The sequence below is a fragment of the Hydrogenophilus thiooxidans genome (assembly GCF_019049855.1).
In the GTDB taxonomy this organism is placed as follows: Bacteria; Pseudomonadota; Gammaproteobacteria; order Burkholderiales; family Rhodocyclaceae; genus Hydrogenophilus; species Hydrogenophilus thiooxidans.
The window spans coordinates 1-47,923 of sequence record NZ_JAHLSY010000016.1 but is presented as its reverse complement, the minus strand read 5'-3'; the positions used below and the strand labels follow the sequence as shown (position 1 = coordinate 47,923).

General features: G+C 59.3%; 44 protein-coding genes, 7 tRNA genes and 1 CRISPR repeat array. Of the genes, 10 read left to right on the top strand and 41 right to left on the bottom strand.

Annotation, left to right across the window (positions count from 1 at the left end; genetic code table 11):
- Positions 1 to 62: 62 nt before the first annotated feature.
- A CRISPR array of direct repeats spans positions 63 to 2,371; the repeat unit is 36 nt; unit sequence GTCTTAATCCCTTCTCAATCAGGGCATGATTCCAAC.
- A gap of 148 nt (positions 2,372 to 2,519) precedes the next feature.
- The 10 genes from cas2 (KUL93_RS11730) to fdxA form a co-directional block, all read right to left on the bottom strand.
- Positions 2,520 to 2,804, bottom strand: coding sequence for a CRISPR-associated endonuclease Cas2 (gene cas2 / locus KUL93_RS11730; protein WP_119334767.1), 285 nt, complete (start codon positions 2,802 to 2,804; stop codon positions 2,520 to 2,522).
- 10 nt (positions 2,805 to 2,814) lie between these two features.
- Complete coding sequence (gene cas1 / locus KUL93_RS08465) at positions 2,815 to 3,831, bottom strand: CRISPR-associated endonuclease Cas1 (RefSeq protein WP_217126617.1); 1,017 nt, start codon at positions 3,829 to 3,831, stop codon at positions 2,815 to 2,817.
- An 11-nt stretch (positions 3,832 to 3,842) separates the two neighbouring features.
- Positions 3,843 to 4,169, bottom strand: coding sequence for a CRISPR-associated endonuclease Cas2 (cas2, locus tag KUL93_RS08460; protein WP_217126616.1), 327 nt, complete (start codon positions 4,167 to 4,169; stop codon positions 3,843 to 3,845).
- A 22-nt stretch (positions 4,170 to 4,191) separates the two neighbouring features.
- Complete coding sequence (locus KUL93_RS08455) at positions 4,192 to 4,920, bottom strand: ATP-binding cassette domain-containing protein (protein WP_217126620.1); 729 nt, start codon at positions 4,918 to 4,920, stop codon at positions 4,192 to 4,194.
- Positions 4,921 to 5,009: 89 nt separating this feature from the next.
- On the bottom strand, positions 5,010 to 6,107 hold the full coding sequence (locus KUL93_RS08450; protein ID WP_119334764.1) for an amino acid ABC transporter permease: 1,098 nt from the start codon (positions 6,105 to 6,107) through the stop codon (positions 5,010 to 5,012).
- 15 nt (positions 6,108 to 6,122) lie between these two features.
- Positions 6,123 to 7,304 carry an amino acid ABC transporter permease gene (locus KUL93_RS08445; protein WP_346731678.1) on the bottom strand — a complete coding sequence of 394 codons (1,182 nt, stop codon included), beginning with the start codon at positions 7,302 to 7,304 and terminating at the stop codon, positions 6,123 to 6,125.
- Between the two features lie 79 nt (positions 7,305 to 7,383).
- Entirely contained in the window at positions 7,384 to 8,409 is a 1,026-nt protein-coding gene (locus KUL93_RS08440) for an amino acid ABC transporter substrate-binding protein (protein WP_217126614.1), read from the bottom strand.
- A 145-nt stretch (positions 8,410 to 8,554) separates the two neighbouring features.
- Complete coding sequence (locus KUL93_RS08435) at positions 8,555 to 10,240, bottom strand: long-chain-fatty-acid--CoA ligase (protein ID WP_217126613.1); 1,686 nt, start codon at positions 10,238 to 10,240, stop codon at positions 8,555 to 8,557.
- An 84-nt stretch (positions 10,241 to 10,324) separates the two neighbouring features.
- Positions 10,325 to 10,774, bottom strand: coding sequence for a CBS domain-containing protein (locus tag KUL93_RS08430; RefSeq protein WP_217126612.1), 450 nt, complete (start codon positions 10,772 to 10,774; stop codon positions 10,325 to 10,327).
- Positions 10,775 to 10,834: 60 nt separating this feature from the next.
- Positions 10,835 to 11,158, bottom strand: coding sequence for a ferredoxin FdxA (gene fdxA, locus KUL93_RS08425; protein WP_119334759.1), 324 nt, complete (start codon positions 11,156 to 11,158; stop codon positions 10,835 to 10,837).
- A gap of 158 nt (positions 11,159 to 11,316) precedes the next feature.
- On the opposite strand from fdxA, the gene trxA reads away from it, so the two are divergent.
- Both trxA and rho read left to right on the top strand, forming a co-directional pair.
- Positions 11,317 to 11,643, top strand: a complete 327-nt coding sequence (gene trxA / locus KUL93_RS08420; protein WP_217126611.1) for a thioredoxin TrxA — start codon at positions 11,317 to 11,319, stop codon at positions 11,641 to 11,643.
- Between the two features lie 131 nt (positions 11,644 to 11,774).
- Positions 11,775 to 13,034, top strand: coding sequence for a transcription termination factor Rho (gene rho, locus KUL93_RS08415; RefSeq protein WP_217126610.1), 1,260 nt, complete (start codon positions 11,775 to 11,777; stop codon positions 13,032 to 13,034).
- A gap of 212 nt (positions 13,035 to 13,246) precedes the next feature.
- Here the strand turns inward: rho and KUL93_RS08410 are convergent.
- The 6 genes from KUL93_RS08410 to KUL93_RS08385 form a co-directional block, all read right to left on the bottom strand.
- A tRNA-Asp gene (locus KUL93_RS08410) sits at positions 13,247 to 13,323 on the bottom strand.
- A 14-nt stretch (positions 13,324 to 13,337) separates the two neighbouring features.
- Positions 13,338 to 13,413 (bottom strand) — tRNA-Glu (locus KUL93_RS08405).
- Between the two features lie 12 nt (positions 13,414 to 13,425).
- Positions 13,426 to 13,502: transfer RNA gene (locus KUL93_RS08400), tRNA-Asp, on the bottom strand.
- A gap of 12 nt (positions 13,503 to 13,514) precedes the next feature.
- Positions 13,515 to 13,590 (bottom strand) — tRNA-Glu (locus KUL93_RS08395).
- 23 nt (positions 13,591 to 13,613) lie between these two features.
- Positions 13,614 to 13,689: transfer RNA gene (locus tag KUL93_RS08390), tRNA-Ala, on the bottom strand.
- A gap of 63 nt (positions 13,690 to 13,752) precedes the next feature.
- Positions 13,753 to 13,843 (bottom strand) — tRNA-Ser (locus KUL93_RS08385).
- A gap of 104 nt (positions 13,844 to 13,947) precedes the next feature.
- Here KUL93_RS08385 and KUL93_RS08380 point away from each other — a divergent pair.
- The gene (locus KUL93_RS08380; protein ID WP_119334756.1) at positions 13,948 to 14,520 is read left to right on the top strand and encodes a cob(I)yrinic acid a,c-diamide adenosyltransferase; all 573 of its coding nucleotides are present in this window, start codon (positions 13,948 to 13,950) and stop codon (positions 14,518 to 14,520) included.
- A gap of 15 nt (positions 14,521 to 14,535) precedes the next feature.
- On the opposite strand, the gene aroG is transcribed toward KUL93_RS08380, so the two are convergent.
- Genes aroG through yjgA form a run of 3 tightly spaced genes read right to left on the bottom strand, consistent with a single transcriptional unit; the run spans position 14,536 to position 16,782 of the window.
- Positions 14,536 to 15,627 (bottom strand): 3-deoxy-7-phosphoheptulonate synthase AroG, encoded by a 1,092-nt coding sequence (gene aroG, locus KUL93_RS08375; protein WP_217126609.1) that lies wholly within the window; start codon positions 15,625 to 15,627, stop codon positions 14,536 to 14,538.
- Positions 15,624 to 16,232 (bottom strand): molybdopterin adenylyltransferase, encoded by a 609-nt coding sequence (mog, locus tag KUL93_RS08370; protein WP_217126608.1) that lies wholly within the window; start codon positions 16,230 to 16,232, stop codon positions 15,624 to 15,626. Before mog ends, aroG begins: the two co-directional genes overlap by 4 nt.
- Positions 16,225 to 16,782 carry a ribosome biogenesis factor YjgA gene (gene yjgA / locus KUL93_RS08365; RefSeq protein ID WP_217126607.1) on the bottom strand — a complete coding sequence of 186 codons (558 nt, stop codon included), beginning with the start codon at positions 16,780 to 16,782 and terminating at the stop codon, positions 16,225 to 16,227. Before yjgA ends, mog begins: the two co-directional genes overlap by 8 nt.
- Positions 16,783 to 16,818: 36 nt before the next feature.
- Between yjgA and KUL93_RS08360 the strand changes: the two genes are divergently transcribed.
- The 4 genes from KUL93_RS08360 to KUL93_RS08345 all read left to right on the top strand — a co-directional run bounded on the left by KUL93_RS08360 (position 16,819) and on the right by KUL93_RS08345 (position 21,705).
- Positions 16,819 to 18,168 carry a metallopeptidase TldD-related protein gene (locus tag KUL93_RS08360; protein WP_217126606.1) on the top strand — a complete coding sequence of 450 codons (1,350 nt, stop codon included), beginning with the start codon at positions 16,819 to 16,821 and terminating at the stop codon, positions 18,166 to 18,168.
- Positions 18,169 to 18,242: 74 nt separating this feature from the next.
- Complete coding sequence (locus KUL93_RS08355) at positions 18,243 to 19,325, top strand: TRAP transporter substrate-binding protein (protein ID WP_217126619.1); 1,083 nt, start codon at positions 18,243 to 18,245, stop codon at positions 19,323 to 19,325.
- 77 nt (positions 19,326 to 19,402) lie between these two features.
- The gene (locus tag KUL93_RS08350; protein WP_119334750.1) at positions 19,403 to 19,939 is read left to right on the top strand and encodes a TRAP transporter small permease subunit; all 537 of its coding nucleotides are present in this window, start codon (positions 19,403 to 19,405) and stop codon (positions 19,937 to 19,939) included.
- 32 nt (positions 19,940 to 19,971) lie between these two features.
- Positions 19,972 to 21,705 carry a TRAP transporter large permease gene (locus tag KUL93_RS08345; protein ID WP_217126605.1) on the top strand — a complete coding sequence of 578 codons (1,734 nt, stop codon included), beginning with the start codon at positions 19,972 to 19,974 and terminating at the stop codon, positions 21,703 to 21,705.
- A 38-nt stretch (positions 21,706 to 21,743) separates the two neighbouring features.
- Here KUL93_RS08345 and trpE read toward each other — a convergent pair whose 3' ends face one another.
- The 9 genes from trpE to KUL93_RS08300 form a co-directional block, all read right to left on the bottom strand.
- Complete coding sequence (trpE, locus tag KUL93_RS08340; RefSeq protein WP_119336058.1) at positions 21,744 to 23,270, bottom strand: anthranilate synthase component I; 1,527 nt, start codon at positions 23,268 to 23,270, stop codon at positions 21,744 to 21,746.
- 28 nt (positions 23,271 to 23,298) lie between these two features.
- A complete protein-coding gene (locus KUL93_RS08335; protein ID WP_217126604.1) occupies positions 23,299 to 23,970 on the bottom strand; it encodes a phosphoglycolate phosphatase in 672 nt (223 codons plus the stop codon).
- Entirely contained in the window at positions 23,970 to 24,683 is a 714-nt protein-coding gene (rpe, locus tag KUL93_RS08330; protein ID WP_217126603.1) for a ribulose-phosphate 3-epimerase, read from the bottom strand. The genes KUL93_RS08335 and rpe overlap by 1 nt, the downstream gene beginning before the upstream one ends.
- A gap of 19 nt (positions 24,684 to 24,702) precedes the next feature.
- The gene (locus tag KUL93_RS08325; protein ID WP_217126602.1) at positions 24,703 to 25,353 is read right to left on the bottom strand and encodes an FHA domain-containing protein; all 651 of its coding nucleotides are present in this window, start codon (positions 25,351 to 25,353) and stop codon (positions 24,703 to 24,705) included.
- A 14-nt stretch (positions 25,354 to 25,367) separates the two neighbouring features.
- Positions 25,368 to 26,327: an ornithine cyclodeaminase family protein gene (locus KUL93_RS08320; protein WP_217126601.1), complete on the bottom strand. Its 960-nt coding sequence runs from the start codon at positions 26,325 to 26,327 to the stop codon at positions 25,368 to 25,370.
- A gap of 118 nt (positions 26,328 to 26,445) precedes the next feature.
- On the bottom strand, positions 26,446 to 27,342 hold the full coding sequence (gene sucD, locus KUL93_RS08315; RefSeq protein WP_119334744.1) for a succinate--CoA ligase subunit alpha: 897 nt from the start codon (positions 27,340 to 27,342) through the stop codon (positions 26,446 to 26,448).
- 29 nt (positions 27,343 to 27,371) lie between these two features.
- A complete protein-coding gene (gene sucC, locus KUL93_RS08310; protein WP_217126600.1) occupies positions 27,372 to 28,544 on the bottom strand; it encodes an ADP-forming succinate--CoA ligase subunit beta in 1,173 nt (390 codons plus the stop codon).
- A 107-nt stretch (positions 28,545 to 28,651) separates the two neighbouring features.
- Positions 28,652 to 29,215 carry a DUF2889 domain-containing protein gene (locus tag KUL93_RS08305; RefSeq protein WP_217126599.1) on the bottom strand — a complete coding sequence of 188 codons (564 nt, stop codon included), beginning with the start codon at positions 29,213 to 29,215 and terminating at the stop codon, positions 28,652 to 28,654.
- Between the two features lie 60 nt (positions 29,216 to 29,275).
- Positions 29,276 to 30,040 carry a Nif3-like dinuclear metal center hexameric protein gene (locus KUL93_RS08300; protein WP_217126598.1) on the bottom strand — a complete coding sequence of 255 codons (765 nt, stop codon included), beginning with the start codon at positions 30,038 to 30,040 and terminating at the stop codon, positions 29,276 to 29,278.
- Positions 30,041 to 30,056: 16 nt separating this feature from the next.
- On the opposite strand from KUL93_RS08300, the gene KUL93_RS08295 reads away from it, so the two are divergent.
- Entirely contained in the window at positions 30,057 to 31,202 is a 1,146-nt protein-coding gene (locus tag KUL93_RS08295; RefSeq protein WP_217126597.1) for a S1C family serine protease, read from the top strand.
- Between the two features lie 2 nt (positions 31,203 to 31,204).
- Here the strand turns inward: KUL93_RS08295 and KUL93_RS08290 are convergent, their stop codons facing one another.
- The 11 genes from KUL93_RS08290 to miaB all read right to left on the bottom strand — a co-directional run bounded on the left by KUL93_RS08290 (position 31,205) and on the right by miaB (position 42,634).
- The gene (locus tag KUL93_RS08290; RefSeq protein ID WP_217126596.1) at positions 31,205 to 31,894 is read right to left on the bottom strand and encodes a TetR/AcrR family transcriptional regulator; all 690 of its coding nucleotides are present in this window, start codon (positions 31,892 to 31,894) and stop codon (positions 31,205 to 31,207) included.
- Between the two features lie 42 nt (positions 31,895 to 31,936).
- Positions 31,937 to 32,905 (bottom strand): hypothetical protein, encoded by a 969-nt coding sequence (locus KUL93_RS08285; protein ID WP_217126595.1) that lies wholly within the window; start codon positions 32,903 to 32,905, stop codon positions 31,937 to 31,939.
- Positions 32,880 to 33,731: a lysophospholipid acyltransferase family protein gene (locus tag KUL93_RS08280; protein WP_217126594.1), complete on the bottom strand. Its 852-nt coding sequence runs from the start codon at positions 33,729 to 33,731 to the stop codon at positions 32,880 to 32,882. Before KUL93_RS08280 ends, KUL93_RS08285 begins: the two co-directional genes overlap by 26 nt.
- Before the next feature lie 9 nt (positions 33,732 to 33,740).
- Positions 33,741 to 34,295: a D-glycero-beta-D-manno-heptose 1,7-bisphosphate 7-phosphatase gene (gmhB, locus tag KUL93_RS08275; RefSeq protein WP_217126593.1), complete on the bottom strand. Its 555-nt coding sequence runs from the start codon at positions 34,293 to 34,295 to the stop codon at positions 33,741 to 33,743.
- On the bottom strand, positions 34,292 to 36,385 hold the full coding sequence (gene glyS, locus KUL93_RS08270; protein ID WP_217126592.1) for a glycine--tRNA ligase subunit beta: 2,094 nt from the start codon (positions 36,383 to 36,385) through the stop codon (positions 34,292 to 34,294). Before glyS ends, gmhB begins: the two co-directional genes overlap by 4 nt.
- Entirely contained in the window at positions 36,375 to 37,286 is a 912-nt protein-coding gene (glyQ, locus tag KUL93_RS08265; protein WP_217126591.1) for a glycine--tRNA ligase subunit alpha, read from the bottom strand. The genes glyS and glyQ overlap by 11 nt, the downstream gene beginning before the upstream one ends.
- Before the next feature lie 38 nt (positions 37,287 to 37,324).
- On the bottom strand, positions 37,325 to 38,872 hold the full coding sequence (gene lnt, locus KUL93_RS08260) for an apolipoprotein N-acyltransferase (protein ID WP_217126590.1): 1,548 nt from the start codon (positions 38,870 to 38,872) through the stop codon (positions 37,325 to 37,327).
- A gap of 30 nt (positions 38,873 to 38,902) precedes the next feature.
- Positions 38,903 to 39,766, bottom strand: a complete 864-nt coding sequence (locus KUL93_RS08255; RefSeq protein WP_217126589.1) for a CorC family transporter — start codon at positions 39,764 to 39,766, stop codon at positions 38,903 to 38,905.
- Positions 39,763 to 40,170, bottom strand: coding sequence for an rRNA maturation RNase YbeY (ybeY, locus tag KUL93_RS08250; protein ID WP_430408208.1), 408 nt, complete (start codon positions 40,168 to 40,170; stop codon positions 39,763 to 39,765). The genes KUL93_RS08255 and ybeY overlap by 4 nt, the downstream gene beginning before the upstream one ends.
- A gap of 62 nt (positions 40,171 to 40,232) precedes the next feature.
- Complete coding sequence (locus KUL93_RS08245; RefSeq protein ID WP_249419379.1) at positions 40,233 to 41,291, bottom strand: PhoH family protein; 1,059 nt, start codon at positions 41,289 to 41,291, stop codon at positions 40,233 to 40,235.
- Positions 41,291 to 42,634 (bottom strand): tRNA (N6-isopentenyl adenosine(37)-C2)-methylthiotransferase MiaB, encoded by a 1,344-nt coding sequence (miaB, locus tag KUL93_RS08240; RefSeq protein WP_217126587.1) that lies wholly within the window; start codon positions 42,632 to 42,634, stop codon positions 41,291 to 41,293. Before miaB ends, KUL93_RS08245 begins: the two co-directional genes overlap by 1 nt.
- A gap of 87 nt (positions 42,635 to 42,721) precedes the next feature.
- Between miaB and KUL93_RS08235 the strand changes: the two genes are divergently transcribed.
- Positions 42,722 to 42,798, top strand: a tRNA-Met gene (locus tag KUL93_RS08235).
- Between the two features lie 64 nt (positions 42,799 to 42,862).
- On the opposite strand, the gene KUL93_RS08230 is transcribed toward KUL93_RS08235, so the two are convergent.
- Entirely contained in the window at positions 42,863 to 43,759 is an 897-nt protein-coding gene (locus tag KUL93_RS08230) for a radical SAM protein (RefSeq protein WP_217126586.1), read from the bottom strand.
- A 121-nt stretch (positions 43,760 to 43,880) separates the two neighbouring features.
- Here KUL93_RS08230 and KUL93_RS08225 point away from each other — a divergent pair, with 121 nt between their 5' ends.
- Positions 43,881 to 47,114, top strand: a complete 3,234-nt coding sequence (locus KUL93_RS08225) for a mechanosensitive ion channel domain-containing protein (RefSeq protein WP_217126585.1) — start codon at positions 43,881 to 43,883, stop codon at positions 47,112 to 47,114.
- Here KUL93_RS08225 and KUL93_RS08220 read toward each other — a convergent pair.
- Positions 47,111 to 47,803, bottom strand: a complete 693-nt coding sequence (locus tag KUL93_RS08220) for a hypothetical protein (RefSeq protein WP_217126584.1) — start codon at positions 47,801 to 47,803, stop codon at positions 47,111 to 47,113. The genes KUL93_RS08225 and KUL93_RS08220 overlap by 4 nt on opposite strands.
- Positions 47,804 to 47,923 lie beyond the last annotated feature (120 nt).

Below are 47,923 nucleotides of genomic sequence, written 5' to 3'. Positions count from 1 at the left end.
CCTTCTCAATCAGGGCATGATTCCAACCGTGCGCCTTAGTCAATTTGATCCCGTTGATCTCAGTCTTAATCCCTTCTCAATCAGGGCATGATTCCAACGCCATCAATGATCTCGATGTTGAATGGGGTGAATCTGTCTTAATCCCTTCTCAATCAGGGCATGATTCCAACCACGCTAAATAGCGTGGTTTGCGTGCCTGGCTTTGTCTTAATCCCTTCTCAATCAGGGCATGATTCCAACGATTGGCGAGCGTGTGATTATGCGTCGGAATTGGGGTCTTAATCCCTTCTCAATCAGGGCATGATTCCAACAAAGCGAGAAAATCAAGCGTCTCGCGCGCAAAGGTCTTAATCCCTTCTCAATCAGGGCATGATTCCAACGAGAGCATGGGGTGGAAAGTCCATGAGGACGGTGAAGTCTTAATCCCTTCTCAATCAGGGCATGATTCCAACCGCACCCGTGCTCCACAATGCAACGACGAAGGGGCGGTCTTAATCCCTTCTCAATCAGGGCATGATTCCAACTTGCGCATTCATGCATAATTCGAACATGAAACGCAAAGTCTTAATCCCTTCTCAATCAGGGCATGATTCCAACTCAAGTAGCTATTCAAGATGACGCAAGAAAAATACCGTCTTAATCCCTTCTCAATCAGGGCATGATTCCAACCAAGCGGTTGCGTAAAATTCAAGCGGCAGCAGAAGTCTTAATCCCTTCTCAATCAGGGCATGATTCCAACAGAAGTTTCCGGGGTACGTCGATCTGATGAGCTTCGTCTTAATCCCTTCTCAATCAGGGCATGATTCCAACTCTGACGGAACGGATGAGCTATCGGAAGATTGCGGGTCTTAATCCCTTCTCAATCAGGGCATGATTCCAACTTGGGTAGAAGATGAAACGTATCACGAGCTCGAAGAAGTCTTAATCCCTTCTCAATCAGGGCATGATTCCAACAAATATGCGTGCCAAGATGCTTCGCTTTTTCCGCTGTCTTAATCCCTTCTCAATCAGGGCATGATTCCAACGGGATCAAGGAAATTCCATTTCAGTTACTCGATGGCAGTCTTAATCCCTTCTCAATCAGGGCATGATTCCAACCATCTTCTCGGTGTGCAAGGCGTACAAGGCGCAGAAGTCTTAATCCCTTCTCAATCAGGGCATGATTCCAACCGTGAGAGGAGAAATGAAGTTCTTGCTTGATTTGCCGCGTCTTAATCCCTTCTCAATCAGGGCATGATTCCAACCTATTATCTGGTTTTTTTCTCGTCATAATGTTCATCACGTCTTAATCCCTTCTCAATCAGGGCATGATTCCAACCGAAGGAACGCCCGGACATTGCAAGCCGATACTGGGTCTTAATCCCTTCTCAATCAGGGCATGATTCCAACCCTAGTTACATTCCGTACCTGGTGCGGCAGAAAAAGTCTTAATCCCTTCTCAATCAGGGCATGATTCCAACGTCGGAACCGTTGTGTTTTTGGTTGTGGTGTTTCGTCTTAATCCCTTCTCAATCAGGGCATGATTCCAACTTTCGGTGCTGTCGAAAATTGAATATCATGGAGGGTCTTAATCCCTTCTCAATCAGGGCATGATTCCAAATAAGGTTCGTGCAGTGATTGATGAGACGCTTGGTCTTAATCCCTTCTCAATCAGGGCATGATTCCAACGGCGCTGCCGAAAAAATTCTGAAGGCAGGCCGAATGTCTTAATCCCTTCTCAATCAGGGCATGATTCCAATCTCCGGCAACGCCATAGTCTACGACGACGCTCAGTCTTAATCCCTTCTCAATCAGGGCATGATTCCAACTATGCAACCGAAATGAACATCGAGATCGACGTCATTGTCTTAATCCCTTCTCAATCAGGGCATGATTCCAACTTTCCAGAGAGGCGGAAATCACCGAGATCGTGCGTCTTAATCCCTTCTCAATCAGGGCATGATTCCAACACGTGCTCAAGCACGAGTACGGGGAAGTGTGAGCCGTCTTAATCCCTTCTCAATCAGGGCATGATTCCAACAACTACTACCAAATACTTACATTATTGCAGCGTCGGGTCTTAATCCCTTCTCAATCAGGGCATGATTCCAACCAATTGCTGCAACAAGAGCAGGCGCAGCAAGAGTCTTAATCCCTTCTCAATCAGGGCATGATTCCAACCTTTATGTATTGACAAAATCGAATGTTTTTCATATGTCTTAATCCCTTCTCAATCAGGGCATGATTCCAACGAATCGTTTTTGCAAAATTTTGTGGCTTAAATTCGTCTTAATCCCTTCTCAATCAGGGCATGATTCCAACGCTTTCTCAGACCGAACCTCTTCCAGGTAAAGAGGTCTTAATCCCTTCTCAATCAGGGCATGATTCCAACGCACCCACATTTTTCTGCTTTTTGGAACAATGGGTTACAACCACTGTTCCCAAAAAATTAACCACTTTGACTACGTGTGTTTTGTACAGTTGGTTGTGCGACATTGGATAAACCAAATTGTCAAGGAGCAAACAAAATTAATTGTACTTCAGAGATCTGGTGGCAGTACACTGAGATGGATCCCTTCCGGCAACACGGCCCGACCGATTCGCTTACGCCATCCTCCCGCGGGTAATGGGTAGCACCGCAGATCATCTTTTTTGGGGTTGATCAGGCAAACGGCGCGTTCCATGATTCTACGCAAACTCCGTTCATCGCCTTGGTAAATAAAGACGGAGTACTGGATGGGGGTAGCCACGCGTGTGAAATAGCGGTGCGTCCGTGCCAGCCGCTTGGGGTCCGTGATATCGTAGCAGATCAGAAAAGTTGCCATCGTGAACCACTCACTCGAGCGGGTCTGAAGCTGCCAAACTGTCGCTTGCTGAAGCAAATGCCTCCCAAGCTTCCTCTGCTGCAGCCAAAGGTTCTTCGGCGGCTTTGAGCCAATCGGAAAGCCATTCTACCTCTTGCTCAATAGCTGAACGCAAGTCGTTGCCAGCGTGTTCATACGCACCGTAAAAATGTTGCCGCCCCGCCTTACCCAGAAGGCACCCGCTTTCGGTCTGGCTGAAATGTTCTTTGCGAACGGTTTCGTTCCGGATCAACTCGAGACAGAAGCGGTCACAAACCACGCGCAAGGGCTCCAGTAGATCCGAAGCGAGCGATTCGCGGCCAAACGACAGCGCATGGTAAAACCCAACGAATGGGTCGAACCCCGCACCAAATAGAGACAGAGCAATTTCGGCATGCATCAGGGTATAGGTGAGGGAGAGCAGCGCATTGAACGGATCCCGCGGTGGTCTTCGGTTCCGCCCATGAAACCCCCAGCTATCCGGCACAACCGCTTTGAGCCCGGAAAAGTAGTACCGCGCAGCGTGCCCTTCGATGCCCCGTAATGCGCCAATAGATTGGGCACTTTGTGCATCCACTGCCGCTTTTTCGATTTGCCGGATGGCATGGGTGAGTTCCAGGCGCACGCCTGGGTACCGCTGACGCAGTTCCAACAAAAAGAAGCGCTGCCCCTCACACTTTCGGTGAACAAGCGCTCGGGAAAATTCGAGCGCAAAGGGTTCGTCGAACGCTTTGAGGATTTGCGCGACGCGTCTTCGCGCGTCATTGTGGGGTCGCGCCAACATCAACGCGGGTTTCCCCCTTCTTCCCGCTAGGATGATCACCCCCACGCCTGCCTCGCCCAATTTGCCCAGAAGGTTTGCGGAGACGGATACATCCCCTTTGAGAAAAACGCGGGAAAGCGGCTGTATTGGGATGGTTGCCACTCGTTCTTCGTCTTCACGGATGACGATGGCATTGCCGTCCAATGCCAAATGCACGCCGCGGCGATCGACGATGAGGCTACTCATGCTTCTGCTCCTTATGCCACCACGAAGTAGCTGGGAAAACTCTCGACTGGGATGCCGTAGGCATGCATCGACATCCGGGGGTCAAGGCGAAAAAGATGCACGCGATCGACCTCTGCGTCGATCAGTTTGCGCAAGGTGGTAATGATCGTGGCAATTTCTGCAGGCGTTGCCCACACCTCATAGACCGATTTTTGCCCGCCCACCTTGTAGCCATTGAGGTAACGGTGGACACGGGCCAACCGGCGAGGGTCGCAAATGTCGTAGGCAACCAGGTAACGATCGCGCCCTTTGTCCATAGCGGACAGTGTAGGCGCATGTTCGCAAAAAGCCAGCGCCACAAGCTTGTGGCGCCGTGTAGGATCAGTGGTTGAGGATCTGGCCCAGGAACTGCTTGGTCCGTTCGTTTTGCGGATTGGTGAAGAAGACTTCGGGCGGCGCTTCTTCGACGATTTCGCCTTTGTCCATGAAGATCACCCGGTCAGCCACCGTGCGCGCAAAGCCCATTTCGTGGGTGACGCACAGCATCGTCATTCCCTCTTCCGCGAGTTCGATCATGGTGTCGAGCACCTCTTTCACCATCTCAGGGTCGAGCGCGGAGGTGGGCTCGTCGAAGAGCATCACCTTCGGCTTCATGCACAGCGCCCGGGCAATCGCAACCCGCTGCTGTTGCCCCCCTGAGAGTTGACCGGGATATTTGTTCGCTTGATCGGGAATGCGCACCCGTTCCAAGAAGTGCATCGCGATGACTTCCGCCTCTTTTTTGGGCATCTTTTTCACCCAAATGGGGGCCAGTGTGCAGTTTTCCAACACGGTGAGGTGGGGAAAAAGGTTGAAGTGCTGGAACACCATCCCCACCTCTTTGCGGATGGCTTCGATTTGGCGCACGTCGTCCGAAAGCTCGATGCCATCGACGACGATGCGTCCGCTTTGGTGCGCTTCCAGCCGGTTGATGCAGCGAATGGTGGTCGATTTTCCCGAACCGGAAGGGCCGCAGAGCACGATCCGTTCCCCGCGGGCAACGGTGAGGTTGATGTCTTTGAGCACGTGGAAGTCACCGTACCACTTGTTCACGTGCTCCATGACGATCATCGCCTCCGCGGTTTTGTGCGAAGCGATCCGGTTGGGCGTCGTAGTGGCGGTTGCCGTTTCGTTCATCTGGAACTCTCCTCTTGCGTCCATTACCGACGATGGTCGGTATTGAGCCGTTTTTCCAGCGCAATCGAATAGCGCGACATGCCGAAGCAGAAAATCCAGTAGACCGCTGCGGCGAAGACGTACCCTTCCGTGGCGAAGCCAAGCCAGGCCGGATCGACAGTGGCGCGGTGAATGATCATGAAGAAGTCGGAAAGGCCGATGATGATCACCAGACTGGTATCTTTGAAGAGCGCGATGAAGGTGTTTACGATTCCTGGGATCACCAATTTGAGCGCCTGGGGCAGGATGATCAACCCCATCATCTGCCAGTAGTTGAGTCCCAGCGCCTGCGCCGCTTCATACTGCCCTTTCGGAATGGCCTGCAAACCGCCGCGCACCACTTCGGCGATGTAGGCAGCCTGAAAGAGCACCACCGCGATGAGCGCACGCACCAGTTTGTCGAAGTTCATCCCCTCCGGCAGGAAGAGCGGCAGCATCACCGAGGACATGAAGAGCACCGAAATGAGCGGTACCCCGCGCCAAAACTCGATGAACGCGATCGACACCGCTTTGATCACGGGCAGCTCGGAGCGCCGCCCCAACGCAAAGAGAATGCCCAACGGCATCGCGCCTGCGATCCCCACGGCGGCGATCACCAGGGTCAGCATCAAGCCGCCCCACTGATCGGTGGGAACCGTAGTCATGCCGAAAAGGTCACCGCCGTAGAGCAGCCACCAGGCAATCAGCGGGTACCCAATCAGGAATGAGAAGCCAAACAGCTTTTTCCAAGGAAAGCGCTGGAAAAGGAGCGGCCCACCCCAGAGCACGGCCAAGATCCCGGCAAGGTCGACGCGCCAACGCAACGCCTCTGGGTAGAACCCGTACATGAACTGCGACCAGCGCTGCGCGATGAAGACCCAGCACGCGCCGCCAGGTGTGCAATCGTCGCGGGATGTCCCCACCCAGGAGGCTTTGAGGAACGCCCATTCGATCACCGGCGGCACCAGCAACCATAGGATATAGAGGGTGATCAGGGTGAGGATGGAGTTCCAGACGCTGGAAAAGAGGTGTTCGCGCATCCACCCGATGGGAGAAAAGATCACTTTGGGTGGTTGCAGCGAGGATGCGGTTTCGTGTGTCATAAGCCCAGTCGCTCCTTATCGCTCCACCAGCGCCATGCGCTTGTTGTACCAGTTCATGAACAGCGAAATCATGATGCTGATCGTCAAATAGACCGCCATTGCCATCGCGATGGTTTCGATCGCCTGCCCAGTCTGGTTGAGCACCGTACCGGCAAAGAGACCGACGAGATCGGGATAGCCAATCGCCGCAGCGAGCGACGAGTTCTTCGTCAAGTTGAGGTATTGGCTGGTGAGCGGCGGGATGATCACCCGCATCGCCTGCGGCAGAATCACCAACCGGAGCCGCTGCTGCGGTGTCAAGCCCAGCGCCATCGCCGCTTCCGTTTGCCCGTGCGGAACCGCCAAGATTCCTGCGCGCACGATCTCTGCGATGAACGCAGAGGTATAGATCGACAACGCCACCCAAAGCGCCACGAGCTCAGGGATCATCACCCAGCCACCCACAAAGTTGAAGCCGCGCAGTTGCGGCAGCTCCCAGGTGAAAGGTGAGCCGAAGACAAGGCTAGCCAGGTACGGCAGGAGCACCACCAACCCCAGTCCGGTCCAAAAAACCGGGAACGGTTGTCCCGTCTCGTCCTGACGGCGTTTGGCCCAGCGTGCGATCACCCACCAGAGGGCGAACGCCAGCACCACCGCAACGACGAACGCGGTGACCGCTTCTGTAGGTATGGGGCGCGGCAGATAGAGACCGCGAATATTGAGGAAAACGGCATCGAACCATCCCAAGCTCTGCCGTGGAGACGGCATCGCTTGCAACACTGCGAAATACCAGAAGAAAATCTGCAAAAGCGGAGGGATGTTGCGAAAGGTTTCGATATAGACGGTTGCCAGCGCCGAAACCAACGCGTTTTTCGAAAGGCGCGCCACCCCCATGATGAAGCCCAGAATCGTCGCGGCGACGATCCCCAGCGCAGAAACCAGTAAGGTGTTCAACAGTCCGATGACGAAAACCCGCGCGTAGGTGTCCGATTCCGTGTACGGGATCAGGGTTTGCAGAATGCCGAATCCGGCCGGGTCGTTCAGGAAATCGAAACCCGATGCGATCCCGCGCGCAGCAAGGTTTGTGACCGCGTTGTGCGCCAGCCAACCCACCAATAGCCCTAAGACGACGAGCGTAACGACCTGCGCGATGATCCCCCGGATTTTGGGGTCGTAGATCCAGGAGAGAAACGCACTGCGTGACGGTTTCATGGCCATTCTCGCGGCTGAAACGAAAAGGACCCCCCACCCGTTCCGACAGGGGGTCCGCACTCAGAAAGGCATCAAACGATTGCGATCAGCGAATCGGCGGCGCATACTGCAGACCACCTTGGGTCCACAACGCGTTGAGGCCACGCTCGATCTTCAGCGGGCTCCCCTTGCCGACGTTGCGTTCGAACGATTCGCCGTAGTTACCCACTTGCTTGATCACCTGGTAAGCCCAATCGCGCGGCAACCCGATCGCTTTACCGAAATCGGCGTCGACCCCAAGGAGGCGGCGCACTTCTGGGTTGCTCGACTGCTTCATCTCATCGACGTTCTTGGCGGTCACGCCAAGCTCTTCGGCAATCAGCATCGCGTAGTGGGTCCAGCGCACGGTGCTGAACCATTCGTGGTCACCCGGACGCACCACGGGCCCCAACGGCTCTTTCGAAATCACTTCAGGCAGGACGACGTATTGGTCCGGATTCGCCATCTTGATCCGCTGCGCGTAGAGCTGCGACTGGTCCGAGGTGAGCACGTCGCAGCGGCCGGCTTCGAGCCCTTTTGCCGATTCGTCCGATTTGTCGTAGGTGATCGGCGTATATTTCATTTTGTTGGCGCGGAAGTAGTCGGCCAGGTTGAGTTCGGTGGTCGTCCCGGCCTGGATGCAGACCGTTGCGCCATCGAGCTCTTTTGCGCTTTTTACACCAAGCTTCTTGTTCACCAGAAACCCTTGCCCGTCGTAGTAAACGACTGCGGCCGGAAAGACCATCCCCATGCCGGTGTCACGCGACATCGTCCAGGTGGTGTTGCGGCTAAGGACGTCGATTTCGCCCGATTGCAATGCCGTAAACCGCTCTTTTGCGGTGAGCGGCGTAAATTTCACTTTGTTTGCATCACCAAAGACCGCAGCAGCAAGCGCCCGGCAAAAATCGGCGTCGATCCCGCGCACCACCCCTTTTTCATCCGTATACGAAAAACCCGGAAGCCCGTCACTCACGCCGCAGCGAATTTCGCCGCGCGCTTTGATCGCGTCCATGGTTTCTCCGGCTTGTGCGGGTGCCACCGCCGCAACGGTCAGTGCAGCGCCGACCGCTGCCAAAAGAGTTTTTTGCTTCATCACCTATCCTCCAGGGGTTCCATCCCAACACCTGTTGGGTAATCGAACTATAAAGAAAAAAGGGGCGACGCGCCAGTAGGGAAAACCCCACTGGTACGCGCCGCCCTTTTGGTAGCGCTACGACTTATTCTGGCAGCGCTACGACTTACTTAGCGATCTTCTCGGCCCGCTTTTCCCGCAACGCACGCCGCAGGATCTTGCCCACATTGGTCTTCGGCAGCTCATCGCGGAATTCGACGCGCTTCGGCACTTTGTAGCCGGTGAGCCGCTCGCGGCACCAGGCGATGATCGCCTCTTCGGTAAGCGCCGGATCTTTTTTCACCACGAACGCTTTCACCACTTCCCCGCTCTTTTCGTCGGGTACCCCGACCACCGCCACTTCGAGCACGCCGGGATGGAGCGCGATCACGTCCTCGACTTCATTGGGATAGACGTTGAACCCAGAGACCAGGATCATGTCCTTCTTGCGATCGACGAGATACACAAAACCGTTCTCATCGATCTTGGCGACGTCCCCTGTGCGCAAAAAGCCGTCTTCGGTAAAGACTTTCGCCGTCTCGTCCGGGCGGTTCCAGTACTCCTTCATCACCTGCGGACCACGAACACAGAGCTCCCCTTCGGCGCCAACGGGCAATTCGGCACCGGTGTCCGAGCGGATGGAGATCTCGGTCGAGGGCAGCGGCAGACCAATCGAGTGGTTGTACTCTTGAAGCGTCATCGGGTTGATCGTCACCGCTGGCGAAGTTTCCGTCAGGCCATAGGCCTCCAAAAGGGGTTTGCCGGTCACCTGCTTCCAACGCTTTGCAACGGCTTCCTGCACTGCCATGCCGCCCCCAAGCGTCAATTTCAACGACGAAAAATCGAGTTTGGCAAAATCGGGGTGGTTCAAAAGCGCGTTGAAGAGGGTATTGACCCCGGTGATTGCCGTAAACCGCCATTTGCCAAGCTCTTGAACAAACCCCGAAATGTCCCTCGGATTGGGAATCAGCACGTTGAGACCACCGAGCGCCGTAAAGGTCATGCAGTTTGCGGTCAGCGCAAAGATATGGTAGAGCGGCAGCGCCGTAATCACGATCTCTTCCCCCTCTTTGACCGCTGCGCGAATCCACGCCGTGGCCTGCGCCACGTTCGCAAGGATGTTGCGATGCAGCAGCACCGCCCCCTTCGCCACACCGGTGGTACCGCCGGTATATTGCAGGAACGCAATGTCCTCGGGGCCAACCGCAACCGGCTGCAACGTGGTTTTGGCACCCGCCGCCAGCGCTTCCTGCCAGCGGGTTACCTGAGGCAGGCGCCAAGCTGGGACCATCTTTTTCACATGCCGGACGACGAAATTGGTGATCGCCCCTTTGAGCCCCGGAAACAGGTCGCCGAGCGAAGTGACGATGATGTGGGGTACCTGAACACCATGTGCGATCGCCTCTTGCAAGGTGTGCGCAAAGTTTTCCAGGAGGATGATCGCTTCCGCGCCAGAGTCCTTCAATTGGTGCTCGAGCTCCCGCGGTGTGTAGAGCGGGTTGACGTTTACCACCACATAGCCCGCACGCAGCACGCCAAAGAGCGCGACCATGTATTGAAGAAGGTTGGGCATCATCAGCGCAACCCGCGCCCCTTTCGGCAATTGGATCACTTGCTGCAGGTACGCCGCAAACGCGCGGGACTGCTCGTCCAGCTCGCGATAGGTCATGACCCGCCCCATACACGCGGCAGCAGGGCGGTCAGCATAGCGGGCGACCGATTGCGCAAATAGCTCCCCCAACGAGGAATACGGCAGCGGACCGATTTCGGCGGGTACCCCTTGCGGGTAGCTTTTGAGCCAGATTTTCTCCATGGGTTTCTCCTCCGGTATAACGACGCAACTTCCACGCACACCGAAGCCGCCCTGCTGCCGCGCGTATCGCGATACCCGCTTCCTTCAGCAGGAGGCCTCTTCGTCTTGAATCCCTTTGATAAACGCCTTGAGTGCTCGATTTTCGAAACTTTGCTCCTCCAGGACCGCTTTTGCGACGTCGTGAAACGACACCACACCCAGCAACGTCTCCCCATCCATCACGGGGAAATAGCGCTGATGCACGCGCACCATCTGTTCGCGCAACGGCTCGACCTCAGTGTCCGGCGAAACGGTCATCGGTGCTTCGAGCATCGTCTCCCGCACGGGGCGCTGCTCCCAGGCCGCACCGGCTTGGGCAATCGCTTTGAGCGCTTCCCGGAAGGTCAATAAACCGACCAGGCGCCCCCCATCGAAAACGACCAAGGAGCCGATATCCTCTTGCATCATGGTTGCCACCGCCTCTTTGAGCGTCGCCGCCGGGGAGACCGTAAACAATGCGTTGCCTTTGACCGCCAAAATTTCGCGAACTTTCATCACCTTCTCCTAAATAAGAAGGTTCAAACAAACGTTTGAACTCATTATAATCGAAACCGATTATCGCTGCAACAGATGTTTTTTCTCCTTCACACCCGCCCACTGGTCGGCGTCAGGAAGCGGCTCATGGCGCTCGACGATCGGCGGCCACTGTTTGGCCAATTCCGCATTGAGCGCAATGAACTCGCGCTGATCCTCGGGCACGTCGTCTTCAGCGTAGATCGCCTCGACCGGGCACTCGGGTACACACAACGAACAGTCGATGCACTCGTCCGGGTCGATCACCAAAAAATTGGGTCCTTCACGGAAACAATCCACCGGGCAGACATCGACACAATCGGTGTATTTGCATTTGATACACGCTTCAGTGACGACATAGGTCATGACACGCTCCTTGTTTGAACACGGTGTGCACATGATGCCACAGCCCCTCCTTCGTTCTATGCTTCTGGGGCCATACAACCATTGACAAAGCGCGCACGCTGACGTATCGTTTGAGCACGTCTTTTTACTTCCCTCAACCCATTGGATTCGAGTCTCCCATGAGCGAACACATCCATCACGTGAGCGACGCCACGTTCGAGCAGGAAGTGGTCAAATCTGAAATGCCGGTGCTGCTCGATTTCTGGGCAGAATGGTGTGGTCCTTGCAAGATGATCGCGCCGATCCTGGACGAGATCGCTGACGCGTATGCCGGCAAGCTCAAAGTCTGCAAGCTCAACATCGACGACAATCCGGAAACGCCCAGCAAGTTCGGCGTTCGGGGTATCCCCACGCTCATGCTCTTCAAAAACGGTAACGTGGAAGCCACACGCGTGGGCGCGCTTTCCAAATCGCAACTGACTGCGTTCATCGATAGCCACCTCTGATTGCGCGCGCTGCTCGAACCCAATTCGAGCAGCTTTCACTTTCCCGCAACGTTTCCACCGGTTGACTGTTTCAGGACCCGTGCAGTTCGGGCTCCTTACTTTTTAGCTTCAGTATCCGATAGCGAACCACCATGCATCTCTCTGAACTCAAAACGCTTCACGTCAGCGAACTGTTGACCTTAGCCAGCGAAACCGGGATCGAAAACGCCAACCGTCTGCGCAAACACGAACTGGTCTTCGCGATCCTGAAACAGCGCGCAAAACGGGGAGAACCCATCTACGGCGGCGGCGTTCTGGAAATCCTTCCGGACGGCTTCGGTTTTCTTCGCTCGCCGGACACCTCGTACCTCGCAAGCCCCGACGACATCTATGTCTCCCCTTCGCAAATCCGCCGCTACAACCTGCATACCGGCGATACGATCGAAGGGGAGATTCGGACCCCTAAAGATAGCGAACGCTACTTTGCGCTAACCAAGATCGACCACATCAACGGCGATCCGCCCGAAGTCTGCAAGCGCAAGATCCTCTTCGAGAACCTCACACCGCTCCACCCCAACGAACCTTTTCGCTTGGAACGCGATATTCGCAGCGAAGAGAACCTCACCGGGCGCGTGATCGACATCATCGCTCCGATCGGCAAGGGGCAGCGCGGGCTCATCGTCGCACCCCCCAAAAGCGGCAAAACCGTGATGCTGCAACACATCGCGCACGCGATCGCGTCGAACCATCCCGAAGCGGTGCTCATGGTGCTTTTGATCGACGAGCGCCCGGAAGAGGTCACCGAAATGCAGCGTTCGGTCCGCGGCGAAGTGATCGCCTCGACCTTCGACGAACCCGCGACGCGCCACGTGCAGGTGGCCGAGATGGTGATCGAGAAAGCAAAGCGCCTCACCGAACACAAGAAGGACGTAGTGATTCTGCTCGACTCGCTCACCCGTTTGGCCCGAGCCTATAACACGGTCGTGCCGGCGTCCGGAAAAGTGCTCACGGGTGGGGTCGACGCCAACGCGCTGCAAAAGCCCAAACGCTTCTTTGGTGCCGCGCGCAATATCGAAGAAGGGGGAAGTCTGACGATCATCGCCACGGCGCTGATCGACACCGGCAGCCGAATGGACGACGTGATCTACGAAGAGTTCAAAGGCACCGGCAACATGGAACTGCACCTGGATCGCCGCATGGCGGAAAAACGGGTCTATCCGGCGATCAACGTGAACCGCTCAGGCACCCGCCGCGAAGAGCTGCTTCTGGACCCCTCGGTCCTGCCGAAAATATGGGTGCTGCGCAAACTCCTGTACGGCATGGACGATCTCGAGGCCACCGAGTTTTTGCTCGACAAGATCAAAGCCACGAAGAACAACGCCGAGTTTTTCGAATCGATGCGGCGGGCGTAGCGGCCGTAGCGCTTCAGCGGGCATAGCTATAGTATGCCGCGGCGCTTTTGCAGGCGTGGCCAGTGCAGCCGCGGCGTTGCTTCATGCAGCAAGCGTAGCGGCAATGGCCCCTTTTTCGCACGCGGCGATCGGCTGTGACCGTCAATGCGACGCTTCGCAAAAGAAAAAAGCCACCGAGCGGTGGCTTTTTTCTTTGCATGACACTGAGTGGTTGGCGGAGCGGACGGGACTCGAACCCGCGACCCCCGGCGTGACAGGCCGGTATTCTAACCGACTGAACTACCGCTCCGCGTTCAACCTTTTTGGCGTCCCTAGGGGGATTCGAACCCCCGTTACCGCCGTGAAAGGGCGGTGTCCTAGGCCTCTAGACGATAGGGACGCTGCCCAAAACTGGCGGAGCGGACGGGACTCGAACCCGCGACCCCCGGCGTGACAGGCCGGTATTCTAACCGACTGAACTACCGCTCCGCGTTCAACCTTTGGCGTCCCTAGGGGGATTCGAACCCCCGTTACCGCCGTGAAAGGGCGGTGTCCTAGGCCTCTAGACGATAGGGACGCTGCTTTTAACCTCAACCTTCCTGGTGGAGGTAAGCGGATTCGAACCGCTGACCCCTTGCATGCCATGCAAGTGCTCTACCAACTGAGCTATACCCCCACAGCAGAGAAAGCGAATTATACTGGCGCGATCGTCTGTTGTAAACCCCTTTTTCGTTCGCGCTGGCGGAGAGGGCGGGATTCGAACCCGCGTCAGGGTATCACCCTGAACACGCTCTCCAGGCGTGCGGTTTAAACCACTCACCCACCTCTCCGCGTGAGCGGGAGATTGTAGCACAACGCCAGCCGTTTTCACCAAGCTGCGCGATCGGCTTTCCGGTACAATCGCCGCGTACAGACCACTCGGGAAGGAAGCGCGATGGGACATCGCCTCAGCAAAATCTACACACGAACCGGCGACAACGGCACCACCGGCTTGGGTTCGGGCGAACGCACCGGCAAGGACGATCCGCGCATCGAAGCCATCGGCACCGTGGACGAACTCAACGCCATTTTGGGGCTACTGGCTTGCGAACCCCTTCCGGAGGATCTTGCTGCGCTGATCGTCCGCCTCCAACACGAGCTCTTCGATCTGGGCGGAGAATTGTGCCTACCGGGTATGGCGCTCTTTGCCGAAAGCCGGGTCGATGAATTGGAGCAAGCGCTCGATCGGCTCAACGAAACGCTGCCGCCGCTCAAGGATTTCATTTTGCCAGGTGGCACGCGCGCTGCGGCGCTTGCGCATTTGGCGCGCACCGTCTGCCGCCGCGCGGAACGGGAAGTGGTACGCTTGGCACGTGTGGAGCCCCAAGAGCGGCTGCGTCCGGTTGTTGCGCGCTATCTCAACCGCCTCTCAGACCTCTTGTTCGTGCTGGCGCGCACCCTCAACGCGCGAAGCGGTACCCCGGATGTCTTGTGGCAGAAGCGGCTCGACGCCCCGAAATCCCGCTGACGGGGCGGCTACCGGTCAGTCGCCGCGTTGCGCCAGCACCGCCCGTCGCAACTGCACGGCATGCGCCAAACCGTCCAGGATATGGACGGTATCTTCCCAACCGATGCAGGCATCCGTGATGCTTTTGCCGTATTCGAGCGGTTGCCCCGGAATCAGATCCTGGCGCCCCTCTTTGAGGTGGGATTCGATCATCACGCCGATGATGCGCTCCTCCCCTTGCGCCAGTTGATCCATTACCGCTTGCGCCACTTCTGCTTGACGACGGTGATCTTTCCGGCTGTTCCCATGGGAACAATCGACCATGATACGCGCCGGCAAACCGGCGTTCGCCATCTCCTGGCACGCCGCTTGCACGCTCGCGGCATCGTAGTTGGGTTCTTTGCCTCCCCGCAAAATGATATGGCAATCCTCGTTGCCCGCGGTGCTCACGATCGCCGTATGGCCCGCTTTGGTCACCGAAAGGAAGTGGTGCGGCGCGTGCGCCGCTTTGATCGCGTCGATGGCGATCTTGACGTTGCCGTCGGTACCATTCTTGAAACCCACCGGACAGGAGAGGCCAGAGGCCAATTCGCGATGCACTTGGCTCTCCGTGGTTCGCGCACCGATTGCCCCCCACGCGATCAAGTCGGCAATGTATTGCGGCGTGATCATGTCGAGGAATTCGGTTCCAGCCGGTAGCCCCATCTCTGTGATCGTGCTCAGGAGTTTGCGCGCGATGCGGATCCCATCGTTGATGCGATAGGTACCGTCCAAATAGGGATCGTTGATCAACCCCTTCCAGCCCACAGTGGTTCGGGGTTTTTCGAAATAGACCCGCATCACGATCAACAGCTCGTTCGCGAGACGCTCGGCCTCTTTTTTGAGGCGCGTGGCGTATTCGATCGCTGCGTCCGGGTCGTGGATCGAACAGGGACCGACCACGACGATCAACCGGTCATCCGCACCATGCAGGATGCGGTGGATCGCTTGTCGCGCTTCATAGGTGGTTTGCGCCGACGCTGACGTTGCCGGATATTCCCGCAGCACGTGAATAGGGGGAACCAGCTCTTGGATGTTACGAATTCGGGTGTCGTCGATGTGAAAGCGAACCGAACTTCGAGGATTCATGGCATGTCGCCTTTCTTCGTGGCGGGACGTTGCGCGCTCTTTGGCCGAAACGCAGGGATCACGTCGGGATCGGTTTCGAGGTAGGGACCGCCGATCAAGTCGATACAGTAGGGAATCGCGGCGAAAATCCCTTTGTGCTGCCAACTGCCGTCTTCGTGACGAAGCCCTTCGAGCGTTTCGACGATCGATTTCGGTTGGCCTGGCAGATTGACGATCAAGGTTTTCCCGCGCACGACCGCCACTTGGCGTGAAAGGATCGCGGTAGGTACGAAATTGAGGCTGATGCGCCGCATCTCTTCGCCAAAACCGGGCAGGACGCGATCGGCCACCGCGAGCGTCGCCTCGGGCGTGACATCGCGCGGCGCTGGTCCCGTTCCCCCAGTGGTCAGAATGAGGCAGCAACCGCACGTGTCGGCTAGCGTTCTGAGCGTCTCTTCGATCACCGGCTGCTCATCGGCGATCAACCGTTTTTCCGCCCGCCAAGGGGTAACGAGCGCGCGGTTGAGCCACGACTCCAACGCAGGAATTCCTTTGTCTTCATAGGCGCCGCTCGATGCGCGGTCGCTGATCGATACCAGCCCAATGACCACCTCGGGTTCACTCATCGTCGGCCTCCTCGTCGTAATCCGTCTCCACTGCGCTCCGTTCCGGGAGCGTCAGTACCAATGTCGCCTCGATCGCGTCCCTAAGCGCTGCCACCAAGCGACGGCGCGGCAAGAGGTCTTGCGGTTCTGCCGCCAAGCCTTTCAACGCAGCGCGTCGCATTTGCCGCCAATAGGGCACGTCGAACTCCGGAAAGCGGGACAACAGTTCCCCCACCACCGACTCATCGGCAAGAAATTCGGCGGCAAGGCGTTCCGCTTCCCGTTGACACTGCGCATCGACCGCCCCACCGGGACACAGGGAAGCAACCAGCGCCTGCAGCGGTTCCAGTTCGTACGGTTGCAGAAGACGCCCCACATACTGCATCTGGCGCCGGTAGGCCTCGAAGTGACCAGAAAGCCGTCTCGCTTCCGCGAGCGCCTGCGCGAGATCGCGCGGGAGCGCCAACCAGCGCAACCGCTCCACCGGCAGCGCCAACAGCGCTTCCCCTACCGCTTGCAGTTGGTGCATGCGCGCTTTGCGCTTGGTTTTCGAGAGTTTTTGCGGTTCCATTATAGAATTATCGCAAATTTTCCCTGAGGATCACGCATGAACCCTGGCTTGCCTTCATTGCCGCACTGGCAACAGCAACTCCAACGCGTTGCTGAACATGCCGCCGAACGGGCACGCCATCTTGGCGCAACAGCACAAACAGGGGTTTCGGAACGAGTGGGACGCTCCATCACGGTACGCCACGGCGAAGTCGAAACCATCGAGCACCACCGCGAACGCACCCTCTCGGTGACCGTTTACCTCGACGGGCGTACCGGGCACGCCGCCACGAGTGACCTTTCTCCGCGCGCAATCGAAGCAACCGTGCAAGCCGCAGTGGCGATCGCGCGCCACACCGAACCCGATCCTGCCGCCGGGCTTCCCGATCCTTCATGGCTTGCCGACCCCAGTGCCGCGCCTGACCTCGGCTGCTACCACCCTTGGTCGGTGACTCCTGAAACGTTGATCGCGCTTACCCAGCGCCTCGAAGCGGCCGGAACGGCGCAAACGGGGATCGTCAATTCCGAAGGAGCCACCTGCACCACCGAAGTGGAACTGAGTGCGATCGCGAATACCCTCGGTTTTTCAGGGGTCACCGCCGAAACGGTCCATTCCTATTCTTGCGTGTTGTTGGCACAAAGCGACGACGGATCGCTGGTGCGCGACGGTGCCTGGGCGAGCCGCCGCGCCGTCGACCAACTGCCCGACCCCGAAGCGCTTGGCGCTGAAGCCGCTACCCGTGCGCTTCAGCGGCGCAACGCGCGCAGACTCCCCACGGGACGCTATGACGTCGTCTTCAGCCCCGAGGTGGCGCCGTCGCTATTGAGTCACTTCGTCGCCGCAGCAAGTGGCGGTGCGCTCTACCGCCGTGCTACGTTTTTGCTGGAACGGTTCGAAACGCAGCTCTTTCCCGAATGGTTTTCGATCCAAGAGGATCCGTGGCTGCCCCAAGGTTTTGGCTCCTGCCCGTTCGACGCCGAAGGGGTGCGCGTGGCGCCGCGCCTTGTGATCGACCAGGGCCGGTGGGTTGGACGCTTCCTGTCCAGCTACACCGCGCGCAAACTCGGGCTAACCAGCACCGGCAATGCAGGCGGCGCGCATAACCTGTTGCCCACCACCACCCACGATTCGCTCGCAGCGCTCCTCGCTTCGGTCGATCGCGGGCTCTTGATCACCGAACTTCTGGGCCACGGTGTCAATACGGTGACTGGCGAATATTCGCGCGGCGCGGCCGGATTCTGGTTCGAAAACGGCACGATCGCGTTCCCGGTGCATGAGATAACGGTATCAGGCATGCTACCGGAACTTTTTGCCGGGTTGATCGGCGTTGCCAACGACGCACGCCCCGACCGCCGCTTTCGGTTGGGCAGCACCGCGATTGCTGCAGTGCAAATAGCGGGTCAATAATTTTTGCGTTATCATAAACGCCGCCAACTGAACCGTTCAGTTCGCATAACAAACCCGTATCCAAGGAGGTGATTATGGAACGTCGTCGTTTCCTCAAAGGCGCCGGCCTTGCCGGCATTCTGGCTGCCGGCACGGCGCCTGCGATCATCCATGCACAAGAAGTAATCCGTTGGCGGTTGGCGTCGAGCTTCCCGAAAGCGCTCGACACCATCTACGGCGCGGCGGAAGACTTCGCGAACGCCATCAACCAGATGTCCGGCGGTAAATTCGAAGTCCAGGTCTTCGCTGGCGGCGAACTGGTGCCCGCTTTCGGGGTGTTGGACGCCGTTCAGCAAGGCACCATCGAATTGGCCCATACTGCGCCCTACTACTTCTTCGGCAAGAACGAAGCGTTCGCGCTCGACTGCGCGGTACCGTTTGGCCTCAACTCGCGGATGCTCACCGCATGGATGTACGACGGCGGCGGCAACCAGCTGATGAACGAATTCTATGCGAAATACAACATCGTTAGCCTGCCGATGGGGAATACCGGCGCGCAGATGGGGGGTTGGTACCGCAAAGAGATCAAGTCGGTTGACGACATCAAAGGCCTGAAGATGCGCATCGGGGGCTTTGGTGGACGCGTGCTGGCCAAAGTTGGCGGCGTGCCGCAGAACATTCCGGGCGGCGAAATCTACCAAGCGCTCGAAAAGGGAACGATCGACGCCACCGAATGGGTTGGCCCGTACGACGATCTCAAGCTCGGTTTCTACAAAGTGGCGCCTCACTACTACTATCCGGGCTGGTGGGAAGGTGGTGCGCAGCTGACGCTGTACATCAACAAAGAGAAGTTCGCGGCGCTCCCGAAAGAGTACCAAGAGATGATCCGCGCTGCGGCGTCGCACGCCCACGTGACCATGCAAGCGAAGTACGACGCGCGCAACCCGCAGGCGTTGAAGCAGCTCATCGCAAACGGGGCGCAGTTGCACCGCTTCCCGAAAGACGTCATGGACGCAGCGTTCAAAGCGCGCAACGAAGTCTACGCCGAACTCAACGACACCAACCCCGATTGGAAGAAAATCTACACCGAGTTCGAAAAATTCCTGCGTGACCAGTACGCGTGGTTCCGCCTGGCGGACCTGAGTTTCGACCAGTACATGGCTTCCGTCAAACTCTAAAATCGAAAACCCCCGAAACATGCGGGGGTTATTCTCTTCACCCCCGATTGCAACCCTATTGATAAGGCGTCACGACGATGCAACCGCTCCTTAGAATCTGTGCGGTAATCGATACGCTCAACCGCTCACTCGGGCGGCTCTTTTTCTGGTTCACGCTCGCAGCCACTGCGATCAGCGCCGCGAACGCATTGGTGCGCAAACTCTTCGATACCAGCTCCAACGCCTTTTTGGAGATCCAGTGGTACCTCTTCGCTGCAGTCTTCATGCTGGGGCTGGGTTACGGCTTTTTGGAAAACGCCCATGTCCGCATCGACGTCGTCGCCAACCGCCTGAGTGCCCGGACGCGCAATTTGATCGACGCCATCGGCATCGTCGTCTTCGTCTTTCCCCTGTGCTACTTCATGGCGAATTTCGCGTGGCCGATCGTCGTCCAAGCCTATACCACGGGGGAAATGTCGTCGAACGCCGGCGGTTTGATCCGCTGGCCACTCTATGCGCTGGTGCCTGCCGGATACGGCTTGTTGGCCATTCAGGCCTTCTCTGAATTGATCAAGCGCATCGCATTCTTGCTGGGTCACGGCCCCGACCCGCTGAAGCAAGCGAACCCCCACTAATTCACCCATTTTGCGAGGCTGAGGAGCGCTTCATGGCCGAATTCCTTGCTGCCAACTTCCCGCCGCTGATGTTCCTGGGGTTGGTCATCTTTCTGCTGTCCGGTTTTCCCGTTGCATTTTCGCTCGCGTCAGCGGGGTTGCTTTTTGGTTTTTTGGGGATTCATTTCGGTATTTTTCCGGAAACCCTCTTTCACGCGTTGCCGCTGCGGGTTTTCGGGATCATGCAGAACGAGACCCTGTTGGCGATCCCCTTCTTCACCCTGATGGGACTCATCTTGCAGCGGTCCGGAATGGCGGAAGACCTTCTGGAAACGGCAGGCCAAGTCTTCGGCCCGATCCGCGGTGGGCTCGCGATTTCGGTGATCGTCGTCGGGGCGCTGCTTGCCGCAACGACCGGGGTCGTTGCCGCATCGGTGATTTCGATGGGGTTGATCTCGCTCCCCGTGATGTTGCGCTATGGGTACCATCGTGGGCTCATTTCCGGCGTGATTACTGCGTCCGGTACGCTCGCGCAGATCGTTCCGCCGTCGTTGGTGCTGATCGTAATCGCAGACCAATTGGGCCGCAGCGTCGGTGACATGTACAAAGGCGCGCTGATCCCGGCGTTGGGGTTGATTGCGGTCTATTTCCTTTACGTGATCGCGATTGCGCTCATCCGCCCCAAATGGGTCCCTGCACTACCGGAATCAGCGCGCACGTTTCATGAGCCCAACGGGGGTAGTGGCTACCGCTCGCTCCTCTTCACCTTTTTGGGGGTGCTGGCCGCCGCTACCCTCTTCGCCGCGAACTATGACGCGCTTTTGACGCAATGGAAAGGCGAAGCGGTCACCGCGCCAACCGACGAGAAAGTGGTGATGGCCACCACGTTTGGTGCGTTCGTCGCACTGGTGCTCGCGGCGATCGACTCCGCGCTGGGCCGCCGTTTCCTTTCCCAGATGACGCATCGTGTCATTTTCGTGATGATCCCGCCGCTCGTACTCATCTTTTTGGTCTTGGGCACGATCTTCATCGGCGTCGCGACGCCCACCGAAGGGGGCGCGATGGGGGCGATCGGTGCGATCGCGGTGGCTGCACTGCGCAAACGATTCTCGATGGCGATGTTGCGCGAGGCGCTGGAGGGAGCAACGAAACTGTCGATCTTCGTCCTAGCGATCCTTCTGGGTTCGACGGTCTTCAGCTTCGTCTTCATCTCCGCGAACGGGCAAGAGTGGGTGAAAGAACTCTTCGCCAAACTCCCAGGTGAAGAACTCGGCTTCTTGATCTTCGTGAACACCCTCATTTTCATCCTGGGGATGTTCCTCGATTTCTTCGAAATTTCGTTCATCGTGCTCCCGTTACTGGCACCGGTTGCGGAACATTTGGGGATCGATCTCGTCTGGTTCGGGGTTCTTATCGCAGTCAACATGCAGACGTCGTTCTTGACGCCACCGTTTGGTTTCGCGCTCTTCTATCTGCGCAGCGTCGCACCGGTGAAACATTACGAAGACCCAGTCACGAAGCAACAGATCGCGCCGGTGACCACGCTCGACATCTACAAAGGGGTGATCCCCTTCATCGTACTGCAGATACTGATGGTCGCCGCAGTCCTCATCTGGCCAGGGATCATCACCGCGAACCTCGACGTGCAGAAAAAAGTGGATCTCGACACCATTCAGATTCCGTTCGAAGGCGGTGAAGCAGGCGATTGGGGCGATGCAGGCAGCGGCACGAGTGGTGGCGGTGCCACCACCGGCGGCGATTCCAGTTGGGGGAATAGCGGCTGGTAAACGGACCGGCGGGTAACCCGGCTGACAACTTCAGCGGGTTACTCGTCGAACGCGCCGCTTTTCACCGATTGTGCCGCTTTGAGCATCGCCAGCGCTTTGTTACGCGTCTCTTGCCACTCGGCGTCGGGTTGGGAATCGGCTACGATTCCCGCCCCCGCCTGCACATGGACTTGGCCGTCTTTGATCACCGCAGTGCGAATCGCAATCGCCAAGTCCATCTCTTGGTGGAAACCCAGATAACCGACTGCACCGGCATAAATGCCGCGGCCGTGCGGTTCCAATTCGTCGATGATTTCGAGCGCCCGCACCTTCGGCGCGCCGGAAACGGTTCCTGCAGGAAAGGTAGCGCGGAGCACCGAGAGCATCGACTCGCCTTCTTTCAACACCCCTTCGACGTTCGAAACGATGTGCATCACATGGGAGTAGCGTTCGATTGCAAACGCCTCGGTGACCTTCACGCTGCCGGTCCGCGCCACGCGCCCGACGTCATTACGCCCCAAGTCGAGCAATTGCAGATGCTCGCTCCGCTCCTTTTCGTCTGCCAGAAGCTCTTTTTCCAACGCGGCATCTTCTGCCGGGGTTGCCCCCCTTGGGCGCGTCCCCGCAATGGGACGCACGATCACTTTTTTGGCTTCGCCGTCGTCCTCGACACGCGTGAGGATCTCCGGAGAGGCGCCAACCACCTGGAACGACTCGAAGTCGAAATAGAAGAGGTAGGGCGACGGATTGAGCGAGCGGATCGCACGATAGAGCGCCAGTGGCGCACCCGCAAACGGCTGACTCATCCGCTGTGAGAGCACCACCTGCATGATGTCGCCGTCGACGATGTACCGTTGCGCTTTTGCCACCGCAGCTTTGAACGCCTCCTCCGGAAAACCGAACGCGAGCGCTTCGTCTTCGGTCGGTGCTGAGCCTGCTTGCGCGGCAGCAGCACCGGTCCGTTCCAGACTTTCCGGCCAACTGATCGGTTGCCGCAATTTACGTTGCAGTTCGTCGAGCCGCTTGACGGCCCGACGGTAGGCGCCGGGCACCCCCGGGTCGGCATAGACGACCAACGTCAGTTTTCCGGTGAGGTTATCGACGATCGCAAGCTCCTCGGAAACGAGGAGCAGAATGTCGGGGGTCTGAAGCGGATCCGGTTTGGCATGGGGGCTGCGCGCCAGCCGCGGTTCGATAAAGCGGATGGTGTCGAACCCGAAATAGCCGACCAGCCCCCCGATGAAACGCGGCAGCCCTTCGCGCGGCGGAATTTTGATTCGGTTGAGGTACTCGGCGATGAAATTGAGCGGATCCCCGTAGTCGCGCCGCTCGACCAAGCGGTTCCCAGTAAGCAACAACACCGAGCGCCCATAGACCTCGATGCGGCTGGGGGACGCCAACCCAATGAACGAATAACGGCCGAATCGCTCGCCCCCCTGAACCGATTCCAGCAGGTAGGTCCAGGGTTCGTTGGCGAGTTTCAGGTAGATGGAAAGCGGTGTGTCGAGATCACAAAACGTGGTACGCGTTACTGGGATCCGGTTGTACCCAGCTTCTGCGAGTGCGTCGAATTCCTGTTCGCTCAAAGTCACCGTACCTACCCTTGCGCTGTTGCTAAGCAAGGAAGTTTAGCACTTCCGGCAGCGACTCGAGGTAGGCGGTACAAGGAACTTCGTGAATGGGCTGTCCTTCACTGTAGCCGTAAGTGACCAAGAACACCGGCATTTCGAGCGCGCGCGCCGCCAACGCGTCGTTGCGCGAATCGCCTACCATCACAGCGGCGATAGGGCTACTGGCGCCCAGTTGGGTGAGCGCGTAACGCAGCATCGCGGGATCCGGTTTTTTCACCGGCAGCGTGTCGCCACTTACCACAGCGGCAAAATAGGACAGGATGCCCATCCGCTCCAACAAGGGCAACGTGAATTGGCTCGCTTTGTTGGTCACCACGGCAAGCTTACGCCCCGCGTCACGCAGCGTTTCGAGCGTTTCCAACGCGCCGGGATAGAGGCGGCTATCGTTGCCATTGACCTGGGCATAGTGGCGACGAAAAACCTGCAACGCCGTTTCGAGCCGTGCCGGATCGGCCGCAACCGCAGCGCCCAACGCGCGCCGCACGAGTTCGCCGATCCCCTGCCCGACGAAGGTGGCGATCTCTCCCTGGGTCCGGGGCGGCAACCCCAGTTCGACGAGCGTTCGGTTCGCTGCCTCGGTCAAATCGGGCAGGGTATCCACGAGCGTGCCATCGAGGTCGAACAGGACTACTTCGGCCGCGTACCGTTCTGGCATCAGGCACCCTCCCGGTCGATACGCGCAAGCTCGGCGCGAAACTGCGCGATCACGGAGTCGTACCAGTTCGGGTCGTGCGCGTTCGCCGCACCAAAGATGGCCGAACCGGCAACGAAGACGTCAGCGCCCGCCTCGGCCACCGCAGCGATATTGTCGACCTTCACGCCACCATCGACCTCCAACCAGATGTGGCGCCCCGTCTCCGCTTCGTAGCGATCGAGCAGCGCACGCGCTTGGCGCAATTTCGGCAAGGTCGAGGGAATGAATTTCTGACCGCCAAACCCTGGGTTCACGCTCATCAAGAGCACCAGGTCGACTTTGTCGAGCACATGTTCGAGCCAAACCAGCGGTGTTGCGGGGTTGAAAACGAGACCAGCTTGGCAACCGCAGTCGCGGATGAGCGAAAGCGTACGGTCGATGTGCTCCGATGCTTCGGGATGAAACGAAATGATGTCTGCGCCCGCTTTTGCGAATTCGGGTATCAAAGCATCAACCGGTTTGACCATCAAATGGACATCGATCGGTTTCTCGGTGTACGGCCGAATCGCTTGACAGACGAGCGGCCCGACGGTGAGGTTCGGAACGTAGTGGTTGTCCATCACGTCGAAATGGATCCAATCGGCCCCGGCAGCGGAGACCCTCCGCACTTCGTCGCCCAAGCGAGCGAAATCGGCAGATAGGATACTGGGAGCGAGCAAGTAGGAGCGTTGCATCACGTCACATCCTCGAGAACTAATGAGAAACCGAATCGGCGTCCAAGGAGAAGATGCGATCACGCCATTCGAAGTGATCACCAAGACGCAGCAGTTGCAGCCCAGACGTGACCGCTCCGTTCAGCCGGACCTCCGTCGTTTCAGGAACGAAGAGTAAAACGCGGTAGCCGTCACGAATGAGCATCGGATCGCGATTGGGGTCATTTCCCAACCGCGTCACGCGCCGCGAAAGCAGAAGCGCTTGGCCACCCGGCTGCACCACCAGACGTGGTTGGGCAATCGGTGCTGGCGGGCTCGTAGGCGACTGCTCCGGCACTTCCCACGGCAAGGTGTTGGGCGGTGAAGAGACGAAACGCAAGCAGAAATGGCCGATCCGGACGGTTTCACCGGGTTTGATGCGCGCCCGCGTCACGCGCTGGTTTTGGTACCAGACGCCGTTTTTGCTCCCCAGATCTTCGACCAAAAGTTCTTGAAAGAAAGGGGTAAGAAGGGCGTGGCGCGCACTCACCGTCGCGTCATCCAAACGAATGTCGTTTCGTTCTTCACGTCCCACCCGATAGAGCGGCAAAACCAGCGGGAATTGCCAGAGAAACGTTTCCCGATAGGAGAGCAGCAACCCGCCGGATGGAGCAGAGCGGAGGAGATCGGCCAAGCGTGATGTCGTACCCACGAATCGAGACGCCCTCAGTACGGGAGTTCCGAACCCAGCCCCAGAGCCGTTGCACGCTCGAGAACGCGCGCGGCGACCGCGATATCCTGAATCGCCATCCCTTGCGATTCGAACAGGGTGATCGCGTCAGGCCCCGGCCGTCCCGGACGGATCCCGGCGAGCACCTCACCCAGCTCCACCCACAGTTCAGGCCGGGTACGCCCCTTTTCGCGTGCGGGTAACAGATCACCCGCCTCTTTGAGCGCCACCGCGCGACTGTCGACGACGATACGATCGGCGGCAACGACCGTTTTTTCCGGAATCTCCTGCCGCGCCAGGCTGTTAGAACCGATCGCGTTGATGTGCATCCCCGGGCGGATCCACGCGGCATCGAAGACGGGTGTAACGGAGGTGGTGGCAGTGACCACGACGTCCGCTCCGGCAAGCGCTTCCGCAGCAGACTCAGGAGCGAAAGGAACCATTGGGACGCTCAGCTCTTTTTCGAGCCGGGCACAAAACTGTTGCGCGTTTTCGAACCGCCGTGAGACGACACGAATGGCTTGCCATGAGCGGACCGCCGCAGCTGCCCGAACCTGCCCTTCGGCTTGCCAACCGGAACCGAAAAGCGTGAGCACTTGGGCGTCCGAACGCGCCAAATGGCGAATCGCGACGCCGCCCGTCGCCCCGGTGCGCATCATCCCCAACCAATCGGCAGCAAGCACGGCAACCGGTTCACCGGTCGAGATCCGATAGAGGTGTACCCAAAAGCGCGTGCCTTCACGTGTGGAGGTATAGACCTTGAACCCCGTGAGATCAAGCGCCGGTACCGCGCCTTGCAGCAGATGGGTGATCGATCCTGGCAGTCGTACCCGTTGCCGGGGCAGATCGACGACTGCCCCTTCCGCGTGCTGCCCCATCACCCATTCGACGGCTTCGATCGCCTCCGGCATCGTCAGACACTGCTGGACTTCCGCTTCGGTGAGAAAACGTGTCATTCCAGATCCTCCGAGTTGCGCCAATCGTATCGTAACGCACCGTGACTGTAAATGAAAAGCCAGTGAACCGAGGTTCACTGGCTTTGAAACGTGCTGTTTCGAACGAGTTGATCGACGCTTAGCCGAGCAACTGTTTCATCAATTTACCCATCTCAGAGGGGTTGCGCGTCACCTTGAAACCACACTCTTCCATAATTGCGAGTTTTGCCTCTGCGGTGTCCGCGCCTGAAGAGATGAGGGCACCAGCGTGTCCCATCCGTTTCCCCGGAGGGGCAGTGACGCCGGCAACGAAGCCCACGACCGGTTTCTTGAAATGCGCTTTGCACCAGAGCGCGGCATCCACTTCGTCCGAACCGCCGATTTCACCGATCAGGATCACGGCGTCGGTGTCGGGGTCGTCGTTGAACATCTTCATCACATCCAGGTGCTTGAGGCCGTTGATCGGGTCGCCGCCGATCCCCACCGCAGTCGACTGCCCCAACCCCAATTCGGTCAATTGCGCCACCGCTTCGTAGGTCAGGGTTCCCGAGCGGGAGACCACGCCAACGCGCCCTTTTTTATGGATGTGGCCAGGCATGATCCCGATCTTGAGTTCGTCCGGCGTGATGATGCCTGGGCAGTTCGGGCCGAGCAATAGGGTCTCTTTGCCGCCTTGCTCGACTTTGCGCTTCATTTTGTTGCGCACCATCAGCATGTCACGCACCGGAATCCCTTCGGTGATACAGATCACGAGGTCGAGATCGGCCTCTACCGCTTCCCAGATCGCATCGGCTGCCCCAGCCGGCGGGACGTAGATCACCGAAACGGTGGCACCCGTGGCTTCTTTCGCCTCTTTCACCGTCGCGTAGATGGGAATATCGAAAATCTTTTCCCCCGCTTTGCGCGGGTTCACGCCCGCAACGAAGCAGTCGCGTCCAAACGCGTATTCGATACATTTTTGCGTGTGGAATTGACCGGTTTTCCCGGTGATCCCCTGAGTGATGACTTTCGTCTCTTTGTTGATCAGAATCGACATAGCGGTTATCCTCTGCTGCTCGAGTTTCGTCAGGCGGCTGCGCCTTTCGCTGCGGCAACCACTTTTTCCGCGGCTTCGGCCATCGTTTCGGCGGAGATGATCGGCAACCCCGATTCGGCCAAAATTTTCTTACCGATATCTTCGTTGGTGCCTTTCATCCGGACGACCAGCGGAACGTTCAGACTCACCTCGCGCGCGGCGGTGACGATCCCTTCCGCGATGGTGTCACAGCGCATGATCCCTCCGAAGATATTGACCAGGATGGCTTGCACGCGCGGGTTTTTCAGCATGATTTTGAACGCAGCGGTCACCTTTTCCGTGGTTGCGCCACCGCCAACGTCGAGGAAGTTGGCCGGTTCGCCCCCGAAAAGCTTGATGGTGTCCATCGTCGCCATCGCAAGACCCGCCCCATTGACCAGGCAACCGATGTTGCCGTCGAGCGAGATGTACGAAAGGTCATACTTCGACGCTTCGACTTCGTCGGGATCTTCTTCGTCGAGGTCGCGGTAGGCGACGATTTCGGGATGACGAAAGAGCGCGTTGTCGTCGAAATTGAATTTGGCGTCGAGCGCTTTGATGCCACCGTCCCCTTCGAGGATGAGCGGGTTGATCTCTGCCAGAGACGCATCGGTCTCCATGTAGCAGTGATAGAGTTTCTTGAAGGTATCGACCGCAGCGGGGACCGACCCTTCGGGAATGCCGATCCCTTTGGCCAGCGTCAGCGCTTGCTCGTCAGAGATCCCATCGAGCGGGTTGATGAACACTTTGATGATTTTCTCGGGTGTCTTGGCCGCCACCTCTTCGATATCCATCCCGCCTTCGCTGGAAGCGAGCATCGCAACCAGCTGCGTCTTGCGGTCGGTGAGCACCGAAACATAGTATTCGTGGCGGATATCCGCCCCTTCTTCGATCAGGAGCCGCCGCACGATCTGCCCTTCTGGCCCCGTTTGGTGGGTGACCAGACGCATCCCGAGAATCTGTCCGGCAAGGGTTTCGACGGCTTCGAGTGAGCGGGCCAGTTTCACCCCGCCCCCTTTTCCGCGCCCACCGGCATGAATCTGCGCTTTGACCACCCAAACCGGGCCACCCAACCGCTTGGCGACCTCGACTGCCTCTGCTACCGAAAATGCCGGTTCGCCCCGCGGCGTCCGGATTCCAAATTGGCGCAGGATCTCTTTGGCTTGATATTCGTGAATCTTCATGGTTGCCCTTTTGACACTGTTCCAAACGCATCGCTACGGGGACGTCCTGACGGCACGCCCTCCGCTCCCTGGTCTCTGACAGCACGCACGCGCGGCCGCCGCGATAATTATACCGCTTTGTTCCGGAACCATTTCGGGTAATACTGCGCGACCACCGGTGAGGAGTCGGTGTCGAGCGCGTGGCACTGATCGAGATGAAACGGCTTTTCGTCGCTCTCCTCGTTGTCGCGGCGAAAGGTCGCGAAGGTTTGCAGCGCCGCGGTGGGCAGGGCATAGAGCAGCTCTGTGATATGCGTGCACCCGCGAACCCCACGAAAACGGTCATTGACCGCCAAGCGAAACCCTTTGAGCAGATTCAAGCCGACAAGTTGCTGATACGCAGAGGTAATGGTTTCGCACACTCCGAAAAAGGGCACCCAGCGGCTTTCCGCATGCGCTTCGCGAATCGTAAACGTGTGGTCAAACGCAATCCGCACCGTCATCTCATGCACCGGCGTACCCGCCGGGCGCAGGCCCGACGAGATGGGGTAGTCGACGGCTTTGACGTCGGTGAGCGTCGCTTCGAGCTCCCACAAGCCGTCGCTGCGCTCGAAACCGTCGATGGTAATCGTGCGGCGGTGAATGCGCCGCCGTGTAACCGATGGCTCTGGCGAATTCGTCTGTTTGCTCATAAGACATACGGTACCGTATGGTTGTGATACCGCCAATTATAGGCAAGTTGGTGACGAGGTTCAAACCGGACTGGGGTCGTCGAAGAAGGTGACCGTGATGCCGTAACGTTGCGCCAGACGCGCCCCGAGCGCCTGAACACCGAAGCGCTCCGTCGCATGGTGTCCTGCAGCGAGAAAAGCAACGCCACTTTCGCGCGCCAGATGGACGTAGGGTTCGGAGATTTCCCCGGTGACGAATGCATCTACCCCTTTGGCCACTGCGTCGTGAAAATAACTCTGGGCAGCGCCACTGCACCACGCCAAACGGCGCACCTGTCGATTGGGGTCACCCACCACGAGCGGGGTGTGGCCGAGGGTTGCCTGCAGCCGATTTGCCAGTGCCGCAACGGTAGGCAGGTTGTTGCGATCCGATTCGTTCGCCCACTCGCCCAGACAGCCAAGAGACTGATCACCAAAACGCTCGAGCGTCACCCACCCCATCGCCTGCGCCCAGACCGCGTTGTTCCCGACTTCGGGATGGGCGTCGAGCGGCAGATGGTAAGCAACGAGCGAAACCTCTGCAGTGAGCAGCGGGCGCAAGCGGCGGCGTTTCAACCCCACGAGACACGGATCGTCCCCTTTCCAAAAGAGTCCGTGATGCACGAGCAGCAGGTCCACTTCGGCCGCGACTGCTGCTTCGATCGTGGTGCGGTTTGCCGTCACCGCAGTCATGATCCGGCGCACTTCGCTACGCCCTTCCACCTGCAGACCATTTGGGCAATAATCGCGAAAAAGGTGCGGCGCGAGCCACTCGTCGAGCGTCGCCGTGAGTTCCCACAACTGCATCTCGGATTCCTTTTAGATGAACGGTCGTCGCTTGTTGGACATTATCGCGTACACCGTGCTTGCTGTCGCGATCGTGGGGTTCGTTCTCGCCCACCTCAAACCTGAGTGGTGGTGGGCACGCGAATCGGTGGTGGTCGTTGAACGTACCGCCCCGTCTGCGACCGCGCCGCCGCACACCGAGAAAGATTTCCGTGCCGCGGCGCGCGCAGGAATGGCAGCGGTCGTTGCGGTCTTACCGAGTGAGCGTACGGGCGCCCCAACCCCCTCCCTTCCGCCCGACCACCCGCAGATTCCGTTACCGCAGCCGCTTCCCAGCGAAATCGGGTCGGGTGTGGTGATCAGCGCAGACGGTTTGATCGTCACCAACGCCCACGTGGTGGAGCAAGCAGAGCGCGTCCGCGTCCGCGTCCGCTTCGCCGATGGAACGGCAGCTTCGGCTCAAGTGATCGGGAAAGACGCCGAAACCGACCTTGCCGTATTGCGGTTGACCGCACCTTCTGCGCTCTCGCTCCGTCCGCTCCCCTTTGCCCCCGATGACAGCTATGCGGTGGGCGACATCGTGTTAGCGATTGGCCACCCGTTTGGCGTGGGACAAAGCGTGACGATGGGGATCATCTCGGCGCTCGAGCGGACCGAATTGGGCATTTCGACCTTCGAACATTTCATCCAGACCGATGCGGCGATCAACCCAGGCAATTCGGGCGGCGCGTTGGTCGATACCGCGGGACGACTCGTTGGCATCAATACGGCGATCTTTTCGCAGTCCGGGGGCAACATCGGCATTGGGTTCGCGATTCCCGGCCGCGTGGTGCGGCCAGTCGTCGCTGCGCTCGTGCGCGAGGGGCGCGTTCGCCGCGGCTGGTTGGGTGTTCAATTGGAGCCGGTGGTCGACGCAGGCAATGCGGCTGAGGAAAGGGGCGAATCGGGCGGGGTTTTGATCACCGCGGTGCTACCCGATTCGCCCGCCCAACGAGCTGGCATCGCGAAGGGGGACATCCTGCGTGCCGTGGGCAACCGGCCCGTCCATGCGATTGCCGAAGCGCTCGACGCGGTAGCGGCACTCCCCCCCGGTGAAAAGGTAGCGCTTACTTTGGAACGCAATGGCAAACCACTTACGGTGACCGTCACGATCGCCGAACGGCCACCCCTGGAATCCCCATAATCTCAATTGGAAAATTGCGGCAGCGGCGCGCGCAGTCCGCCGATCAGGAAGCTGATCAACCGTTCGCGCAGGTGGTCGAGGTTGCGGTCGTCGAAATGCTCGCCAGCAAAGAGTTGCAGCGCATCGACGCCCGCGATCGCGTACGATACCGCGCCCAGCATGAAGTGAAAGCGCCAGAGGATCTCTTCGTGCGGCACATCGGGAACGCTTGCGTAGAGCGCTTCCAGATATCGTTGCAGGACATCGCCGTATTCGGCTGCAAGAACCCGGCGCACGAACGCAGAGGGGTCGGTGAGCGTGCGCCCCAGCAAGCGAAGGAACGCTTCGCCGCCGGGTTCACGCGCCAAATCGAAAAGGGAACCGAAAAAGGCTTCGAGGATGCGGCTTGGGCGAACGGACTTGCCCAGCTTTTCTGCCTCTAGCTGCAGCTGGTCGAGGCGCTGCCGACGCAACTCGTTGAGCCAAACCAGACGACGGCGAAAAATCTCCTCGATCAATTTCCCTTTACTGCCGAAATGGTAATTGACCGCAGCCAAATTGACGCCCGCCGCGGCGGTGATCATCCGCATCGACGCCCCGTCGAAACCGTGTTCGGCAAAAAGGGCCTCTGCAACGTTGAGGATGCGTTCTCGCGTGTCGATCTCTGCCGATGCCGCTTGGGCACGCTGCGCTCCACGGGTTTTTTGGGCCATGAGCACGATCCGTTTCAAACAATCGTTCCAATCATCGCACAATCAACGCCCTTTGCCAAGAGCGATTTCGATACGGAACATCACCGCAGGGTCGAAGCGCAACGGGCCGCGCCACACCGCGTTGGCGAGCGCTTCCCGCCGCCAGCCGATGCTCGGCTCTACTTCGTAGAAAAACCACGGACGCCAAACGCTGGCGCGCCAACGCCACGCAAGGCGGTGCTCGGTCACCTGTTGCGGCTGGGTTACGCCGCTGGTGGTCCAGAATAGGTTCCACGCCCGCGCGTCATCGACGAGATGACTCCAATCGGCCCCCACCTGCCAGTAGCTCCCTGCCGCGGACCCCCACTCGTCGGCCTGGATCGAAAAACGCAGAAGATTCTGACTGCCCACCGGGCGCAACAGATCGGCACCTACCAGCGCCCCCAAGCCGCGCTCGCGGTGCCAGTAGAGCTGCGGTCGCGGCTCGAACCGCCATAGGTCAGTGAGCATCCAGCTTTGACGGTAGCGCAGGCTTACTTTGGGGCCGCCGCTCAACCGAACCACCCATTGGCTGGGCGCTTGTTCGCGCAATCCCCACTCCACCCCCACTTCCGAACGCCGGTTGCTGGTCAAAAGCGGTTCGAAACGCTCGGCGCGCTCCGGAAGGGGCTTTTCGGTGTCGTCCCAGCTATCGACCACCAGGCGCAAGCGCCGCTCCGCGAGCGGCAGGGGCAGCCGAAGGCGCAACTGCACGCCGTGGTCCCATCCATCGAGCCGATGGTAGGCGCTTGTGCCCCGAATCCGTAGCTGCGTCTTTTCGTACGCCCGTTCATCTTCAAGGGCACGCGGGTCACCAAAGAAGCTGTCGAGGCGACGCGCCAAGGTAACCACCGAATCCGAGGCGGCGGCATGAGCAAAATCCCACCAGGTCGGGGCGTCGGGGCTCGCAAGTTGCCCCCAAGCGGGCACACTCGGAACAAGCGCCCCGAACAGCCAAAGGAGTAGGTCACGCAACCGGTTGTGCCAACTCATCTTTTGCTTCTCGATAGTGCCAAGGAAAACGGCGGCGCATTTCGCTTTCGATCCACGATTCGGTCGCGGCGATGACCGTATCGGGGTTTTTCCCGGCCGTTTCGATGGTTGGCCCGATCACGAAGAGCACGTCACCCGGGTAGCGCACGAACGCGTTGCGCGCCCACATCTCACCGGCATTGTGGGCAATCGGCACCACAGGGACACCCGCTTCGACCGCAAGTTTCGCCCCCCCGGCTTTGTAGCGACGCGTCGCCCCCACCGCTACCCGCGTTCCTTCGGGAAAGAGCGTTACGTAAAACCCCTGTCGTAACCGCTCTGTACCGATCGCGACGACCTGCTCGATGGCGTCGCGGCCAGCGCTGCGGTCGATCGGGATCATCGGGCAACTGCCGATCCCCCAGCCAAAAAATGGGATGCGCAATAGCTCTTTTTTGAAGACGAAGACCATCGGCGCAAGCGTTGCGGGCAAAACGATCGTTTCGAGCGCCGATTGATGTTTGGCCAGAATCACCGCGGGCTGCTGCGGGAAGTGCGCAAGCCCTTCATAATGCCAGCGAATGCCCAGTATCCACCGAATGCCCCAGCTGATGACCACCGCCCAACGGGAAATCAGGTAGTAGCGCCATTGTGGCGAAAGCGGCCGAACCAGCAGCGCAAAAAGCGAATAGGGCGCGGTCACCGCAGCAAGATAGAGGAGAAAAAAAGCGGAGCGCACTGCTGCCCACCATTTGGGGCAAGGGCGCCGCCCCGGGCGAAAATCGGGCGGCGGCGGCGCAGGCTGAGCACGATAGTGAAAGCGGCGTGGTACGGAGGAGAACCGCATGGCTTTCCTTTACCGCGACGATGTTTGCGCAATGAGCTTCTTGGCGACAGCGAGCAGATCGTCTACGACCTGGGTGCCGGGCGGCAGTTCGGAAGCGGCTTCGCGTTCCGTCTCCGCACCAAAGCCGGTGCGCACCAACCAGGGCTGCGCCCCGATCGCCGCGGCCGCTTGGAGGTCACGCAAACGGTCCCCCACCACCGGCACCTTCGTGATATCGACCCCAAAGCGTTGTGCGATTGTCCGCAACATCCCCGGTTTGGGCTTCCGACAGGCACAGTTGGCATCTGCTGCGTGCGGACAGAAGAAGATGGCGTGAATCCGCCCCCCTTCGGTCGCCGCCTGTTTGATCAACCGTTCATGGATCGCGTTCATCGTGTCGACCGTGATGAGGCCGCGGCCAATCACCGATTGATTGATCGCGAGCACCACTCGCCAGCCCCACTGGGTCAAAAGCGAAATCGCCTCGATCGCCCCAGGAAGCGGCACCCAGTCCTCTGGGCCGCGCAAGAAGGGTTTGCGCGGCTCGTTGATCACCCCATCCCGGTCGAGCACGATCACCTTCATGCCGCAAGCACCGAAAGATCTGCTACCTGATCGAGCGCCCGACGCAAACGGGCCAAGAGCGCCAGCCGATTCATCCGCAGCAACGGTTCGTCGGTAAGCACCATCACGGAATCGAAGAACGCATCGATCGGTTCAGCCAATGCGACCAGCGTGGTGAGTGCCGCGTCGAACGCTTCGTTGTCGATGTGTGACGCCAGGTACGGTTCGACCCGCACGAGCGCTTCGAAGAGCGCTTTTTCGGCCGGTTCGGCAAAGAGCGCGACATCGACGTCGACGTGGGCAAGCTCCGCTTTCTTCAGCAGATTGACCACGCGCTTGCGCGCCGCCGCCAACCGCTGCGCCTCTGGGCGCTCGGCAAATGCTGTCAAAGCGGACAACCGCGCGGGTACCGTATCGATACGTTGTGGGGTGACCGCAAGCACCGCGTCGACCATGAGCGGTGCGTGGCCCCTTTCCCGCAACCAATGGCGCAAGCGCTCGTCGCAGAATGCGCGCATTTCCGCGACCACGTCGCGCTGCCCAGCCGCACGGCGCACTGCCTCCGGCTGCAGCTGGAACGCCGCGTCGAGAAGCGGATCGAACGGCAAAGGTACGGGGTGCTCGATCACCATGCGCAAGATCCCAAGTGCTGCGCGCCGCAACGCAAAGGGATCTTTTTCGCCCGTAGGGGTTTCACCCAACGCAAAGAGGCCGGCAAGGGCGTCGAGTTTGTCCGCGAGCGCGACGATCGTACCGGTCAGATGGCGCGGCAGCGCATCGCCAGCGAAACGCGGTTTGTAGTGATCTTCGATCGCTTCGGCTACTTCCTGGGGTTCGCCGTCGGCCAATGCGTAGTACCGCCCCATCACCCCTTGCAATTCGGGGAATTCGCCCACCATTTCGGTGACGAGGTCACACTTGGCCAACCGCGCCGCGCGTTGCGGCAAAACGGGATCGACGCCCAAGCGATGGGCGATTGCACCCGCAAGCGCCTCGATACGCGCCACCCGTTCCGCGAGCGTCCCGATGCGGTTGTGATAGACGATCTCGGTAAGCCGCGGCAGGCGGCTCTCCAGCGTCGTTTTGCGGTCTTGTTCGAAGAAAAACTGCGCATCGGCCAAACGGGGGCGCACCACCCGTTCGTTGCCGCGAACGATCGCGCTGGGGTCCGCAATCCGCATGTTGGAAACGATCAGGAAACGGTTCGTCAGCCGGTCCGCGGCATCAAAGAGCGGAAAATATTTCTGGTTGGCCCGCATCGTGAGGATCAGACATTCGGGCGGCACGGCCAGAAACGCTTCAGGGAATGTGCCGAGATAAACCGCGGGGTATTCGACGAGTGCGGTCACTTCGTCCAAAAGATCCGGGTCGTCGCGCAGGTGCGCCCCCGCCTTCTGTGCCGCTTCTGCCAACATCTTCGCGATCGCCTCGCGCCGCGCGGCAAAATCGGGGATCACCTTCCCTTCGGCCAACAAGGTGGGTTCGTAGGCATCCGCGTGCGCAAGGGTGATCGCGCCGCGACTGAGGAAGCGGTGTCCCAGCGTTTCGCGACCGCTCGCCAAGCCCAATGCGGTTCCCGGAACGACTTGATCGCCCCACAACATCACCAGACGGTGCACGGGACGAACGAATGTCTCCTCTCCCGAACCCCAGCGCATCCGTTTCGGGATCGGGAGGGCATCCAGTGCAGCACGCACCCATTCGGCCAGTTGCGCAAACAGGTCTGCTCCCGGCACCGTTTCCCGCAAAAAGAGTTGCTCTTGTTTGCCGTCGTGGGCACGAAAAAGCGGTGCCTGCTCCGGTGTGAGACCTTTTGCCGCCAGCCGTTTGATGAGCGCCGTGGTGGGTTGTCCGTCACTGTCGTACGCGACGGCTACGGGCATCAGGCGCACCTGCTGTTCGTGGTCCGCACCTTTTGCCGCAACCGCTCCCACCCAAACCGCGAGCCGCCGCGGCGAGGCGAACCACCGCCACGCTGCATCAGCAGCGATCAGACCTGCCGTGCGCAACCGTTCGACGACCCCACGGGCGAACGTTTCGCCGAGTTTGGCGAGCGCCTTCGGCGGCAGCTCCTCGGTGACCAGTTCGACGAGCAATGCGTTACGCTGCATGGGGCGTCTCCTTCGCAAGCAACGGGAATCCGAGCGCTTCGCGGCTTTGGTAATAGGCTTGTGCCACGGCACGCGCCAGCGCCCGAATCCGGCCGATATACCCCGCCCGTTCTGTGACGGAAATCGCCCCACGGGCGTCGAGCAAGTTGAACGTGTGCGCGGCTTTCAGAACCATCTCATACGCGGGCAACGGCAACGCGGCTTCCATCAGCCGTTTCGCCTCCGCTTCGAAATGGTTGAAAAACTCGAAAAGCAACGGGACGTTTGCCGCTTCGAAGTTGTAGCGGGACTGCTCCACTTCGTTCTGGTGAAAGACATCGCCGTAGGTGATCCGCTGCCCATCCGGCGTCACCGACCAGAGGAGGTCATAGACGTTTTCCACACCCTGAAGGTACATCGCCAAACGCTCAATCCCGTAGGTGATCTCGCCCAGGACCGGTTGGCAGTCGAGCCCGCCGACCTGCTGGAAGTAGGTGAATTGGGTCACCTCCATCCCGTCGAGCCAGACTTCCCAACCCAATCCCCACGCACCGAGCGTCGGGTTTTCCCAGTCATCTTCGACGAAACGGATATCGTGCTGTTTCAGGTCGATCCCAAGTGCCGCCAAGCTCTTCAAGTAACGCTCTTGGATATCGAGCGGGCTGGGTTTCAGAACGACCTGAAACTGGTAATAGTGCTGCAGCCGGTTCGGGTTTTCGCCATAGCGACCATCTTTGGGGCGACGCGAAGGCTGGACGTAGGCTGCGTACCACGGCTCCGGTCCGATCGCGCGCAAGAAGGTTGCGGTGTGTGACGTTCCCGCACCCACTTCCAAATCGTAGGGTTGCAGCAATACACACCCTTCGTTGGCCCAGAAGGTCTGCAGCCGCAGGATGATCTCTTGAAATGTCGGGACATTCATCACGGTCTCGGTGCAATCCAGTACGTAATCTGGCAATTTTAGCACCGAACCCGGTTACCCCCGCGACGCGACACCACAGCCCCCAGGAGCGCCAGCGCCAACAACGCGACGCTTGCCTCTCCGCCCCAGCGCGCGAACGGCGTCAGCCCCTGTTGCGGGACGATCACCCCATCGAGTACCGCATCGCGCCAGGGCGCCGCGATCGCCACCGTACGCCCCTTTTCGTCGAAAACAGCGCTCACGCCCGCATTGACCGCTTGAATCCAGGGGCGTGCGGTTTCGAGTGCACGGGCGCGACCAATCTGTGCGTGCTGCCATTGACCGTGGGTTTTGCCGTACCACGCAAAATTCGAGGCATTGACCAAAACCTGCGCACCCCGGCGCACGTCACGCACCACCCAATAGGCAAATGCGCTTTCGTAGCAAATGTTCGCCGCCCAGTGCGCCCGCTGCCAAGCCCCCAGCGGCGGATCCGCCACACCCGGCGCCTGGTCGGCGAACGGGATTGCCAGCCAGCGGACGAACCCGTGAAACCCTGGCGGAATGAATTCGCCAAAGGGGACCAACTGCCGCTTGTCATAGTGCCACCGACCGTCGAGCGTGGTCAGCGCATTGTGGATTCCCGTAGCGTCGCGCCGAAAGAGCCCGAGCAACAACGTTCTGTTCGATGCATCCGATGCGTGCGCGTCGCTACCTTGTGCGAACGCAGCCGCAAGCGCCGCTCGCCAGGTTTGCGGCAAGTCGCTTTCGAAAAGGGGTAACACCGTCTCCGGCGTCACCACCACCTCCCCCTTCGCCTGCGCCACCTGGCGGGTCAGTTCCGTGAAATGGCTCTGCCAGCGACGCGCATCCCACTTTTCGTCCTGCGCAACGGCGGTCTGAATCACACTCACCGTGACGGGTGGCGCCGCCGGTTCGCTCCATGCGATCTGCCCCAAGCCCCACCCCGCCACACAAACCCCCAAGGTAACGCCCCAGGTCTGCAGCCGCCGGGGTGCGTTTCCCCACGCGGCAGCAAGCGCAACCATCAGAAAGGTCACACCGAGCGCACCGACGATCGGAAACCAACCATTGAAAAGCGCCAACGGACCGGCGTCGTGCGCCGCGGCAAATCCCGGCATGAACCAGGGGAATCCGGTAAGCAATCCGCCACGCCCCCATTCGGCGATCGTCCACAACGCGGCGGGAACGAACGCGCTTGTCGAACCCAGACGGCGCCACAGCCAATGGGTGAACCCGCCCGCGATCGCCCACCAAAGCGCCAAATAGGCGGCAAGGAGCGCGACCGCCACCGCGGCAACGACCCAGGGCAAACCGCCGTAACGCGCGAGCGCCACAGCGAGCCACGAAAGGCCGACGGTAAAATATCCGTGCGCGAAAAAACCACTGACCGCTGCCGCAGCCCGAAAATGGGCGGCACGAGCCAGTGCCCGGAAAAGCCACGCAAGGCCCACAAGCAGCAACGGCCACCACCCAAACGGCGCAAACGCAACGAGCGCAACGCTGCCCCCCACACTCCAGCACGCGAGCCCAAGCGCCCAAGGGCGGGACAAGAGCGAGGAGGGGATAGCGAGCGAACGGTTCACAGGATCACGCGAGGGGCCACGGGAGAGACGCTACGCTTCTTCAGAAGATTCGGTTTCTGCCGCCGGAAGCTTGCGTACCCGTACCCAATAGACACGACGCCCATCGGCACGCACCACTTCGAAACGCCACCCGTTCAAGGTGACCGTCTCATGGATGTGGGGGAGACGGCCCAAGTGGTGGATCAGCAACCCCCCCACGGTATCGGCTTCTTCGGTTTCGTCGAACTGCGTGGCAAACGCTTCATCGAAATCGGCCAGCTCTAGGTCGGCACGAACGCGGAACGTGCCGTCGTGTTCGGGAACGATCGCATCCTCTTGCCCTTCGAAGTCGTATTCGTCTTCGATCTCCCCAACGATCTGCTCCAAAACGTCTTCAATGGTGACCAACCCCGCTACCCCACCATATTCGTCGGCAACGATCGCCATGTGGTTCCGACGGACGCGAAATTCGCGCAACAAAATGTCCAGCCGTTTCGACTCCGGGACGAAAACGGCAGGCCGGAGGCTGTCGCGCAGGTCGAACGGCTCCCCCGCATAGTAGCGCAACAGCTCTTTGGCAAGAAAAATACCCAAGACGTCGTCTTTGTCTTCCCCAACCACAGGAAAGCGAGAATGGTTGGTCTCGACCACCAGCCGCGTGATCGCTTCAATCGAGTCGTCGACGCGGATCACATCCATTTGGCTGCGTGGCACCATCACGTCGCGCACGGTCAGGTTGGAGATCGCAAGCGCCCCCTCGATGATCGCAAGCGCTTCAGCGTCGAGCAGATTGCGTTCGCATGCCGAGCGCAGCAATTCCAGCAATTCTTCTCGAGTTTCGGGTTCGGAGGAAAAGAGGTGGGTGAGACGGGCCCAAAGGCCCTTGGTAGACGAAGGTTCAGTCGGGTCACTCATACCGATGATTTCACGTCGCGATAGGGATCAGGAAACCCCAAACGGGCAAGGAGACGACGCTCGAGCGCCTCCATCGCTTCGGCCTCCTCGTCCGTTTCATGGTCAAATCCTTGCAAGTGCAGCATACCATGAACGACCAGATGGGCACAATGGGCGTCCACGGTTTTTCCCTGGGACACTGCTTCGCGATGAAGTACCGGCGCGCACAGCACCAAATCACCGTGCGCGATGGTCATACCCAGCGCTTCGTCCGGAATGGGATCGTAGGGAAACGACAACACGTTGGTCGCATAGTCCTTGTGACGGTACGCTGCATTCAACGCCCGCCCTTCTGCTTCGTCGACGAACCGCACCGTGACCCGCATCGTACCCGATAGGAGCGCTGCGCGCGCCCAGCGCAACACCGAAGCCCGGGGCGGCACCGGCCATTCGGTTGCGCGCTGGTAGGAAAGATAAAGGCGCTTTCTCACCGCGTCACCCCAAGCGCTTCGCTCTGCCGTGCCGCGTCGAACGCTTCGTAGGCATCGACGATGCGCGCCACCAGCGGATGGCGCACCACATCTTCGCGCAGGAATCGCTGAAACGCCAAGCCACGCACGTTAGCCAGCACCTCAACCGCATCAGCGAGGCCACTTTTCGCGCCTCGCGGCAAATCGACCTGCGTGAGGTCGCCAGTCACCACCGCTTTCGACCCGATCCCGATGCGGGTCAGGAACATCTTCATCTGTTCGGGGGTGGTGTTCTGCGCTTCGTCCAGAATCACGAACGCGTGGTTGAGCGTGCGCCCCCGCATGAACGCCAGCGGCGCGATCTCGATCGCGCCCCGTTCAAAGAGCTTCGCAACGCGTTCCGATCCCATGAGATCGTAGAGCGCATCGTAAAGCGGCCGCAGGTAGGGATCGACTTTTTGCGCCAAATCCCCCGGCAAGAAGCCTAACCGTTCCCCCGCCTCCACCGCAGGCCGCGTCAAAATGATCCGCTCGACCTGCTCGCGCTCGAACGCATCCACCGCGCACGCCACCGCTAGGAACGTCTTGCCGGTACCCGCAGGCCCAATGCCAAAGGTGATGTCGTGCGTGCGAATCGCCTCGATATACGCCGCTTGCCGTGGCGTGCGCGCGATGACGCGCCCTTTGCGGCTACGCAGCACTGCGCTGTCGCCTGTCTGATCCGGGATGCAATCGGGTAAGGCGGGCGAGAGTGCCGCACGCGGGGCGGCTTGCGTTCGGCGCGTTTGCGCGTTTTGCGGTGCCACTCCTTCTGGCCAATTGAGCGCTTCGACGTACGCAAGTTGCACGTCGTCCAACGTCAGCGCTTTCCCGGCCCGTTGCCACAGCCGTTCGAGCGCGGTCCGCACAAGCCGCACCGTTTCGGCACGCCCTTGAACGCGAAAGTCGTGGCTGCGGCGCATGATGACGACGTCGAACGCCGTCTCCAATTGCCGGAGGTTGGCATCGAGCGTTCCACAGAGATTCGAGAGCCGGACGTTATCCTCTGGCTGCGCCTGCCAATGGAGTTCGACCATCACGCAACCGACTCCCGCACCAGCACTTCACCGCGCAAACTGTGGGGTAGCGCTTGCGTGATCCGGACATCGACGAACTGCCCGATGAGACGGGCCGGCGCAGGGAAATTGACCACCCGGTTGTTTTCGGTTCGTCCGGAGAGTTCGTTGGGGTCTTTCTTCGACGGCCCTTCGACGAGCACCCGCTGCACCGACCCCACCATCGCTTCACTGTACGCGCGGGCCTGTGCGTCGATTTTCGCTTGCAATTCACGCAACCACCCTTGTTTGACTGCGAGCGGAACGGGATCGGGCATTTCCGCCGCTGGCGTTCCGGGCCGAGGGCTGAAGACGAAGCTGAACGAGGTGTCAAACGCCAACTCCTCGACGATCGCAAGCGTCTTACGAAACTCCGCCTCGGTTTCACCAGGGAAACCGACGATGAAATCGGACGAAAGGGAGAGGTTGGGCCGTACGGCGCGCAGTTTGCGCACGATCGACTTGTATTCGAGAACGGTATAGCCGCGCTTCATCGCCGCGAGCACCCGGTCCGAACCCGCTTGAAGCGGCAAATGCAAATGGCTGACCAGTTTGGGAATCCGCTCATACGCTGCGATCAAACGGGGGGACATTTCCCGAGGGTGTGATGTGGTATAGCGAATCCGTTCGATACCCGGAATCTCCGCAACGCACTCCAGCAGAAACGCAAAATCGGCGATTTCGCGGCTTCCTTCCGCGAGCGGCGCGCGCCAGGCATTGACGTTTTGCCCCAAGAGCGTCACCTCTTTCACCCCTTGTTCGGCAAGGGCCGCCACTTCGGTGAGGATCTCCTCGAGCGGTCGGTAAAACTCCTCTCCCCGGGTATAGGGCACGATGCAATAGGTGCAATACTTCGAGCACCCTTCCATGATCGAAACGAACGCCGTTGGGCCGTGCCGCTTGGCCTCGGGAAGCGCGTCGAACTTTTCCTGTTCAGGAAACGAAACATCGACCTGCGGCTTCCCTTCCTGTTGGCGGCGCGCGATCAGTTCGGGCAAGCGGTGGAGCGTCTGAGGGCCAAAGACCAGATCGACGTAAGGCGCACGCGCGATGATCGCCTCTCCCTCCTGGCTGGCGACGCAACCGCCTACCCCGATGAGCAACCCCGGCTTCTGTTTTTTCAGGGCTTTGACGCGCCCCAACTCATGAAAAACCTTCTCCTGCGCCTTCTCGCGCACCGAGCACGTATTGAACAAAATCAGATCGGCTTGAGCGGGATCATCCGTGACCTCGGCACCGAACTGCGCGTGCAACAGCTCCAGCATCTTTTCGGTGTCGTATTCGTTCATCTGGCAACCGAAGGTTCGGATGTAGACGCTTTTCATGAAAGGTGACGCTCCAAGGGTTGACAATAACGGCAAGAACTCGCTATATTATCAGACTCTCGGATGCACTGCATCCACCCTACCGGTGGTGAGGTAGCTCAGACGGTTAGAGCGACGGATTCATAACCCGTAGGTCGAGGGTTCGATTCCCTCCCTCACCACCACCTTCTTTTCCATTTGCGCCATTTTCTCACTGCGCGAAATTCGCCTCTTTGTACCGCTCGATGCTCACAGCCCCCTTGCCCACGCTGGCCGTAGCGGCGCATGCGCGGGATCGGCAAGCGCCGCTTCAACCTGGTGCAGCAGTTTAGCTTTGTCTTTGTTGAGCGTCCCCTTGAGGACGAGCCAATTGGACGCATGGTCCGAGCGAAAGATCGTCTCCTTGAGCTCGAGCTGCTGCAAAAGCGCCCGCATCTCTTTGAGCAGTCCCACCAGATCCTGCTCTTCCCAATCGGGCCAAGCTGCCAAAAAACGCCCTTTACCCAACGGAAACGAAACAACGAGCGTTGCGAGATACTCTGGCTGCGTCCGGTTCGCCAATGCGGCGCTCCCCGCGATGTGTTGCGACCACAGCGCTTTACCGCCCAGCCCCAAGAGGAACATCACCGAGCGGCGAATTCCTGCCTCCGCTAGCTTGTAGAGCGCAGCTTCGGTCGTTGCGAAAGTCTCTCCTTTATGGACCCGTTGCAACACCGTATCGTCACCCGATTCGGCGCCAACATAGACGAGCGTCAATTTGCGTTCGGCAAGCGCTTTGAGTTCCGCAACCGTTTTTTTGCGAAGATTCCGCGGCAGACAGTAACTGGAGACCCGTTGCAGGTTGGGAAACGCGGCGTTGAGCGCCTCCAGGATCGCTACCAGTCGCCGCGTAGGAAGCACCATCGCATCACCATCGGCCAAGAAGACGCGACGCACGTGCGGTCCGAACGCCTCACCACAGCGGCGGATCGTTTCCAAAACCTCCGCTTCGCTGCGCGCGCGAAACTTTTTCTGCGGCGCCGTGTACATCTCACAAAAGGTACATTGGTTCCACGAACACCCATCGGTCACGGGCAGAATCAACGAATTCGCCTCTGACGGCGGACGAAAAACGGGTTCGACGTAGCGGATTGGCAGTTCGATCATCGTTACTCCACGCTCAAACGGCAACTGCATCGCTACCCATCGCGTGCCACTGAGGTCGCTCGGCACCTTCAGACATCGGTTTCATGGTAGATTGTACGCATCTTTCACATTATGGCATCGCATGAAGCGGCTCATTACCTTGGTTTGGTTCCTCGTTGCGGTTACTGTCCTTGCTGCCAACGAACAGGAGCCACCTGCTTCGTCGGGATCTGAGCGCAACAACCCACTTGCGCTCATCGATCGCACGCTGCAAAGCGAAGCAGCCACCGGACGCTCCAAAGAGTATCTCCAGAAGCTGCGGGAACGGACTCAGGCGCTACAAAAACTCGAAGCCGATCTTCAGTTGCGGCTTACCATCGCAGAACAGAGCTTTGCCACTTCACGAGGGCTATGGGAAACGGTGCGCAAAGCCACCTTACCGGATCTGGCGCGGGAATACCAGCAGGTTGCCCAGAAAGGAACGGAGGCAGTGTCCGAATGGCTGCAACGCACAGAAGAGCAATGGTTGAGCGAAAAAAGGCGCTGGGAGCAGGAAAAAGCAGCGCTTGAGCGGCAAACGATCGAGGCGCCAGCAGAACTCACCCAACCCGTCGATCCGTTGCCACCTGGAACCCCGCAGGCGGTTCAAACCATCGCGCAGCTCATCCAACTGCAGTGGGAGAAGACACAGCAGCTGTGGCAAGCGGTGCAGAAGCGCGAAGAAGAGGCCCGCGCGGTGCGGTGGCAAATCGTGACCAAGCAGCTTCAGCTTACCGAAATGGCGCTGCAAGCAATCGAAAAGCTCCGGCCCAAAGGCAACGCCACGCCCGAAAACGGGCAGAACGATCCTCTGTGGCGCCAAATCGCCGAACGCAACCACGCGCTGCAAGAGCTTCTCACCGCAACCAACCAAAAAATTGCGGCGTTGAAAGCAATCCAGGATGTGATGCAAAAAAGGCTCGAAACCTACCAGCAGCAGCTCCAACGCTTAGAGGCGCTTGCCAAGACGCATGGGCTGACTCCGCTCGTCGGTTTTCAATTCAATGAACTGCGTCAGGAGATGGTTGAGTGGCGCGGCGCCCTCACCGACGCATGGCAAGCAGCCAATGAGGCACTAAGCGCCTGGCAACAGATTGAAATTGAGCTCGTTCAGGCACAACAGCGCCAGGCTGCCTTCGAGCAGGCGGTCGAAGCCCATCTTGCCGCACTACCCGAGCACGAGCAAACCTCGGCGCGCATCGCCTTTCAGCGCCTACTTGACGAACGGCGCACCGTCTTGGCACGTCTTGCGGCGCTGCGCACCGCGATGACCCAAGCCGCTTCTGACCTCGAAGCGACGACCCATTCAGCAGAGCGGTTCCGGGAAGAGACGCTGGCTACCCTTCAAGGGTACCTGTTATGGGCAAAATCGGCGCTTCCCTGGTGGTCGGTTGCCGGCAGTGAGGCCAAAGCGGTCGTCACCCACCTCGTTGCGCTTATCGAAGAGCTGCCAAAAGGGCTGGCCACCTGGAAAAATGGGGTGCCGGTGGCTGCGTTCCTCTCTTGTGCCCTTTGGCTCACGTGGTGGCTTGCCCGTGGCCTCCTTGCTCGCAAGTTTGCGCAGACCCTTCCTCATACGGCAGCCCGTACCAGCGCAGGAACCTTGGCAACCCTCACGATTTTGCTCATTGCTGCAATCCAAGCGGCGGGAGTGGCGCTTTTTCTCTTCACGATCTCGTTCCTTCTTCGGCCTACGGGTGGCACCGCATTGGCGGCATTGGGTGACGCGCTCGAACAAACGGCTCTCGTTTGGTGGAATCTACACTTTTGGCGCATTGCTCTCACACATCAGGGTGGGCTTTTGCACCACCGTTACCAGATTCCTGAAGCGACCGTCCAGCGATTGCGGCCTTATCTCACCCTTTTTGTCTGGGTTTCGGCGCTCATTGCCACGCTCTTTGCCTATCTGGGAGCACTTGGGGCACCCGATGAATCGGGCACTCCGCTGCGCTCAGTCCTGCTCATTGCTGCGCTATGGCTCTTACTCTCAGGAGTCTGGTTCTTTCGCTCGGCAACGAGTGGTTCCTTTATGCCTCGGGTACGCAATAAAGTGGTGCGCCTCGCTGCGCTGGTCTTGGCGCTCCCGCTACTGGCAAGCATCCTACTGCTTGTGATTGGCTACCGCTATACTGCCGAAGCGGTGCTCATCGCCTACTGGCGCTCCCTCTGGGCTCTGTTGGGCGTTGCGCTCCTTTTCGATCTGACCCGGGCGATCGTCGATGAGCGCTGGCGCTTGGTAGTGGGGCGAAAGCGCACGGAGCTGCCTGCTTTTGGCTCGGAATCGCTCCCAACCGAGGCGGCGGCGCAGGAATTGCACGTTACCGAAGCCGAAGCGGCGATCGAACGCGGCAGTCGCCAATTGCGGCGCATCGTGCGTTGGGGCGCGTGGCTTGCGCTCGCTACCCTACTTCTTTGGATATGGGCACCCCTGCTTCCCGCGCTCTCGCAACTGGACACCTGGGTGCTGTGGCGCTATCAAGAGGTGAGCGGCAACGAAACGCTCACCGTCACCGTCACCGTGGCCGATCTGCTCTTTACCGGAGTCGCTTTAGCCGTATTGACGCTCTTGACGCGCAATGCTCCTACCCTCCTTGAGTTACTGCTTGCACAAACCAAACGGCTCGACGATGGCGCGAAGTACGCCATCGTCACCCTCTTTCGCTATCTCCTCATTTCCGTTGGCGTGGTTTGGATCCTCAACCGACTCGGCATGCCCTGGTCGAAGCTGCAATGGCTGGTTGCCGCGCTCTCAGTCGGGCTTGGTTTTGGCTTGCAGGAGATTGTCGCAAACTTCGTCTCTGGCCTCATCATTCTCTTTGAGCGGCCGATTCGGGTCGGCGACATCGTCACGGTGCAAGGAGTTACCGGCAGAGTGAAACGGATGACGATTCGCGCAACGGTTATCGAGACACTCGACAAACAGGAGGTGCTCATTCCCAACAAAGCGATCATTACCGGCAACGTCAGCAACTGGACGCTTTCCGATCTTCAATCGCGAATCGTGCTCCCAGTTGGCGTTGCCTACGGGAGTGATCTGGAACAAGTCCGCGCACTTCTTTTGGATGTTGCCCAAAGCCACCCCAACGTGCTTACCGACCCTGCGCCCACGGTTGCCTTCAGCCAATTTGGGGGAAGCAGCGTCGAATTCGAGCTTCGCTGTTACGTGGCCGATATCGCGGTGCGCGGCGAAACCAAAACCGAATTGGCGCTTGCGATTGCAAACGCGTTTCGCGCAAACGGCGTCGAAATTCCGTTTCCGCAGAACGATCTCCATGTGCGTTCCGTCGCGCCCGAAGTGGTGGCGGCGCTCCGGAACGCACCTTCAGCCAGCTCTTAGAATTCCCATGCCCAGCTGAGCGCCACCGCTGTTTCGCGGTCGCGCCCCGAGGCGCGATCGACCATCACACCGACCTTCATTCCATCGGCAACAGTCCAGCGCACCCCAACGCCGCGCGTCGGGCTGCTTCTTTCCTCACCGTAATATTGCGCAAGCAGCGCCACGGTGTCAGACAGTTCGTATTCGTACCCCAATCCCCACACGACCGTATTTTCGTCGCTTTGCGTATCTCGGGCCACGCCCGCGTTGAGATGGACGACATGTCCGTTGGCGCGGTAGGTTGCTAGCCCCAGCGCGCTCATCGACTGATAGCGATCTTTTTCGTCCGTTGCAGGTGAACGCCACTGCCGGTGGCCCAGATCGAAAAATGCGCCGACTGACCATCCGGTTTCGGTTTGCACGGGCACCCATTTCACGACGAGTAACGCACCCCGATCTTGCAGATGGGATTCGAGGTCTTTTTCCCGATCCCACGCAACACCGATCTCCCAATGTTGTGCGGGCGAGAAACCAGCCGTCATTTCCCAGGCGCGAACTGCTCCCACCTTCCGCCAAACTGCCTCGACCTTCTTGCCGCCATCATCCATTGTGCCAGCATCATCGACGCTCATCGGGGGTTGGGCGAATACTCCACCCCCGGCCATTACAGCAGCCAACACGACAACATGCCGCCAGTACGAACCGTACATGACACGCTCCTAACCCAGTAAATGTCAAGACCCGTGACATTATCTACCCTTGAAATGAAAAGCTCTGGTCGCTCGGTTTGCCACCATCGGAGTTTCTCAATAGGAGTCATATGACCCAAA

Bases quoted from the DNA above. Each gene is read 5' to 3' on its own strand.
- cas2 (WP_119334767.1), bottom strand. From the start codon at position 2,804: ATGGCAACTTTTCTGATCTGCTACGATATCACGGACCCCAAGCGGCTG.
- cas1 (WP_217126617.1), bottom strand. From the start codon at position 3,831: ATGAGTAGCCTCATCGTCGATCGCCGCGGCGTGCATTTGGCATTGGAC.
- KUL93_RS08455 (WP_217126620.1), bottom strand. From the start codon at position 4,920: ATGATCGTCATGGAGCACGTGAACAAGTGGTACGGTGACTTCCACGTG.
- KUL93_RS08450 (WP_119334764.1), bottom strand. From the start codon at position 6,107: ATGACACACGAAACCGCATCCTCGCTGCAACCACCCAAAGTGATCTTT.
- KUL93_RS08445 (WP_346731678.1), bottom strand. From the start codon at position 7,304: ATGGCCATGAAACCGTCACGCAGTGCGTTTCTCTCCTGGATCTACGAC.
- KUL93_RS08440 (WP_217126614.1), bottom strand. From the start codon at position 8,409: ATGAAGCAAAAAACTCTTTTGGCAGCGGTCGGCGCTGCACTGACCGTT.
- KUL93_RS08435 (WP_217126613.1), bottom strand. From the start codon at position 10,240: ATGGAGAAAATCTGGCTCAAAAGCTACCCGCAAGGGGTACCCGCCGAA.
- KUL93_RS08430 (WP_217126612.1), bottom strand. From the start codon at position 10,774: ATGAAAGTTCGCGAAATTTTGGCGGTCAAAGGCAACGCATTGTTTACG.
- fdxA (WP_119334759.1), bottom strand. From the start codon at position 11,158: ATGACCTATGTCGTCACTGAAGCGTGTATCAAATGCAAATACACCGAT.
- trxA (WP_217126611.1), top strand. From the start codon at position 11,317: ATGAGCGAACACATCCATCACGTGAGCGACGCCACGTTCGAGCAGGAA.
- rho (WP_217126610.1), top strand. From the start codon at position 11,775: ATGCATCTCTCTGAACTCAAAACGCTTCACGTCAGCGAACTGTTGACC.
- KUL93_RS08380 (WP_119334756.1), top strand. From the start codon at position 13,948: ATGGGACATCGCCTCAGCAAAATCTACACACGAACCGGCGACAACGGC.
- aroG (WP_217126609.1), bottom strand. From the start codon at position 15,627: ATGAATCCTCGAAGTTCGGTTCGCTTTCACATCGACGACACCCGAATT.
- mog (WP_217126608.1), bottom strand. From the start codon at position 16,232: ATGAGTGAACCCGAGGTGGTCATTGGGCTGGTATCGATCAGCGACCGC.
- yjgA (WP_217126607.1), bottom strand. From the start codon at position 16,782: ATGGAACCGCAAAAACTCTCGAAAACCAAGCGCAAAGCGCGCATGCAC.
- KUL93_RS08360 (WP_217126606.1), top strand. From the start codon at position 16,819: ATGAACCCTGGCTTGCCTTCATTGCCGCACTGGCAACAGCAACTCCAA.
- KUL93_RS08355 (WP_217126619.1), top strand. From the start codon at position 18,243: ATGGAACGTCGTCGTTTCCTCAAAGGCGCCGGCCTTGCCGGCATTCTG.
- KUL93_RS08350 (WP_119334750.1), top strand. From the start codon at position 19,403: ATGCAACCGCTCCTTAGAATCTGTGCGGTAATCGATACGCTCAACCGC.
- KUL93_RS08345 (WP_217126605.1), top strand. From the start codon at position 19,972: ATGGCCGAATTCCTTGCTGCCAACTTCCCGCCGCTGATGTTCCTGGGG.
- KUL93_RS08335 (WP_217126604.1), bottom strand. From the start codon at position 23,970: ATGCCAGAACGGTACGCGGCCGAAGTAGTCCTGTTCGACCTCGATGGC.
- rpe (WP_217126603.1), bottom strand. From the start codon at position 24,683: ATGCAACGCTCCTACTTGCTCGCTCCCAGTATCCTATCTGCCGATTTC.
- KUL93_RS08320 (WP_217126601.1), bottom strand. From the start codon at position 26,327: ATGACACGTTTTCTCACCGAAGCGGAAGTCCAGCAGTGTCTGACGATG.
- sucD (WP_119334744.1), bottom strand. From the start codon at position 27,342: ATGTCGATTCTGATCAACAAAGAGACGAAAGTCATCACTCAGGGGATC.
- sucC (WP_217126600.1), bottom strand. From the start codon at position 28,544: ATGAAGATTCACGAATATCAAGCCAAAGAGATCCTGCGCCAATTTGGA.
- KUL93_RS08305 (WP_217126599.1), bottom strand. From the start codon at position 29,215: ATGAGCAAACAGACGAATTCGCCAGAGCCATCGGTTACACGGCGGCGC.
- KUL93_RS08300 (WP_217126598.1), bottom strand. From the start codon at position 30,040: ATGCAGTTGTGGGAACTCACGGCGACGCTCGACGAGTGGCTCGCGCCG.
- KUL93_RS08295 (WP_217126597.1), top strand. From the start codon at position 30,057: ATGAACGGTCGTCGCTTGTTGGACATTATCGCGTACACCGTGCTTGCT.
- KUL93_RS08290 (WP_217126596.1), bottom strand. From the start codon at position 31,894: ATGGCCCAAAAAACCCGTGGAGCGCAGCGTGCCCAAGCGGCATCGGCA.
- KUL93_RS08285 (WP_217126595.1), bottom strand. From the start codon at position 32,905: ATGAGTTGGCACAACCGGTTGCGTGACCTACTCCTTTGGCTGTTCGGG.
- KUL93_RS08280 (WP_217126594.1), bottom strand. From the start codon at position 33,731: ATGCGGTTCTCCTCCGTACCACGCCGCTTTCACTATCGTGCTCAGCCT.
- gmhB (WP_217126593.1), bottom strand. From the start codon at position 34,295: ATGAAGGTGATCGTGCTCGACCGGGATGGGGTGATCAACGAGCCGCGC.
- glyS (WP_217126592.1), bottom strand. From the start codon at position 36,385: ATGCAGCGTAACGCATTGCTCGTCGAACTGGTCACCGAGGAGCTGCCG.
- glyQ (WP_217126591.1), bottom strand. From the start codon at position 37,286: ATGAATGTCCCGACATTTCAAGAGATCATCCTGCGGCTGCAGACCTTC.
- KUL93_RS08255 (WP_217126589.1), bottom strand. From the start codon at position 39,766: ATGAGTGACCCGACTGAACCTTCGTCTACCAAGGGCCTTTGGGCCCGT.
- KUL93_RS08245 (WP_249419379.1), bottom strand. From the start codon at position 41,291: ATGGTCGAACTCCATTGGCAGGCGCAGCCAGAGGATAACGTCCGGCTC.
- miaB (WP_217126587.1), bottom strand. From the start codon at position 42,634: ATGAAAAGCGTCTACATCCGAACCTTCGGTTGCCAGATGAACGAATAC.
- KUL93_RS08230 (WP_217126586.1), bottom strand. From the start codon at position 43,759: ATGATCGAACTGCCAATCCGCTACGTCGAACCCGTTTTTCGTCCGCCG.
- KUL93_RS08225 (WP_217126585.1), top strand. From the start codon at position 43,881: ATGAAGCGGCTCATTACCTTGGTTTGGTTCCTCGTTGCGGTTACTGTC.
- KUL93_RS08220 (WP_217126584.1), bottom strand. From the start codon at position 47,803: ATGTACGGTTCGTACTGGCGGCATGTTGTCGTGTTGGCTGCTGTAATG.